This is a genomic window from Marinomonas sp. CT5 (assembly GCF_018336975.1).
In the GTDB taxonomy this organism is placed as follows: domain Bacteria; phylum Pseudomonadota; class Gammaproteobacteria; order Pseudomonadales; family Marinomonadaceae; genus Marinomonas.
Genome location: NZ_CP025572.1, coordinates 4034795 through 4076499, shown reverse-complemented (window position 1 = coordinate 4076499; position 41705 = coordinate 4034795). Strand labels below are relative to the sequence as shown.

The 41705-nt window shown below is 41.9% G+C and carries 34 protein-coding genes, 1 rRNA gene and 1 pseudogene; 11 read left to right on the top strand and 25 right to left on the bottom strand.

Features of this window, described 5'->3' with window-relative positions; genetic code table 11:
* Positions 1–114, top strand: a 5S ribosomal RNA gene (rrf, locus tag C0J08_RS19435).
* A 307-nt stretch (positions 115–421) separates the two neighbouring features.
* Here rrf and C0J08_RS19430 read toward each other — a convergent pair.
* The 4 genes from C0J08_RS19430 to C0J08_RS19415 all read right to left on the bottom strand — a co-directional run bounded on the left by C0J08_RS19430 (position 422) and on the right by C0J08_RS19415 (position 6849).
* Positions 422–1159, bottom strand: a complete 738-nt coding sequence (locus C0J08_RS19430; RefSeq protein ID WP_212653547.1) for a substrate-binding periplasmic protein — start codon at positions 1157–1159, stop codon at positions 422–424.
* Positions 1160–1427: 268 nt separating this feature from the next.
* Entirely contained in the window at positions 1428–3650 is a 2223-nt protein-coding gene (ppk1, locus tag C0J08_RS19425) for a polyphosphate kinase 1 (RefSeq protein ID WP_212653546.1), read from the bottom strand.
* 145 nt (positions 3651–3795) lie between these two features.
* Entirely contained in the window at positions 3796–4791 is a 996-nt protein-coding gene (hemB, locus tag C0J08_RS19420) for a porphobilinogen synthase (protein WP_212653545.1), read from the bottom strand.
* 132 nt (positions 4792–4923) lie between these two features.
* Positions 4924–6849 (bottom strand): ATP-binding cassette domain-containing protein, encoded by a 1926-nt coding sequence (locus C0J08_RS19415; protein ID WP_212653544.1) that lies wholly within the window; start codon positions 6847–6849, stop codon positions 4924–4926.
* 231 nt (positions 6850–7080) lie between these two features.
* On the opposite strand from C0J08_RS19415, the gene hslO reads away from it, so the two are divergent.
* Positions 7081–7956: an Hsp33 family molecular chaperone HslO gene (gene hslO, locus C0J08_RS19410; RefSeq protein ID WP_212653543.1), complete on the top strand. Its 876-nt coding sequence runs from the start codon at positions 7081–7083 to the stop codon at positions 7954–7956.
* A 3-nt stretch (positions 7957–7959) separates the two neighbouring features.
* Here the strand turns inward: hslO and C0J08_RS19405 are convergent, their stop codons facing one another.
* Positions 7960–8361, bottom strand: a complete 402-nt coding sequence (locus C0J08_RS19405; protein ID WP_212653542.1) for a CBS domain-containing protein — start codon at positions 8359–8361, stop codon at positions 7960–7962.
* 345 nt (positions 8362–8706) lie between these two features.
* Here C0J08_RS19405 and mqo point away from each other — a divergent pair, with 345 nt between their 5' ends.
* Together mqo and C0J08_RS19395 are read left to right on the top strand one after the other, a co-directional pair.
* Complete coding sequence (mqo, locus tag C0J08_RS19400; protein WP_502711637.1) at positions 8707–10251, top strand: malate dehydrogenase (quinone); 1545 nt, start codon at positions 8707–8709, stop codon at positions 10249–10251.
* A gap of 87 nt (positions 10252–10338) precedes the next feature.
* Positions 10339–10608 carry a YfcL family protein gene (locus tag C0J08_RS19395; RefSeq protein WP_212653540.1) on the top strand — a complete coding sequence of 90 codons (270 nt, stop codon included), beginning with the start codon at positions 10339–10341 and terminating at the stop codon, positions 10606–10608.
* Between the two features lie 67 nt (positions 10609–10675).
* On the opposite strand, the gene C0J08_RS19390 is transcribed toward C0J08_RS19395, so the two are convergent.
* Both C0J08_RS19390 and rho read right to left on the bottom strand, forming a co-directional pair.
* Positions 10676–11404, bottom strand: a complete 729-nt coding sequence (locus C0J08_RS19390; protein ID WP_212653539.1) for an NAD(P)H-flavin reductase — start codon at positions 11402–11404, stop codon at positions 10676–10678.
* Between the two features lie 143 nt (positions 11405–11547).
* Positions 11548–12813 (bottom strand): transcription termination factor Rho, encoded by a 1266-nt coding sequence (gene rho / locus C0J08_RS19385; protein ID WP_212653538.1) that lies wholly within the window; start codon positions 12811–12813, stop codon positions 11548–11550.
* A gap of 535 nt (positions 12814–13348) precedes the next feature.
* Between rho and ppx the strand changes: the two genes are divergently transcribed.
* Positions 13349–14869 (top strand): exopolyphosphatase, encoded by a 1521-nt coding sequence (gene ppx / locus C0J08_RS19380; protein ID WP_212653537.1) that lies wholly within the window; start codon positions 13349–13351, stop codon positions 14867–14869.
* A 25-nt stretch (positions 14870–14894) separates the two neighbouring features.
* On the opposite strand, the gene C0J08_RS19375 is transcribed toward ppx, so the two are convergent.
* Positions 14895–15200 (bottom strand): hypothetical protein, encoded by a 306-nt coding sequence (locus C0J08_RS19375; RefSeq protein WP_212653536.1) that lies wholly within the window; start codon positions 15198–15200, stop codon positions 14895–14897.
* Positions 15201–15553: 353 nt separating this feature from the next.
* Here C0J08_RS19375 and C0J08_RS19370 point away from each other — a divergent pair, with 353 nt between their 5' ends.
* The gene (locus tag C0J08_RS19370) at positions 15554–17581 is read left to right on the top strand and encodes a hypothetical protein (protein ID WP_212653535.1); all 2028 of its coding nucleotides are present in this window, start codon (positions 15554–15556) and stop codon (positions 17579–17581) included.
* A 258-nt stretch (positions 17582–17839) separates the two neighbouring features.
* Positions 17840–20899: an ammonium transporter gene (gene amt / locus C0J08_RS19365; RefSeq protein WP_212653534.1), complete on the top strand. Its 3060-nt coding sequence runs from the start codon at positions 17840–17842 to the stop codon at positions 20897–20899.
* On the opposite strand, the gene C0J08_RS19360 is transcribed toward amt, so the two are convergent.
* The 16 genes and pseudogenes from C0J08_RS19360 to hisB all read right to left on the bottom strand — a co-directional run bounded on the left by C0J08_RS19360 (position 20871) and on the right by hisB (position 36092).
* On the bottom strand, positions 20871–21251 hold the full coding sequence (locus C0J08_RS19360; RefSeq protein ID WP_212653533.1) for a Na+/H+ antiporter subunit G: 381 nt from the start codon (positions 21249–21251) through the stop codon (positions 20871–20873). The two genes, amt and C0J08_RS19360, sit on opposite strands and share 29 nt — an antisense overlap.
* A gap of 9 nt (positions 21252–21260) precedes the next feature.
* Complete coding sequence (locus tag C0J08_RS19355) at positions 21261–21530, bottom strand: K+/H+ antiporter subunit F (RefSeq protein ID WP_012071647.1); 270 nt, start codon at positions 21528–21530, stop codon at positions 21261–21263.
* The gene (locus C0J08_RS19350) at positions 21524–22009 is read right to left on the bottom strand and encodes a Na+/H+ antiporter subunit E (protein ID WP_212653532.1); all 486 of its coding nucleotides are present in this window, start codon (positions 22007–22009) and stop codon (positions 21524–21526) included. Before C0J08_RS19350 ends, C0J08_RS19355 begins: the two co-directional genes overlap by 7 nt.
* Positions 22006–23517: a monovalent cation/H+ antiporter subunit D gene (locus tag C0J08_RS19345; protein WP_212653531.1), complete on the bottom strand. Its 1512-nt coding sequence runs from the start codon at positions 23515–23517 to the stop codon at positions 22006–22008. Before C0J08_RS19345 ends, C0J08_RS19350 begins: the two co-directional genes overlap by 4 nt.
* Positions 23518–23883 carry a Na+/H+ antiporter subunit C gene (locus C0J08_RS19340; RefSeq protein WP_012071644.1) on the bottom strand — a complete coding sequence of 122 codons (366 nt, stop codon included), beginning with the start codon at positions 23881–23883 and terminating at the stop codon, positions 23518–23520.
* Positions 23883–26681 (bottom strand): monovalent cation/H+ antiporter subunit A, encoded by a 2799-nt coding sequence (locus tag C0J08_RS19335; protein ID WP_212653530.1) that lies wholly within the window; start codon positions 26679–26681, stop codon positions 23883–23885. The genes C0J08_RS19340 and C0J08_RS19335 overlap by 1 nt, the downstream gene beginning before the upstream one ends.
* A gap of 376 nt (positions 26682–27057) precedes the next feature.
* Entirely contained in the window at positions 27058–27369 is a 312-nt protein-coding gene (locus tag C0J08_RS22945; protein ID WP_502711636.1) for a CZB domain-containing protein, read from the bottom strand.
* A 111-nt stretch (positions 27370–27480) separates the two neighbouring features.
* A pseudogene (locus C0J08_RS22940) lies at positions 27481–27951 on the bottom strand (methyl-accepting chemotaxis protein); the annotation flags it as partial.
* A 398-nt stretch (positions 27952–28349) separates the two neighbouring features.
* On the bottom strand, positions 28350–28961 hold the full coding sequence (locus tag C0J08_RS19325) for a Yip1 family protein (RefSeq protein ID WP_212653528.1): 612 nt from the start codon (positions 28959–28961) through the stop codon (positions 28350–28352).
* Positions 28962–29234: 273 nt separating this feature from the next.
* The gene (locus C0J08_RS19320) at positions 29235–29822 is read right to left on the bottom strand and encodes a hypothetical protein (RefSeq protein ID WP_212653527.1); all 588 of its coding nucleotides are present in this window, start codon (positions 29820–29822) and stop codon (positions 29235–29237) included.
* Between the two features lie 387 nt (positions 29823–30209).
* On the bottom strand, positions 30210–30569 hold the full coding sequence (locus tag C0J08_RS19315) for a DUF3060 domain-containing protein (protein WP_212653526.1): 360 nt from the start codon (positions 30567–30569) through the stop codon (positions 30210–30212).
* 858 nt (positions 30570–31427) lie between these two features.
* Positions 31428–32060: a hypothetical protein gene (locus tag C0J08_RS19310; RefSeq protein WP_212653525.1), complete on the bottom strand. Its 633-nt coding sequence runs from the start codon at positions 32058–32060 to the stop codon at positions 31428–31430.
* Positions 32061–32222: 162 nt separating this feature from the next.
* A complete protein-coding gene (gene gshA / locus C0J08_RS19305) occupies positions 32223–33815 on the bottom strand; it encodes a glutamate--cysteine ligase (protein WP_212653524.1) in 1593 nt (530 codons plus the stop codon).
* Positions 33816–33994: 179 nt separating this feature from the next.
* On the bottom strand, positions 33995–34768 hold the full coding sequence (gene hisF, locus C0J08_RS19300) for an imidazole glycerol phosphate synthase subunit HisF (RefSeq protein ID WP_212653523.1): 774 nt from the start codon (positions 34766–34768) through the stop codon (positions 33995–33997).
* Between the two features lie 55 nt (positions 34769–34823).
* Complete coding sequence (gene hisH, locus C0J08_RS19295; RefSeq protein ID WP_212653522.1) at positions 34824–35486, bottom strand: imidazole glycerol phosphate synthase subunit HisH; 663 nt, start codon at positions 35484–35486, stop codon at positions 34824–34826.
* 12 nt (positions 35487–35498) lie between these two features.
* Positions 35499–36092 (bottom strand): imidazoleglycerol-phosphate dehydratase HisB, encoded by a 594-nt coding sequence (gene hisB / locus C0J08_RS19290; protein WP_212653521.1) that lies wholly within the window; start codon positions 36090–36092, stop codon positions 35499–35501.
* A 257-nt stretch (positions 36093–36349) separates the two neighbouring features.
* Between hisB and C0J08_RS19285 the strand changes: the two genes are divergently transcribed.
* The 4 genes from C0J08_RS19285 (at position 36350) to C0J08_RS19270 (ending at position 41385) form a co-directional block, all read left to right on the top strand.
* Positions 36350–38677 (top strand): AsmA family protein, encoded by a 2328-nt coding sequence (locus tag C0J08_RS19285; RefSeq protein WP_212653520.1) that lies wholly within the window; start codon positions 36350–36352, stop codon positions 38675–38677.
* 39 nt (positions 38678–38716) lie between these two features.
* Positions 38717–39766 carry an A/G-specific adenine glycosylase gene (gene mutY, locus C0J08_RS19280; RefSeq protein WP_212653519.1) on the top strand — a complete coding sequence of 350 codons (1050 nt, stop codon included), beginning with the start codon at positions 38717–38719 and terminating at the stop codon, positions 39764–39766.
* A gap of 18 nt (positions 39767–39784) precedes the next feature.
* Positions 39785–41002 (top strand): chromate efflux transporter, encoded by a 1218-nt coding sequence (chrA, locus tag C0J08_RS19275; protein ID WP_212653518.1) that lies wholly within the window; start codon positions 39785–39787, stop codon positions 41000–41002.
* Positions 41003–41100: 98 nt separating this feature from the next.
* On the top strand, positions 41101–41385 hold the full coding sequence (locus C0J08_RS19270; RefSeq protein ID WP_212653517.1) for an oxidative damage protection protein: 285 nt from the start codon (positions 41101–41103) through the stop codon (positions 41383–41385).
* A gap of 36 nt (positions 41386–41421) precedes the next feature.
* Here C0J08_RS19270 and C0J08_RS19265 read toward each other — a convergent pair.
* Positions 41422–41705, bottom strand: a 284-nt coding sequence (locus C0J08_RS19265) for an integrase core domain-containing protein (RefSeq protein WP_212653516.1), incomplete at its 5' end; no start/stop codon positions are given.

The window sequence follows — 41705 nt, the reverse complement described above, 5'->3', positions numbered from 1 at the left end:
TTGACGATCATAGAGGCGTTGAACCACCTGATCCCATCCCGAACTCAGAAGTGAAAAGCGCCATCGCCAATGGTAGTGTGGGAGATCCCATGTGAGAGTAGGTCGTCGTCAAGCTTTATATTGAAAAGAACCCCGTCCTGCCAAGCAGGGCGGGGTTTTTTCGTATTGGCGGTGTAATAGAATTGCTTCCTCGTGCGTATGGAGTTTTTTGTCTGTAGGAAATGTCATCTTGCATTGTTTCGCTGGCGCCTGTTTCGCAAGCTCAACGCGTCAGCGCGATTCCAATATCAAGATGGCATGAATCAGGATAAAGGGAGGGTTACGCAGGCTTAGTGGAAGGAAATATTCAGTTTTGAGGTAATTCCTCTGAAAGCAGATCCGCATGATGGCGTTAGAGTTGCATTTCAGAGGAGCGGTCAATTTATTGTTGATTAAATTCTGTTAAGATCTCGTTATAGCGACCAGATGCTTGGAGTGAGATTAGTCCTTTGTTAAATGCGTCGCGTATTGCTTCACCGTTTGGAATCGATTTTGAAATCAATAGATATAAGTCATTTTCTTCCAGCGGAGGCATAAGAATTTGCAGTTGAGATCCATCAATTCCTTCTTCTTTAGCAGCCTCTTTTGCAACAGCTAGATTATCTGCATACAGCTGAACTTCACCAGAGTTTAATGCTTTTACAGCATCTGCCACTTCTGGGTATTCTCTTAGATTTGTGAATGCAAAGTTATCAAATGATTTGCCAATTACAGAGCCTTTTAATTTTGCAATATTGTATTGGTCAATAGATTCGAATGAAGAGTAATTATCCAGTTGAAAATCTGGCTTTTTGATTAAACCTATAAGAACCGTATAAATAGGTATTGAGAAATGATAATCTTTTGTTCGTTCTTCAGAATAGTAGGCACCTACTAGAGCATCTTTTTTGCCAATTTTTGTCGTGTCTAGAGCTGTTTGCCATCCAGTAAATTCGATTTCGCTGTCATAGCCAGATTCAACAAGTGCTTCTTGAACAATGGCAGTAATGAAGCCTCCTTTATTTAAACTTTCTCCATAAAATGGTGACCAATTCATTGTGGTTAGTTCAACTGTTTGTGCCTGTACGGCAAGAGGTAGTACTAATGCTAGGGGTAAAAACAACTTTGAGAATTTTTTCATAGGATTGTCCTGTTTCTAGTGAATAAATCTTTCATTATTCTTACTCATTGTATGTCTGTTTTTGTCTACTTTATATACAGTTGTCGTTAGTGGATAGAGTACGGTCGTATTTCTAAGTTTAGTAAGTGATCTAAGGTTAGGTTGAGAGTAAAGTTAAGATTTTCTGTATATTGACTGGTATAAGAGGTGAGGAGAAGTTCTGTTTTTATTCACAAAAAAGCCCAGCTTATCAATCTGGGCTTCGATGCTTAAGTATGCTCTTAAACTATTATCGAGTGTTATCAGCTAATTCGCTAAGTAATGCACGTTGTGCACTGCGATATTCACCTTTTCGTGGTTTGGATAACTGATACGAACCATCGCTTTGAAGAATCCAGCTTTGTGTATTATCCGTTAAATAGTACTCAAGTTCCTTTTTCACTCGGCGGGTTTGTTTATAATCCTGAAGGGGAAAGGCTACTTCAATTCGGTTGTTTAGATTTCTGTCCATGCCATCCGCACTAGAAAGGTAAACTTGGGGATTACGATTGTTATAGAAATAATACACACGAGTGTGTTCTAAGAAGCGTCCAATAACACTTCGTACTCGAATATTAGATGAAATGCCTTTAATACCTGGACGTAGAGTGCAGATACCACGAACAATTAAGTCTATTTTGACACCTGCTTGAGAGGCTTTATAAAGTGACTGAACGAGTCTCTGCTCAGTTAATGAGTTGACTTTAATAATGATGCGAGATGGATCACCTTTCAGTGCGTTTTCAGCTTCTCTGTTAATCATATCTAACAGGCGGTCACGTAAGGTAAATGGAGCATGCAATAATTTTTTCACTTTCAATTCTTTGCTCATGCCTGTGAGTTGCTGAAAGACGCGATGAACATCATCGCCAATTTCTTTATTGCAAGTCATAAAACTATAGTCTGTGTAAAGGCGAGCATTACCTGCATGGTAGTTCCCAGTTCCTAGGTGAACGTAGCGAGTTAGGTCTGCTCCTTCTCTACGGACGATTAGTATCATTTTAGCGTGAGTCTTATGACGTACGACCCCATAAACCACGATGGCTCCAGCGTCCTGTAAGCGGCTTGCTAATGCCAAGTTTTCCGCTTCGTCGAAACGTGCACGTAATTCGATAACGACGGTAACTTCTTTGCCGTTACGTGCCGCTTCAACTAAGGCATTGGCAATAGGTGAACGAGAGCCAGTTCTATAAAGTGTTTGACGAATTGCCACAACGTTTGGGTCTTTCGCCGCTTCGCTCAATAAATCAATAACCGGCGAAAAACTTTCAAAAGGATGCATGAGCAAATAATCACGCTGACGAATAGCTTCGAATAACCCCCCAGAGCTTGCTAGCTTTCTAGGTAATCCCGGAGAAAAAGGAGCGTACATCAGATCCGGACGATCAACCAATTCTAATACAGCCATAAGTCGGCTAAGGTTTACGGGGCCATCTATGCGATACAAGTCTTGTTGTTCAAGGTCAAATTGCTTGAGCAAAGAGTCGACTATGTGAAGGGGGCAGTTTTCTGCGATTTCTAATCGTACAGAGCTGCCGTAATGACGGCTTTGTAACTCCGTACGCAATGCACCTGCCAAATCGACACCAATGTCGTCAGAGTCTACCTCTAAATCGGCATTACGAGTCAGACGAAATTGGAAACACCCCTTAACTGTCATACCTGGAAATAACTGATCGGCGTGGGCGTGAATAATAGAAGAAAGGAAGACAAGGTTATCTCCTCCTTCACATACATCATCTGGCAATTTAACTAATCGAGGTAGCGAGCTAGGTGCGGGAACAATGGCAAGGCCATTCTCACGACCAAAGGCATCACGACCTTCTAATTCCACCACGAAGTTAAATGTTTTGTTTGCCAATCTTGGAAACGGGTGAGCTGGATCAAGCCCAATAGGGCTGATGATAGGCAACACATTGTCGCGGAAATAACGTTTTACCCATGCGGCTTGTTTTTCATTCCAGACAGTCCGGCGAATGAATTTAACATTTTCATTTGCCAACTTAGGTAAAATGATATCGTTGAGAATACGGTACTGACGACGAACGAGTTTGTGAGCATGTTCACTAATTAAAGACAGCACTTTTTTCGGGTGCATGCCATCAGGTCCATTCTTTTCACGGCTGTACTCTAATTGGCTTTTTAGACCAGCTACGCGAATTTCGAAAAACTCGTCCATGTTTGAGCTAAAGATACACAGAAACATCAATCTATTTAAGATTGGGTGATTTTCATCCATCGCTTGTTCAAGCACACGCGCGTTGAACTGTAAGTGGCTTAGTTCGCGGTTGAAGTAGAGCTCAGGATCCGCCAAATCGATTTCTTCAGGAACACGTTCTTCAATGGAAATCTTATTAGGGTCTTGTGGCTGTTCAGGAATAGGTTCTAAAACAAGCTCAGAATCCAACTCTGCTAGAGGTGGACTGGGAATGTGATCTTTTTTATCTATTTCGTTCACCGACTGCTCAGACATGCGTTTTCATTCTCTCTAAATACCGTTTTATTGTGTTGTTGGTATCATTGTTCCTTTGCCTACAGTATGTAGGCATATACTAACAAATTACACCAACGCAGCCTGTTGGTCACCGATTCTGTGTGTTTATTTTTACTAAAAGTGGTTAGTTCTTAGCTTTCAACAGGCGTGCTGCATCTTTTGCAAAGTAAGTCAGGATGCCATCTGCTCCAGCGCGCTTGAATGCTAGGAGCGATTCCATTATTACTGTCTCTTTATCTAGCCAACCATTTTGAAAAGCGGCCATGTGCATGGCGTACTCGCCGCTTACTTGGTAAGCAAATGTCGGTACTTCGAGTTCTGTTTTTACTCGACGTACAATATCAAGATATGGCATACCTGGTTTTACCATAACCATATCCGCACCTTCCTCTATATCAAGCATCACTTCACGTATTGCTTCATTTGAGTTAGCTGGGTCAATTTGATAGGTAAATTTATTCCCTTTACCAAGGTTGCCACTTGAGCCGATAGCATCACGGAACGGGCCATAATAAGCGGATGCGTATTTAGCGGCATAAGCCATGATTAACGTATTGATAAAACCTTCGGCTTCGAGTTCATCACGAATTTCACCAATTCGGCCATCCATCATGTCTGAAGGGGCAACCACATCAGCGCCTGCTTTAGCGTGAGAAAGAGCTTGTTTCACAAGCGTATCGACGGTGATGTCATTAATTACGTAACCTGAATCATCAATAATGCCGTCTTGACCGTGAGTAGTGTAAGGGTCTAGGGCAACATCTGTTAATACTCCAAGTTCTGGAAAAGCCTCTTTCAATGCACGTACAGCACGTTGTATCAAGCCATTCGGATTATAAGCTTCTTCAGCAAGCAAGGACTTCTTATCACTTTCAATAACAGGAAAGAGTGCGATGGTAGGTATGCCCAGCTCGACAAGTTCTTTAGCTTCTTCTAAAAGTAAGTCAATAGAAAGACGTTCAATGTTTGGCATGGAAGGAATCGCTTCGCGCACATTATCGCCTTCAAGAATAAACACGGGGTAGATTAAATCGTCTGCAGTAAGGTGATGCTCTCGCATCAGGCGGCGAGAAAAATCATTTTTACGCATGCGGCGCATACGAGTGTATGGAAACGTCATCCAGTATCTCTCCTTTTCGCTGTTCATGAGTGTATTTTAGTATTGTTACAATATTATGTCAGAGCCCGTGAAAAAGCTTTGTGTTAGGGCAAAATTTACGGATTCCTAGCGTTTATTTGTTTTATATCGCATCTAAACAAGTTGCGCTTCTGCTTCTTCCAGTTCCTCTTGTGCCTCGAACCAAGCATCTTCATTTTCTTCTAGAGACTTTTTCCACTTAGCTTCATCACTAAGTAAGCTTTGCAGTTTGCTTCTTTGGTCGGCTTCATAGAGCGTAGCATCTGCCATAGCTTCAGATATTTCATCTAAATGTGCTTGTGCTGTCTGCACAGCTTTTTCATGTTTCTCAATTTTTTTGCGCAGAGGGCGTAATTTCTCGCGTAATTCAGCCGCTTTACGGCGTTCTTCTTTGCGATCGACTTTGTCTACTTTATCTTCGGCGAACTCACCTTTTTCAAGTTGTGCGGCACTGGCTTGTCGTGCCTGTAGCCATGCATGATAGCTTGGTAGGTCACCATCAAATGCCTGAATTTGATGGTCTGCAACAAGATAGAATTCATCAACGGTACTGTTCAGTAAATGTCTATCGTGGGATACCAACAAAATAGAGCCTGGAAACTCTTGTAAGGCTTCTGTTAATGCTTGACGCATTTCGATGTCCAAGTGGTTAGTTGGCTCATCGAGTACCAATAAGTTTGGTTTAGTCCAAGAAATTAATGATAAGGCCAGACGGGCTTTTTCACCCCCTGAAAAACCTTTTACTGCTCGCAGCGCGTCGTCACCAATAAAGCCAAAACCACCTAAATAGCGACGAATATCACTTTCCAGAGCTTTTGGAGTGAGCCGTTGGATATGCAAAACAGGCGACGCTTCTAAGTCGAGCGCGCTTAATTGGTGCTGTGAGAAATAACCAATTTTCAGGTTCTCACCTAAAATCCGATCACCTGCTAAGACATTAATTTCACCGACAATGGATTTAATTAGAGTAGATTTACCGGCGCCATTGGGCCCAAGTAAGCCAATGCGCTGGCCATCTCGCAGGGCAAAGTTGGTGTTGCCTAATTGAATGGTCTTTTCTCCAGATTCGGAGGTGTAACCTAAATCCGCCTGAGATAGATTGACTAATAGCTGTGATGTTTTCTCGGCAACAGGAATGGAAAACTCAAACTGAGAGTCAATATGTGCAGGGCCAATGAGTTCCATTTTCTCAAGCATTTTTAAACGGCTTTGGGCTTGTTTTGCTTTATCCGCTTTATAACGAAAACGATCAACGTATTGCTGTAGATGAGCACGTTTTTCTTGTTGTTTTTCGTAGTTGGCTTGTTGTTGTGCTAGGTGTTCTGCCCGCTGACGCTCATAATCTGAATAGTTGCCTTTATAAAGAACCAGTTTTTTCTGATAAAGATGAACGATGTGACTGCAAATGCCGTCTAAGAAATCCCTGTCATGAGAAATTAATAACAAGGTGCCTGGGTATTGGCGTAACCAATTTTCCAGCCACATAACGGCATCCAAGTCCAAGTGGTTGGTTGGTTCATCTAGGAGCAGCACATCAGAAGGACACATTAATGCTTTGGCAAGATTAAGGCGAATGCGCCAGCCACCAGAAAAATCAGACACCGGCCTTTGCATGTCGCTCATTTTGAAGCCTAGACCTTGGAGTAGCGTTTCACCTCGTGATTGGGCTGTGTAGCCATGGGCATTTTCATATTCACCTAACCAGCTGGCATGGGCATGATCGTCACCATTTGCTTTGGCATTGGCAATGTTGCGCTCAATTTCTCTTAATTTATCGTCACCATCTAGGCAATAATCCAAAGCGCTGCGTTGTGTTTCTTCAACTTCTTGAGCCATGAACGCTATGCGACGCTGTCCAGGTAAGATGACTTCACCTGTATCGGCATGCAACTCGCCTTTGATCATGGCGAATAGAGAGGATTTGCCTGCTCCATTAGCACCAATCAGACCGACTTTTTGACCTTCGAAAATAGTGAGGTCGGTTTCTTCCAAGAGAAACTGAGTGCCGCGCTGTAAACTAACTTCAGTAAATTGGATCATAAAATCTAAGAATCTCTTATCTCTCTTAATGAGAAGTGATGTTGTGCGTTTCAATAGAAAACATAATGTCGAACATTTTAGAGTGCTGCTAAGCTAAACGAAATAGCAAGCATGCATATTCCAAGTTAATACACGGTTTAAAGTGGATGATTGCCTGACTCAAGGGTAAAATGGCGCCAATATTAATTTGAACTTTTTATTCAGGTCTTTGACCTGAGCAAGGTGTGCTTTGTGAATAATGTAACCAAAAACGAAATTCAGCGTTTTTCTTTTGATAACAGTAACGTTCGTGGTGAGCGAGTATTGTTAAATGATGCTTATCAAGAAATTATTAAGCGTAAACAATATCCTTTATCGGTAGAAAAACTGTTGGGTGAATTTGTCGCTGCGATTGCTCTGTTAAGAGATATCATCAAAATAGATGGTGTGCTATCGATACAGGCAAAAGGTAATGGTTTTTTATCTACCTTAATGACTGAATGTGATGAGCAGCAAAACCTTCGTGGTATTGCGCAATGGGATGAAAGTCAAGTTATCCCTGATACTATATCGTTAAAGGAAGTATTGGATGGTGGTTATTTAGTGATCACAATACAACCTCGTAACGGACAGCGTTACCAAGGTATTGTTGAAATTGTTGGTGACTCATTAGCTGAATGTCTAGAACAATATTTTTCTCAATCTGAACAGTTACCCAGCCGAGTTTGGTTGGCTGCAAATGGCACACAATGTGGTGGTTTGTTTTTGCAGCGTTTGCCTGAAGAGCAGGCGAAAGAAGGTGATGAAGACGCATGGGAGCGTCTGACTCATTTGGCTTCAACGGTGAAAGAAGACGAGTTGCTTGGTCTTGAAACCAGCGAGTTGTTGCATCGTTTATATCATGAAGAAGAAGTTCGTTTGTACGACATTAAGCCCATGCAGTTTGGTTGCTCTTGCTCTCGTCAGCGTACATTGGATGCGATTTTGTCATTAGGAACAGAAGAAGTGCGTGAAATCCTTATTGAACAAGGTAGCGTGAAAGTTGACTGCCAGTTCTGTGCAGAGCAATACGAATTCACTGAAAAAGATCTGTTAGGTTCTCTTGGTGATCAGGGCAACATTCACTAGTTTTTAGAATGTGGCGTGATTCAAAAGATCGCGCCAAGATATGATTCCAATAACCGTATTGTCTTCGTCTACAACGGGAAGACAGGAGATATCGACTCGTTTAAACCAAGTGATAATATCCTCGATACTGGTGTCTGCTCTAACCGTAATGGGTTGACGTGTCATTACCTGATGAGCAGCACGATTTAAGGTATCTAAATCTCTTGTTTGTTCTGAGACACTATCTATAAAAGGGCTGATAAGCCGTAATAGGTCTCTATCGGAAATAATCCCTGCTAATTTTCCTTTTTCTGTGACGGGTAAGTGGTGAAAACCATGGCTTTCCATTAACTTTCTAATGTTTGGGAGGCGCTCGTCCATGTCAACACAAATGACATTTTTTATCATGATATCTTGTGCTTTCATTGCGTACTCCTCGTTTTCTAAATTAGAGGATTTAGTATATTTATACTGAATATTGTTTTTTAAATATAGCAGCAAAATCGAAGCATGTTTTTTATTAATGTTGTTAAAATCGGCCTTATTGTCGCTAAAGTCAATAAAAATGGCATTATCATGAAAATTGAAATGTGAATATATCTACATTCTTATACTAAGGTCTCAAGACATTACTTTCAAAATCCGTATAATTGAGTAACACCTGCTCAGAATCCCTTATTAGACTGACTGTTTGTGAACTTTCGGCATACGAGCAAAGGCGTTCTGAGGAGAGGGTGAAGAAATCAAAGCAGTGCCTTCCTATATTTACTGCTGGCCAAAAGCCTCTTTTCTGTATCTCTCTCAAATCCACAATTGGCTATGACACGGCGAAATCATATGACCTCAAATTCTGTAGACGTTTTACTAGTCGGCGGCGGTGCAATGAGCACTACTCTAGGAGTGTTACTCAAGCAATTAGACCCTGACATGACCATGCTAATGGTTGAGCGATTAGACAATATTGCAAAAGAAAGCACAGATGGCTGGAATAATGCAGGGACAGGGCATGCAGCGTACTGTGAACTTAACTATACCTCTGAAAATGCTGACGGCTCCGTTAATATCGATAAAGCAGTAACAATTAACGCAGCTTTTGAAGTTAGCCTTCAATTTTGGTCTTTCCTTGTAAAGCAAGGTTTAATGCCAGCCCCACAGGAATTTATTCATCGAGTGCCTCATCAGAGTTTCGTTTGGGGTGAGCGTAACGTCAAAATGTTAAAAGCTCGTTATGCTGCCATGAGTGCGCATCCTGCCTTTAAAGAAATGCAATACACAGAGGATCGTGACAAGTTAAAAGAGTGGATGCCTCTTGTCATGCAGAATCGTGATGGTAATGAGCCGCTTGCAGCCACACGTATCGAACATGGTTCAGATGTGAACTTTGGTGCTATTGCTCGCAATATGAGTAAACACCTTGAAGGGTTAGATAATTTTGAACTGAGCTTAAACAGTGAAGTTAGAGACTTGGAAAAACGGTCTGATGGACGTTGGGATGTCACGATCGAGCAAAATGGCGCTCGTAAAGTTATAGACGCCAAATTTGTTTTTCTAGGTGCGGGTGGTGGTGCGTTGCCATTACTACAAAAGGCCGAAGTAAAAGAAGGAAAAGGCTTTGGTGGTTTCCCTGTAAGTGGTCAGTGGCTTGTCTGTGAAAAACCAGAATTAGTGGAACAGCACTTTGCTAAGGTTTATGGCGCGGCACCTATTGGAGCGCCACCAATGTCTGTTCCTCATCTAGATACACGAATTATTGATGGAAAAAAGGCTATTTTATTTGGTCCTTTTGCTGGCTTTACAACGAAGTTCTTAAAAACAGGATCTTTTTTCGATCTACCTAAAAGTATTCGTTTTGATAACATCAAACCCATGTTAAGTGTGGGTAAAAGTAATATGGACTTGACCCGTTATTTGATTAGCGAAGTTATGCAATCCCATAAGGATCGTTGTGACTCATTGCGTCAGTTCTTCCCTGATGCGAAAGATGAAGACTGGGAGCTTGCGTACGCAGGGCAACGTGTTCAGATTATCAAAAAAGATGATAAAACGGGCGGTAAATTGGAGTTCGGGACAGAAGCGATAGCGACAGAGGACGGCTCACTTGCTGCGTTGTTGGGGGCTTCTCCAGGAGCTTCGACAACGGTTAATACCATGATCGGTATTCTAGAGCGTTGTTTCCCGGAACGTATTGAGTCACCTGAGTGGCAAGCGAAATTGAAAGAAATGGTGCCTTCTTATGGTGAATCATTAGTAGAGAATACAGACTTACTTCTTTCTATTCGAGAGAATACGTTAGAGACTTTAAAGCTAAAGCCTTAATATAATTTCTTTTGAGAAAATACATTTTTAAAAGCTGGGCATTCCCAGCTTTTTTGTATAGTAAATTCATACATTGTGAGATTGAATATGACAATAACCTTTGCTGAGCGCGCCGATCAGTTGTGTGACAGATTACGAGATATGGAACATCAAGCAGAAGAAGGTGATCAGCTATTTTACTGTGCATACCTTTTAGGGCTTTTGGGTCTACATAGTAGTGTGGAAGGTGAAGGGCGAGAAGAATTTGACCATGCTTTCGCTGAGATACTTCAAGAAACTCTTCAAACTGAAGGTGTAGAAAGTACTGATCAAGAGAATATTAAAGCACTGTGGGACGAAGTGAGTTCTGCAGCTTAGTTATGGATTAAACAGTTTAAATAAAAGGAAGTGCCAAGTTTATTTGGCACTTTTTTTATCAATAGTATTAGAGTACCGGTTTATCTGGGTGTGGGGCATAAGCAAATACGTCAGAAAAGCAACGCTCTGCACGTAAACCTTTTGGTTCTAATTGATCCAAAGTGCCATAGACCATTCCAACTGAGCCACAGAGAAAAGCGACGCTATTACTGAGGTCTGGGTGATCTGCTAAAACAGCTTCATATAACCAGCCACTTCTACCTTGCCAATTATCACCTTTTTCATTGACGATAACATCTAGCGTGAAGGGAGAGTACTTGTGTGCTTCTTCAAGCCAGTCTTGGGAAAATACATCATTAGCGGTTCTTAAGCCCCAATAAAAAGAAACGTTCCCTGAAAAGTTTTGTTCTACCAAAGCACTAAACAGACTTTTTATTTGAGCAAAACCGGTGCCTCCTGCAAGCAATAAAATATGCTCAGGGTTGGACTCTAAAATGCCATTTGCTAAGTGGCAGTCACCGCCTGGTGCTTTTATTCTAATCGTCTTGTTGGATTGAACATGCTCAATCACTTTATTAGCAAGTGACGTTGCGTCAGGAGCTAGAATATATAGTGTTAAATAAGGTAGTTCATGTGGGGCGCTGCCAATAGAGTAGGGTACCTGCTCTCCTGTTGGTAGCATTATCATGACATATTGGCCTGCGGTGAAGGTCAGGTCTTCTGTTATTAAGGTGATTTGATAAACATTTTGGTTGATCAATTCAACATTGTTTACCGTCGCGGTAATCTCTTTCATTTAGATGACTCCAATATAGGTCACACTTACCTTAAGCAGAAAGTGGGCAGACATTGTTAAGCAATGGCTAGATTATGTAAGTAAAAAAAAACCACTTCGGGAAGTGGTTTTTATGGCAGGTTTTTTGCCGCAGCAATATATGCTTATTTGTTTTTACCCTTCATGGACTCAAAGAACTCATCATTAGTTTGAGTGACTTTAAGACGATCAATTAGAAACTCGGTTGCGGCTACATCTTCCATAGGATTCAATAATTTACGCAGGATCCACATACGCTGAAGTTCGTCTTCAGAGGTTAGTAAGTCTTCACGACGAGTACCAGAACGACGAATATTGATTGCAGGGAAAGTGCGTTTTTCTGCAATTTTACGGTCAAGGTGTAGCTCGGAGTTACCAGTACCTTTAAATTCTTCAAAGATAACTTCATCCATTTTAGAGCCAGTATCAACAAGAGCCGTTGCAATAATTGTTAAGCTGCCACCTTCCTCGATGTTACGAGCTGCACCAAAGAAACGTTTTGGACGTTCTAGAGCGTTGGCATCCACACCACCGGTTAGTACTTTGCCAGAAGAAGGGATAACGGTGTTGTAAGCACGTGCCAAACGAGTAATGGAGTCTAAAAGAATAACCACATCACGTTTGTGTTCCACTAAGCGTTTTGCTTTTTCGATTACCATTTCAGCCACTTGGACGTGACGAGCGGGTGGCTCATCAAATGTAGAGGCGACCACTTCTCCGCGAACGGTACGAGACATTTCGGTTACTTCTTCAGGACGTTCGTCAATCAGTAACACAATTAAATGACATTCAGGGTTATTGCGAGTAATGGCGTTCGCAATGTTTTGCAACATGAAGGTTTTACCCGCTTTTGGCGGAGAAACGACCAATGCACGCTGACCTTTACCCATTGGGGCAACTAGATCAATGATACGAGATGTCACATCTTCAGTAGAGCCATTACCAGCTTCCATCAGTAGACGTTCATCAGGGAATAAAGGTGTTAAGTTTTCAAAAAGAATTTTGTTACGAACACTTTCGGGCTTATCAAAGTTAATTTCATTTACTTTTAATAAGGCAAAGTATCGCTCGCCATCTTTAGGTGGGCGTATCTTGCCGGCAATAGTGTCGCCTGTGCGAAGATTAAAGCGTCGAATTTGGCTTGGAGAAACATAAATATCGTCAGGGCCCGCTAAATAAGAGGAGTCCGGTGAACGAAGGAAGCCAAAGCCATCTTGAAGAATCTCTAAGATACCGTCACCATAAATGTCTTCCCCACCTTTGGCATGACGCTTTAGGATTGAGAAAATAACATCTTGTTTGCGAGAACGAGCCATATTATCTAGGCCCATTTCCGATGCGATTTCTAAAAGTTCGTGTACTGATTTCTGTTTTAAGTCGGTAAGGTTCATAAAATGGGTTTTGTATTTGCTCATTTGAGGAATATTGACGGAATTATGTTAATTAATTGGTAACAATAATTTGTGTCTGGAAGTATTTTACAATGTATCAGCTACTCGGCATCAAAAAACACACAACAAAGGATATTAAGAATTCTGTTGTTCAGGTTTAAATTAGCCCGGGTAGGGCAAAGCCAATACAGCGCGAAACAATTTGATTGGAATCTAAATGTGATTAATTTCTGCCAAATCACTAACAAGACCTTCTATACTATAGTTCGACTTAACGACGAGGTCTATAGTGAAAAATGGGAAAAAACCACTTTTTGGTAATTTTTTGATCAAATTTAGCTTTTTTGCCAATTAAATTTAGGTTTTTTTGGGTAATAACTTATGGTTGGCTCTTGCTATTCATAAAAACCTAAAAAATGTTATAAAAAATTCATCCAATACTCAGGCTTATTTACCTATTTGCTGCCAATGACATTGAAAGGTTACTGATATACTCTTGTTCTTATTAAGACTTATGCAACATAAGGGTTTCTGAATGCAATCACTTTTTTTGCAACAATCTCACGACTTTCCTTTTGAAAAAATAGCTGCCATAGATTTAGGCTCAAACAGCTTTCATATGGTGATCGCGCAAGTAACACATGGTCAATTACGAATTACAGGTGAATTTGGCGATAAAGTTCAGCTTGCGGCTGGTTTAGATGATCAGGGAGTGCTTGACGAGGAATCGCAGCAAAGAGGATTAGACTGTCTGGCGCAATTTGCTCAAGTCATAGAGGACATGCCAGCAGGTTCAGTACGCGTGGTTGGTACAAATGCTTTACGAGTCGCTAAAAATCGCTATGACTTTATTGGAAAGGCCATGGATATCATGAGTCACCCTGTAGAGATCATCGCAGGTCGAGAAGAAGCTCGACTTATTTATGTTGGTGTATCGAAAACCATGGACCACGGTGACTCTAAACGTTTAGTGGTTGATATTGGTGGTGGTAGTACGGAGTTTATTATTGGGCAGCAATTAGAGCCAATTCTTACTGAAAGTTTGCATATGGGGTGTGTCAGCTTCAAACAGCGCTTTTTTGCGGATGGCTCAATTACAAAATCAAATTTTCAAAAAGCGGTTACTGCAGCTCGGTTAGAGCTTCTTAGTATTCAAGATGATTATTTGGATGAAAAATGGGATGTCGCCATTGGCTCTTCTGGTACGATCAAAGCGGTATTTAATATTGCCAAAGAGAATAATTGGAGCAAAAAAGGTATCACTCCTAAAGTTCTCAAACAAATTCAAAAAGCATTGTTTGCGGCTGGACACGCAGACAATATAGAGCTTTCTGGCTTGAAACCCGAACGTAAGGGGACTTTTGCGGCTGGTATGGCTATTTTAACTGCCGTATTTGAGTGTTTTGATGTTAAGCAGATGGACTTTTCTCTTGGAGCACTAAGGGAAGGCGTCTTACATGACATTATGGGGCGCTATGCTGACTCGGATATTCGTGAGCGCACCGTCAATTATATGTTGAATCAGTATCATATCGATACAGAGCAGGCTAAATTGGTCACTCACACTGCATTATCTGCATTGGCACAGGTCAAAGATGACTGGGGTTTAAACAGCATCTCTAGTGAGGATTTATTGCGTTGGGCAGGGTTGCTCCATGAAGTTGGTGCTGGTATTTCTCATAGTCGATATCATAAACATGGTGCTTACATTATTAGAGAGTCTGATATGCCAGGCTTTTCTCAACAAGAGCAACAAGCTCTTGCTAATCTGATTTTGAGACACCGCCGTAAGTTTACTCAATCGTTGGACTATCGTTTTACGAAAAGTGATCAACAGGATCTAGACAGACTGTCTATTTTATTAAGGCTAGCCATTTTACTGCATCATGATCGAAAAGAAGGCGATATGCCAATTTTTACATTGAAAGCAGATAACAAAAGCCTTCATGCAGAGTTCTTGCCTGGATGGTTGGACAGTCGGCCTTTGACACTAGCTAACCTTCAGCGTGAAGCTGAATCTCTAATCGCCAATGGTTATACATTGACGTTTAGTTAATTTGAAAGAGAGTTTTTCGGCCTTATTAGGTTAGTTTATCAATTGACCTATATAAGGCTGCAACTTCTTCTCTCTGGAGTCCAGTAATTCTAGAAAGCCGTCCAATACTTGATGAAACTTGTACGGATTCTTTTCCTGCATTGTCTCTGTCTTCTGACTGAGCCGTTTCCAGTGGTGTTTGCGCTGACTGCGCTAGCTTTTGCTTCGCTTGATTTGAAAGTTGAACAGGTTCTTGTGGCCTATCAGAATTTGGGCGCACATTTGTTCCAACCGAGGCAGAAAGCGTAGGTAGAGACAGAGGATTGCTTAATGGTACTGATGAAATTGACAAAGCAGCCACCCTATAAATTAGTTCAAGGTACTTTATATGATAGTACAAAAAACAGCCAAAAGTGAGGTTTTGTTACAATATTTTCCGTGGCATTTAATAGGGTCTTAACTGGTGTTTGGTTGTATTTGAATTCAAACATAAAAAAATTATTATCATTATTTTTTTATGTTTACATTCAGCATATTAGTGTCATTGCTATATAAGGATGATATTGTTTGCACATTGTCCAAGAAAATGACAGTTCAAATAAATAGTGCATTGAACAGATAACAGATTTGCCTTGTGTCATGTCGTTTCATTGATAACGTGAATAATTATCTGTTGTAAGTAATTTGCTTCAAAAAGGATGCCGCATGAGCCAAGAAAATCTCCCAATAGAACATCTTTATTTCACTGAGACGAGCCTTGAGCAGATTTTAGAAAATTTAGATGTAGTCCGTAATAAAATTCATCCACTTTTGCCAGAAGATGATGGTGTTAATGAGCAGGTGTTTCCATCTGTTTGCCTTATCGGTTTAGGGCGCTGTGGTTCCAATATCGCGCTTGATGTCGCTTCCTTAGTATATGATGCTAGAAGTAGTTATATGCGCGAAATTGAAAGCCAAGAAATATTAGAAAGCGAACGTGAATTTCGACCAATGCGCTGGATTCGCAAGCATCTACCGATTGAAGGGAAAGATGGTTTTAAACCGGTTTTTTTGATTGAGCCTATCGTACTACTTGGTGATTTGGATAAGGATATAGAAGGGAGAATTCGCTTCTCTAATCAAGAAGGCAGAGCGAAATTTCTTGATGAATATACTAAATTGCAAATTATGGATTTGTCGGAGGTCCATGCTGGTGGTGCGGGTAATGCGCCTATTCTAGGTCAGTACCTTGCAAAGATTATCCTTAATAAGGATGCTACCACTTTCCGCAATGAGAACTGGAAACACATGCATTCCTATTTGGTCGATTCTTGCGGAATCAAAGCGAACCAATCACGCCTATATTTTTATATCTTTAGTGCGGGCGGTGGTACTGGTTCTGGTATGGCATCGGAATTTGGCCTTGCGCAACAATTCTCTTACTTGAGTAAAACGTTTGATTACCGTTCTGATCAAAGTCAAATGGCTGATAAACGTCATAGTTTTGTTTTCGAGCCTATTTTTACATCTGGCATTTGTATTCTGCCAAATATATCAGGTAAGAACGTTGAAATCTCCGAGGCCTTGCATATTAATGCGGGACGTTTGCTCACCAAATATATTTCAGAAGAATGGAACTTCTCCTATAACGAAGAGCGAGAAGATGATGAAGTACCTGCTGATGTAATGGAGCGTATTCGTCCTTGGAACTCAATGATGTTGATTTCCAACGATATCATGCGATATGCCGAAGAAGAGGACGGTGGTGATGCTGATAGTATTGATGTGAACACTATGGAGAAATACGCCAATCAGTATATTTCTCAGCAGATTTTCAATATTTTAACCGCTCAAGCTGTTACAACAGATTACGACGAAGATTACTTCCGACGGGCTGGAATTGATATTGCCGAAACCATTCGTTTGGATGCCAATGACTTATTTATGAGTTTAGCTGGACCTGTGGCTGTGGCTTATGCTGAAAGTGTTGTGAGTGAAGGCACTCGCCAAGATACGGTTGATATTGATGATCTATTTTGTCGTTCGATTGAGCTACCGCACTTTAATAATGATACCTCGGCAATTGAAGGTGTCAGTGTGCTCCCAGTTGAGTCTGATAAGTATCGTGAATCGATTAAAAATTTCCGCAAAAGTGGGTATGACGCGAGTACATTAAATAATCTGCATTTCTTTAAAAACTGTTCCTCTATTGTATCGATTATTTCTTTACCGCGTGATTATAAGTTGTCCTTTACGGCTTTGAATCGTTTAAAAATGCATTTGAACCGTTTGTGCCCGAATACGACATTGAAGCGTTACGCTCTGGTGATTGGCGCATCGGCTAACTTGTCATTAACAACACTGATTGCTAAAAGCCCATGTCTAAGTGATGACTTTTTAACGCTAATGGTGGCGTACATGAAACGCTGCTTTGCTCGTGATGATTACCGTTATACCGATGAAATCGAAAACGTCATTTTAAAAATGATTCAAGAAGACGAGTTCGATGAAGACCTAGTAGATAAGTACTTCACGACATATGAAAACCCAGCTAAAATTTTAGACACAAACTGGTACGCAATTAAGCCAATGTATGAGAAAAAGTATCGAGAGTTGATTGATAACAATCAACGTTTTGTCTCTATCAATGATATTCGTTTAGACATTAATAATGTGAGAAATGCGATCAAATACCTTCGTGAGATTTATCGTCATCGTATAAGTAAAACGAATGTATTGTCCCTAAACATTTAGGTATTTCTATATCGTTTAAACCATTTGAACTTCTAAAAGGCCGCTCATGAAAGCAATATTGAGCGGCCTTTTTTGTGTTTCGTCTTTTCAAAAAAATGACATTCTTTAGATAGTTGGCTTAACAATTGAATGGTTAAGGAAAGTGGTTTAGGTGTCACTTTAGTTTGTTGATTATCTCGCACCTAAATGGTGTGTATTCCGTGCCCTAAGTTATAACGATCGTCTCTTTTTGGTGCATTTTCATGATGTAAGGTGTATATGGCAGATTTTTATTGGTTGTTAGTTGCTGCCGCATTGGTGTTTATGATGCAGGCTGGTTTTTTATGTCTAGAAAGTGGACGAATTCGTAGTAAGAACAGCATCAATGTTGCTGCGAAAAACATTTCTGATTTCATTATATCAACGACCTTATTTTGGCTTTTTGGCTTTGGCATCATGTTTGGTGACTCTGCTTTGGGGTTATTTGGTACGAGTGACTTTTTATTTGATGAGCAACATACACCTTGGGAAGTCAGCTTTTTCATCTTTCAGATGATGTTTTGTGGTACAGCAGCAACACTCACCTCAGGTGCTGTTGCGGAACGAATGACATTTATCGGTTACCTAGCAATCACAGTAGTTTTAAGTGCGTTTATTTATCCAGTCGTTGGACATTGGGCTTGGTCAGGTGTTTACCCCTCAACAGGGCCGCAGGGTTGGCTTGAAGCGCTTGGATTTGTCGACTTTGCGGGTTCTACTATTGTTCACTCTGTTGGTGGATGGGTGGCATTGGCTGCGATTATCATTATTGGGCCTCGGCTTGGGCGATTTGAAGAAGGCATTCGTTTGCCTCCGGGTAATAATCTTCCATTATCAGCTTTAGGCACGCTATTAATTTGGTTTGGTTGGATTGGTTTTAATGGTGGTAGTACATTAGCGCTAACTGATGATGTACCAATAATTATCCTTAACACCTTTATTTCAGCGGCCTGGGGAGCTCTTATTGCTGCCGGCATTAATTACTTCCGAGATGGTTATGTTGAAGTGAGCTTTGTGCTGAATGGCACAATTGCAGGACTAGTGGCTATTACTGCTTCATGTCATGTCGTTTCACCTGGAGCTTCGGTGGTTATTGGCGGTGTTTCTGGGGGAATTGTTTATTACGGAAGTCTGCTGATGGAGCGTTGGCGTATAGATGATGCCCTCGATGTTGTGCCTGCGCACTTGTTTGCTGGTATTTGGGGGACCTTGAGTGTTGCTTTTTTTGGTCAGACAGAAAAAATTGCTAATGGTTTGAGTACATTTGATCAGCTTTGGGTGCAAACGTTAGGCGTGCTAGTGATTGGCCTTTATTGCTTTGTAATCAGTTATATTGCTATGTGGCTGTTGAATCTTTGGATGCCATTGCGAGCCAGAAAAGAACACGAAGAACAGGGACTGAATGTTGCCGAGCATAGGGCGACAACGGAATTGTTTGATTTGCTGACTTCGATGCAATACCAACAAAATAATGCTGATTTCTCGACACGGGTACCAGAAGAGCCTTTTACCGAAGTGGGGCAGATTGCGAAAAAATACAATCAAGTAATTGACCGAGTCAGTAGTGAAATAACACAACGAGATGATGCTTTGATGCGTTTTCAAGAGAGTGAAATGCGTAAATCCGCCATTTTAAACTCTTCTATGGATTGTATTGTTACGATCAACCGTTTCGGCTCAGTTATGGAATTCAACCCTGCCGCAGAGCGAACATTTGGTTGTTTAAAAAGACAGGTGGAAGGAAAAAGTTTTATTGGCTTGTTTATACGTGAAGAAGATAGACGAAAAACGTTTGAAAGCCTGAGCTCTGGTTTTTCGTCATCAGGTGGTTTGATCTTGAATCGGCGCAATCCATTTCGCTTACAGCGTAGTCCAAATAATGATTTTCCTGCCGAAATTGCCATTACCAAGGCCAATGATGGATCGTCAAAAGAGAGTGAATACACACTTCATATTAGAGATATGACGCGACACATGAAGCTGCAAGAACGTCTGAAATTTTTAGCCTACAGTGACCCGTTAACCAGTCTATATAATCGAACGTATTTTATGGACTCGTTAATAAGCGCATTGCTTTTTGCTACTAAGCAAAAGACCTCTGTCGGGCTATTATTTATGGATTTGGATAATTTCAAAATTATCAACGACACTTTAGGGCATAAAGCGGGTGATGAGCTACTTTGCGAAGTAGCGAGACGTTTGATCGCTGTTTCAGATGAATGTGATGTCATTGCCCGATGGGGTGGTGATGAGTTTGTGTTGATGATGACAGAGGAGGTCAGTGAAAGTCGCCTTTCTAAACGAGCGCAAAAAATTCTACAAGCAATGCGAGAACCTATTCATTTAAATCAACAATATTTTACGATACCAACCAGTATTGGGATTGCTTACAGCAAAGAGCAAGGGTTAGAGGCCGATAAACTAATTCAACAAGCCGACATTGCTATGTATTGGGCTAAGGAAAAAGGCCGAGATAACGCACAATTTTTCACACCTGAAATGTCGAATATCGTGACAAAAAAATTCGGTTTAGAGAAAGAAATTAATGAGGCGCTTGCATTAGAGCAATTTTCTTTGGTATTTCAGCCTAAAGTCTTGATAGAAAAAAATAATATTCTTGGTTTAGAGGCGTTGATTCGCTGGAACCACCCAACAAAAGGGTATATTTCTCCTGCCGACTTTATTCCCATTGCGGAAGAGTCCAATTTAATTATTAAAATTGATGAATGGGTTATTAATCAGGTTCTCAAACAACAAAAAGCATGGCGAGACCAAGGCTTACGGTTGCTTCCTATCGCAGTGAATCTTTCTGGTCGTCACATCGTGTCAGATTCAGTTGTGTCTTATATCTCAAGTAAATTAGCATTTTATGAGATTGAAGGTTCTTTGTTAGAAATTGAAATCACGGAAGGCGTACTTTTACAGGATATTCAGCGCTGTATTGAAGTAATGGCTGAATTGAAAGCACTAAACATTAAAATATCCATCGATGACTTTGGTACTGGCTATTCATCATTAAGCTATTTGAAGCGATTGCCTCTGGATATTTTAAAAATTGATCAGTCATTTGTAGAAGAATGCGATAGTCATACCGAGGACACAAAAATTTGTGAAACCATTATTCATTTAGCTCACAGTTTGGAATTGGTGGTAGTCGCGGAGGGTGTTGAAACCGCTCCGCAAGCTGATATGTTGAAGTCATTGGGCTGCGAGATTTTTCAAGGGTATTATTTCTATAAACCTATGAATCACAAAGAGGTCGCTAAGTTATTTATTGAGCCTCATCTTGTGGAGGCTTAGGCGTTTCTCTATCACGAATGACCTCCATTAACGCTTGGTTCTGCGTTTTTTCTAAAGGCTTAGTACGATAATGCAAGGCGGTTTTGGCAATCATATTGGCGGCTACTGGTGCTGTAATCAAAAGAAACAGAGTAATGAGCAGCTCTTGAATAGAAAGGAACCCCTTCAAGTGACTTTGGAAAATCATTGATGCTAATAATACACCAGTAATTCCCAGTGTAGAGGCTTTGGTTGGACTGTGTAAACGCATATAAATATCAGGTAAACGAGCAAGACCATAAGAGCCAATTAATAAAAATACTCCGCCAATAAGCAAAGATACACAGATAATAATTTCGAGATAAAAAGGCATAACAAGTCCTTATTCTATGATATCGCCGCGAAGTAAGTATTTACATAAGGCCGCAGTACTAACAAACCCAAGCATGGCAATTAATAACGCCGCTTCAAAATACAATGCACTTTCGACGTATATGCCGTATAGCAAAATCAATGCAATGGCATTTATATACATGGTATCCAACGCCAGAATTCTGTCTGATATGGTTGGACCTTTTAAAAGGCGCCATAAATTCAAAATTAACGCGATGCAAATACACACCGCCACGATGGTGATGGTTATCTTTAGCATCCAAAAATCTCCTTGATAGGCTTCTCATAGCGTTGCTTAACGCTGTGGATCAATTCGGCTTCGTTATCTAAGTGAAGTGAGTGAACATATAGCCAAGCTTTGTCTTTCGATACTTCAGCACTCACTGTGCCCGGTGTAAGAGATACTGTGCTGGCTAAGATTGTGATGCCGAGATCGGAATCAATATTGATTGGGATCGCGACAAAACCGGGGGTTAGCTTTTTGATTGGACCAATAATCAGCATGGCTACTTCCACATTAGCGACCAAAATATCTTTTAGCACCATGAGTACGTAACGGATTGCCAGCCAAGGCTTAAGGATTTTTGGGTGCTCATCACGCATACCATTTACTAGTAAAGGGATGGTAATGGCGAAAAAAGCGGCCAAGACCATATGACCAGGGCTAATCGAGTTGTTTAATAGCAACCAAACAACGAAGAGCAGCAGACTGTGAAAAGGCATAGGGAATAACTTCATTGGGCTACTCCTGGTAATAAAGCATAAGCTGACGCTTGAATATCGTGCAGATGTTGTGCTGCTTGCTGAGTAAATTCACTGATATCTCCCCCAAATAACACTAAAACCGGAGAAGCCAGTAGCAACAAACTAATACTGATGATTTCTGCAGTTTTAGCTGGTTCAGCGTCTGTAGCAATGTTGCCATTATGGCGCCAAAATAAAGTGGTTCCGGCTCTTGAGAACGTAATTAAAGCCGCCAAGCTGCTAATAAGTATTAATGGCCAGACCCACATTGTTTGAGCGTTGGACTGTGTGGCTTGCAGAATCATGATTTTGCCAACAAATCCAGATAAAGGTGGCATGCCGATTAACGCCAAAGCAGACATTGAAAAGGCAAATCCAAGTAATTTTGGTTGTACAAAAGGGCGTGAGCGAACAAAGCGGTCTTCAGCTTTGCCACGTTGGCGACACATGATATCCGCCAGCAAAAATAGTCCTGCTGAAGCTAAAGTACTGTGTACCATGTAATAAAGGGCGGCAGAAGTCGCTGTTTCAGAGTTAATTGCAGCACAAGCCAGTAAACTACCACTGGAAATAATAACTAAATTTGCGCTTAGCGTTTTAATACCAGGGCTTGCCAATACTCCAATGCCACCAATCGTGATGGTTAACAGTGCTAATGGCCATAACCAAGGTGTGGCAATATTCGCAAGTTCACCAGCATTGTCTCCAAAGATGACGGTATAAACGCGGAAAATACTGTAAACACCTACTTTGGTCATAATGGCAAAGAGTGCCGCAACAGGGGCGCTGGCGCTAGCATAGGTTTTGGGTAACCAAAAGTGCATCGGCAGCATCGCGGCTTTTAAACCAAAGACAACTAATAACAGCAAAGCGCCTGTTTTCGCTAGAGTGGCCGTTTCTCCTTGCAGCTGCCCAACCTTGATGGCCATGTCAGCCATATTAAGCGTGCCTAACGTACCATATAAAATACCAAGACCGAACAAGAATAGACTTGAACCAACAAGGTTGAGGATCACGTAATGCACTGTAGCTTGAGTTTTCTGCTTGCCACCAGCGTGGATTAATAGCGCATAGGAAGCGATTAACAAGACTTCGAAGAAGACGAATAAGTTAAATATATCGCCGGTTAGGAAGGCTCCATTTATCCCCATGATTTGGAACATAAATAATGGATGAAAATACGCCCCGCCTTTATCTTGTCCTGCGACAGCATAGAGCATCACGCAAAAGGCTAAAAAGGCCGTTAACAGCACCAAAAGGCTAGAAACTTTATCGGCAACTAATGCAATACCAAAAGGAGCCTGCCAACCACCTAATGCATAAAGTTGAACACCTTGTGAATTGATTTGGTAGAGTAAAAAGGCCGAGGAGATAAGTAAAAACAACGTGCCAATAATTGACGCAACACGTTGTGAATTCACATCGCGAGAGATTGGCGGCAACAACATGATGGCGCCAAATAATAAAGGAATCAGAATCGGAAAAATGCTCAGATGCTGCATTTATTGGCTCCCTCCTGATTTCTTCGAGGCGTCGCCTGGTTGTGCTGGCAACGTACCATCAACATGGTCGTTACCCAGATCGGCACGAGCACGCATTGCTAGAATCACAGCGAATGCAGTCATGGCAAAACCAATAACAATGGCGGTTAATACCAAAGCCTGAGGAAGCGGATCACTGTATTGTTCTGATTCACCTAATACCGCCGCCGCATTAAGCTTAAGTCTGCCACTGGCAAATAAGAACAAGTTCACTGCGTAAGACAAGAGAGTCAAACCGATAACCACGGAAAAAGTACGGCCTCGTAAGGCAAGAAAGATTCCGCATGCGGTTAATAAGCCGACACAAAACGCGTATAAACCTTCCATTAATCATGCTCCTTTTGAATAGGGCGCTCACTGGTCGTTAATTTACCTAGATTGGCAAGAATCAACATGGTTGCACCTACCACTGTGAGGAAAACACCAAGATCAAAAATCATGGCGCTGGCTAATTCGAATTTACCGATAACGGGTAAGTAGAAATAATCGAACCAAGAAGATAAGAAGGTATGACCAAATACCCAGCTGCCTAAGCCGCTTAGCGTCGCAATACCAATACCTGAACCAATCATTATTTGATAGTCCAGTTTGATACGAGTCTTGATCCAGTCAACACCGTGAGCCACGTATTGTTGGATAATGGCAACAGAGGTAATTAAGCCAGCAATAAAACCACCGCCAGGCATATTGTGTCCACGTAAGAAAATATAAGCAGATACTAAAAGCGCCAATGGTAATAAGCTTTGTGAGATCACTGCCAAAAGGATTGGGTATCTGTCTTCAGACCACGGCAAGCCATTTCCATCACTAGATGGCATATAAAGGCGCATTCTGGCGATGAGTTTATAAATCCCCAACGCGGCAATACCCAATACTGTGATTTCTCCGAGGGTATCGAAGCCACGGAAGTCCACCAAGATTACGTTAACAATATTGGTACCGCCGCCGCCTGTTTTACTATTTTCAGTAAAGAAGGTTGAAATCGTATCCAGTGGGCGAGTCATCAAGGCATAAGAAATTGTCCCGACAACACCTCCAATTAAAGACGCCAGACTCAAGTCACGAACTATACGACGAGGTGATGATTCTTTGGGGGTATTTTGTGGCAAAAAGAACAAGGCCAAAATCAGCAATATTACGGTGACAACCTCAACAGAAAGCTGAGTTAGTGCTAAGTCTGGAGCCGAAAATTGAGCGAATGCTAAGGATACGATCAAACCGACGACAGACAAGGTTAACAAGGCAATAACTCGTCTTCTGTGCCACAGTACAGTGGCTAAAGCGGAGACCGTTAATAAAACCGCGCAAGTAATAGATAGGGCATCAAGAGGGATCTCTGGTCGTTGCCCGGCCGTTGTATTTAGCTTCATCAAGGTAGAAGCCGTCATCACAACCGCGAAAGTTAAGACGAAGAAAATATAGCGTTGTAATGACCCATTTTCCGTAAACGCAATAATGCGACTGGCCTTGTTTGTTAGGTTTTGGATAATGCCTTCAAATACCAGCTTAGGGTCACTATGAGGAAACTGTGCTTGGAATTTAAACATGTGAGAGCGATTGTGATACATGTATAAACCGCCGACTAACGCGATAACACTCATTAACAATGGGAAGTTAAAGCCATGCCAAATTGCCAGACTGTAGGTTGGAGCTGGACCGTTTAGGGTCGCATTGGCCGCAGCAAGCAAAAGGTCACCAACCACTAAACTAGGGAAAATACCAACAACCAAACACAGCGCAACCAGAATCTCGACTGGTACACGCATATAGCGTGGTGGTTCATGAGGCGTTTTAGGCAAATTAATTGGCTCGCCATTAAAAAAGACGTCGTGAATAAAACGCATTGAATAAGCGACAGCGAACACACCGCCTAAGGTCGCTAATACGGGGATGAACCAAGACAAGGAGCCAAGAGATGCCTGATGCAAGGTCTCGGTAAAGAACATCTCTTTTGATAAGAACCCGTTCATTAATGGCACGCCCGCCATAGACGCTGACGCCACCATGGCCAGAGTGGCAGTGTAAGGCATGTACTTCCAGAGCCCGTTTAAGTTACGCATATCACGTGAGCCAGACTCATGATCAATGATGCCGGCCGCCATAAATAAAGACGCTTTAAAGATAGCGTGGTTAATAACATGGAAAATGGCCGCCACCGCGGCAAGGTCTGTCCCCATACCGAGTAGCAGTGTAATTAAGCCCAAATGACTGATGGTTGAGTAAGCCAGTAAGCCTTTCAAATCATGCTGGAAAATAGCGATGTAAGCGCCAACAAGGAAGGTTGCCAAACCAGTCAGACTGACAATCAAGAACCAAAGGTCCGTATCCGCGAGCGCTGGGTAAAAACGTGCCATTAAGAATATGCCGGCTTTTACCATAGTAGCAGAGTGAAGATACGCACTTACTGGTGTTGGCGCTGCCATGGCATTTGGTAGCCAGAAATGGAAGGGAAATTGAGCGGATTTTGTAAAAGCACCGAGCAAAATCAACACCACAATAATGGGGTAATTCGCACTGGCTTTTATAAAATCACCACTGTCTAAAATATCTTGCAGGCTATAGCTATCAACAGTGCTGCCTAGAATGAGTAAGCCGGCTAACAAGGCCAAACCACCAGCGCCAGTAACCGCTAGCGCCATTCTTGCGCCTTTTCTAGCTTCGGTTTTGTCTCCCCAGAAGCTGATCAGTAAGAATGAACTAATACTGGTTAACTCCCAGAAAAACCACAACTGAATCAAGTTATCGGAAAGCACCACCCCCAGCATGGCGAACATGAATAAAATTAGATACGAATAAAACTTACCGATGGAATCCTTGGCTGACAAATAATAGCGAGCATACAAAATGACGAGTAGGCCGATTCCTAAAATCAGAATAGAGAAAAGCAATGCCAGACCATCTAACCGAAACGCAAGCTCCAGACCAATAGCCGGAATCCAAGGAATCATCGCGAGAAAACGCTCGCCTTGAAAAATGTCTCCAGCATGGGAAAGTATTAAAAACAGAGTGACTGCAGGTAATGCTGCGGTCATAAACGCACAAGCGGTGCGACTAAAACGTGCGGTAATTAATGGTATTAACGTACCTAACAAGGGAAGGAAAGGTAGCCAGATAAGGGAACTCAAAGGCAACACTCCTTTATAGTGATCGATGATAATGTATAAATGTTCAGTGCGAGCATGGTTTTATCCCAACAATCGGTCTCTATTAAGTGATTATTTAGTCTAAGGTATTGGGTTACAAGCATAGCCTTTTACCAATTTAATCAATAGCCTAAAACCCTTTACAGGGAAAAAATATCATTTATTCATGTTTTTTATACCCAAGTTTAAGAGCGTTAAGTGTAGAAAAAGTTCCTTTCAAAAGTGTTTCGGTCCGTTGTGATTTTGACCGACAGACTCACGGTTACTTTTGAAGCGTCAGAAACAGGTAGTGATAGTAAAAAAGCCCATGAATAAAACATTGTTTATTATGGGCTATAGAAAGGTGGTTTTATCAAAATTAAGAGTGTTTCACTTCTTCCATTAGGCTTTCAATGTTCACAACCACCTGAAGACTTGCCACTTCCATCTTATCTAATTGACTAAGCATTTCTTGAGTGTTTCCTGCTTGAATTGCTTCCAATGCGGCTCGGCCGGATTCATGAACTGTTTTATGAGGTGCTTCAATCGCCTTAAAAGCCTTAGAATGTTGAAAGTGTCGGCTGCCATAACCTTCGTAATACCATTTACCTAGGCGACATTCTGTATGTAGATTAACTTCGCTGTCGAATTTCTTTTTATCAATGCGGTTATAAACGTCGTTTTTCCACACCGCGTGATCTAATTTCACCGTATTTAAAAAAGAATGCGTGGCGGCAACGCTAATCACTCCTTGCATATGGTTTGAGCGCGCAATGACATCATCAACGACCTTGTCTATCTGAACTGAAGAGGAGGAAATATCCATTGCGCTGACTTGGTTCTGATTAACCATATTTTTAATTTGTTCTGTTTGAGCAATCACTTGTTTAACCAAGGTTTCTACTTGCTCACTCGCACTGTGGGTTTTTCCTGCTAAGTTCCTCACTTCATCCGCAACGACAGCAAAGCCACGGCCTGCAGATCCTGCTCTGGCGGCTTCGATAGCCGCATTGAGCGCCAGTAAGTTGGTCTGGGCCGAAATTTCTTGGATACTTGAAACAAGCTGACTAATGCCATTTGCGGTTTTATCGAGAACATTGGCCGCTTCCATACTGTCGCTTGCCTGTTCATTTATTAGGCTGGCTCGTTCACTTAAACGATGTAATGCGACTCTTGTTTCATCAAACACATCGTCGAGCTGAGATAGCTCAACACGTTCTTCGATAAGGGTTTCGGCGCTATCCGCTAACCCAAAACGAATGGAATTGAGCATATCGCCACCGCGTAATTGATAGCGAATGAGCTCAACATTGTTTCCTGAATTCTGTTTGAATTGCTGTAGTTCTGCTCTTGCTGAGTCTAATTCAGCTTGCAACGCTTCGACTTTTGTTTGGTGGTTGGCTCTCTCTTCTTCGAGTTGTTGTGAAAGGGCATTGGTTTGTTGTTTTAACTTAGAGTTGAAGAGCATAAAAAGAAGTCCGATTCAGTTTGTAAAGTAAAGCAATCTAGTTGAATCGTTAGTGTATCGAATAAATGATGAATGGTTTGTGTGAACGATCAAGAAGTGATCGAAATATTGTTGAAAATTGTAAATGGCTCTATTTATAACAATATGCCACCCAATGTTAGGTTGGGTGGCATATTGTTGGATCGTTATTAGGTCATTGCTTGTTATTGGAAGAAGTGCCATACAATACTGTGTTCAGAACCAAGGCTCCAAAGTAGCACAACGGCGGCTAATAGCGCTTCTAAGACTAAAACGCCGATGCCAAGCGTGGTACTGGATAGAATAAAGCCTTGTTTATGACTGATCCCCAAGAAGCTAGGAGTGCCCCGATACAACAGATAGCCTGTGTAAACCACACCTGACACACAAGCGAGTAAACAGAGCCAAATGATCGGATAAATGGCAAAGATACCACTTAAAAACAATGGTGTAGCGATATAACCTGCAAAGACAATACATTCTTGGCGAGGAGGGCGGTTTGGATAGTGTCGTGCCATCCAATGAATTAAACTACCGACCATCGCCACTGCGACTAGAATCAGAGCATAAAACAGCACACCTAAACCAAGGCCATCCATAAAAGATACTTTTATGGCTTCCTCGCCGCCGAATGTCCAACCAAACTGTGTCGTGCCTATAAAGGTACTCACAACAGGAATGGCCGCCATCCAAAGAACATGGTGGAAGTAAAGATGACTTACCGACTCATGCTCCTTGTTTATTTCGCGCCATTCCTTATCTGGATGATGAATAAGACCCCAAACATGATTGATCATGGATTCCCCCTTGACTCACTGAGTGAGCATAATGGATTTGGAAAAAGTCCTGATACAGCCACGCCCAAACAAAAGTGGCTTATACACAGTATAGATGGATACGAACAAAGAGACTGAAGAGGTAATAACGTTTTTTTATAAGCATCTTATTTTTAAGAGAGTTTAGTAGTAAGTGAAACGCAGAAGAGAAATAGAACAAGGATGAAAAGCAAATAAGGCAAACAACCAATAGGCTAACAATGCATCATTTTAGCCTATTGGTTTTAACCTGCATCATTGGCAGCTGTAGCCTTCTTTCATCTCAACTGCGTAAGGTTTGTCGACTGGCGTAGTAAAATTGGCTCTGGCAATCGCATCTCTCGCTAAGAACTCAAACATCTTCCATTTAGAGCAACTTTCATGAACCACCGTATTGGTAGAATCCAATAGAAGCTTATTTTGTCTATCTGTTAACGTGTAATGGAAAGTATAAATAGTTGTTGGCATCTCTACGGTTTTGTAACCACTGATAATCGGTTCCATAAAGAGCCGATAGCGCGTGACGCAGGTTTGCGCATCTGTATTTGGGTTACGGTGACAAACCGTATAAGGAATATTTCGCTGATGGTTAAAAATGGGAACTTGCTTGGTTTCTGTTTTGTTTTCATGAGAGAAATTAATCGCGAGGCGATAGTCTGGATCTTTAGGAGACGCGGAGGTATTGGTAAAACCACGGTTTTTTAATGCATCGATTACATTTGGAATATAACGTTTATTGGTGAGTTGATTACCATTAGGATCTGAAACCACTGCAATGGTTGCCGATTTATCAATATTTAGGCTCGCATCAAGGTTGCTGACATTATGTCCGGATAATTTCACATTAGATGAGCAACCCGAAAGAAGAACCGAAAAAAATACGAAACAAAAGAAATACTTCATATGTCGTATGCTCCCTTACCAAATAAAACACTAATCCAAATCACATCAAAACATAGAAGCGACTGAAAACCGATAGCACATCAATCCCTTTCGCATGTTTTTCAAAAAGCTTACTCTAATGTCGCACTGAGGCTGGAGAGATCGATTAGCAATCAGAGGAAAGTGACGTCCTTGTATCCGTTATTGTTCAACAGAATGGCGTAAAAACTGGCGTAAAAAAGCATCCTTGTTCCAGCGACATGTCTTAGTTGCATAATGTGCTGCGACGTAAGCATAAAAGAGGCGATACAAGGGTTTTAACGCCTCTTTTAGGACGACACAGTAATATTAAAAACCTTTATTATCTGTGCCTGAGTTAATGCAATAAATTTTGACGGTTCCAGTTTTCACTGCGACATTGTCACTACCTGAAAGAGTGCATTTTTCAACAACAACCCCATCCGCAAAATGGATGGTGTTATTCAAACCGGATATATGTAAATTGCGAACATCCGTTTCAATGTTCACTATATGTTCCATACCGCTGATATTAACATCCGTCGTCAATTTACTATGAATCGTCGCTGTGCTGCTGATTCCTGATATGTCGTATGTATCAACATCTTCGTTTGAGTTGCCTACATTTTGGCTGGCGCAGCCAGTCAGAAGAGAAGTCGTAATTAAAGTGGCGAACAGTGCTTTTTTCATGATCCTTGCTTTCCTTGTCATCAACTTTATTAAGGCATGTTAATGAATAGGGAATTTATTGTCTATTCATCCAGCAACTTGGTACGAATGGGCCTTAGCCACATTTTTAAAAGAGCCAATCACGTTAAAACCTATTCATTAATTAATGGTGCTCAAGATGTGTTTAGAAAATCAAAAAATCATTGAATGATTTATTTGTAGAGAGGCTGATTTTGTGTATTTATACAGTGTCTTAGGCTGTTTTAGGTGCTTGGTGTGTCGGTTGTGAGTCTCTTTGCAACAGATTCAAAATTAAAGTCATATTTTTCAGTAGATGCTTTTGCTTTCAGAAGAAGGTATGGGGTGCTTGGTTTTTGGATAATTCTTTGGTTGTTATCAATAGTTTGCTTTTACTGCGTTTTTCATCGTTTAAAAAGTAGCCGTGTGTATCATCTCATAGTTCCACTAATTCAGATAGGCGGCGCATGTCCTTGGGCTTTTTTTAAATCGGCTTGGGTTTCAAACGCGATAATAAAACGCTGGAATCGCTCACGCTCGGCCTTCGTTGGAAAGAACCGCCTATGTTCACGACTACCGCGACCGTTGACGCGAAAACACACTTCGTAGCCAGTATCTATTTTTTTATAGTCATTGTCGCTTCAACTTTCTATTGTTCTTGAAATGCTACCAGTTAATAATGGTTTAGTTTAAGGCTATTATATCTGAGAGCGGATAGACTTAGTGTTTCTATACGTGTGATTTGTAGTTGATCAACAAACACACAACGAAGAATAATCATTTGAATTAATGAGAATGCATGAAATGGCAAGTAGAAGTCATCTTTAACTTTGATTGATATTGACTCTTCCGCTCCCCTATCTAAAAAAATATTCTTTGTGCTATTGGGTTTAATTCAAAGTCTGCTCTTATTTTTTTTCTTGTTTTTGTATACGATTTTTTGCCTTCTTTACTTTCTTTTTTTAAGTGATAGAAACGAAGATCTCTTATGCTTTCTCCATCATTTTTTATTTTAAAAGTTAATGTCTTTTTTCCATTTCTAATTTTGATTTTTATTTCTTTTATAGATAGTAGTGGCTGAGCGTTAAGTGTTTTTTGGTATTCTAATCTAGCTTGAACTTTCTTCTGAAACTCTAATTGATCCCTAGCTAATCTTTGAGCTTCTGCTGTTTGCTCTACGCTGTTACGAAGTTCTTTGTTTTGCATTAGGTAGCCGATAATCAACCACCCAAAAGCTATCGGGCTAAATAGCCCCGCTAAAAAATCCCCTACACCATTAATACCTGTGTTATCTGCATATAGTTCAGGAATCCGCCATCCAAAAAAGACTAGGAAGAGTAAGAAATAATAAAATGTAAGTTGCGTTCCTATTTCTAGCAATTCTTTGCCCTTAAAGTGTCTAATTATTTTTCCTGTTACAGCACGTTCAAGTAGCACAAATAGCAGCTTAAGCAGCAATCCTAATATACATATGAAGTCCCAAAAATTTTTCATGAATCCCTTCTCCTTCCCTATATCATCGGATGGCCTGACCACATGACTCAGCCAATTATTTTAATTTTGCTCAAATCTTGAACGGTTATGGTCATATCTCGGTAGTTCTTGGTATTTGATGTGAACAAAAATGTATGGTCCTTTTGTTGCTATGCCACCGAGTTACTGCGGTGTTAAATAAGCCGTTAAGAAGGTATCAAAGTCTACTTCGTCTGCTGCTTCAATCGCTTCCTGATCACGTAATGAACGTTCTGCTTTTTGCATAAATTCGCTGGTAAGCTCATCTGATAATGGGCGAGACATCCAATCGGCCTGTTGCTCTTTTGAAAGCGCTAGCATGGCAGTTTGATAACCCTGTTGGGTTTGAATGCGCTCTAATAGTTGAGCCGAAGGAAGCAAGGATTCATTGTTTATCTTTTCTCTTTGGATTTCTACGGCTTGCATGTAAGCCGGATTACCCGTTTTAGTGGATAAAAACTCAGCAACTTCAGTCAATGAATTCAGCATGTTTTCAGCTTTAGTGCGCAGTTTGGTGGGGCCTTGACCAAAATCAAAGTCCATATCCAGCTCGCGTCCATGGGAGGCAATTTCTTGTTGCATCGTACGAAGCTGGCTGCATTCAGCGCTGCTAAGCTGTTCATCGCCACGTAACATACAGTAAAGCAAGAAGACATCGATGAAATAGAGAGTAGAAGATTGCATTCCAATAGAGGAACTTGGATCAAGGTCCATTATGCGCACTTCAATGTACTCCACGCCTCTTGCATGCAGTGCTGCACTAGGGTGTTCGCCAGGTTGAGTAACACGTTTTGGGCGAATGTCGCTGTAATACTCATTTTCAATCTGTAAAATATTGCCATTAAGTTGGCGATACTCACCGTCTACTTTTACACCAATATCTTGATAACGTTGATAGGGGGTTTGTAGAGCCGCTTTGACGGTGCTGATGTAAGTATCAACTTCGTTATAACAAACATACAAATCTGCCTGCGCTTTGTTTTGGTAGCCCAAATCGCTCATGCGTAAAGACGTGGCTTTAGGGCCAAACCAAGTGTTTTTCTCAAGAGTGGTCAGGCTATCAGGCTTTTTAGGCAAAAAGCTTTCATCAATGGCAGGGGAAGCGCCAAACAATAAAGACAACATCCAAGAGCTGCGACGAAAGTTACGAATTAAAGCAAAGTAACTATCGGACTGGAATGCTTGTTTTTCAGCGGCAGAAAGGTTGGTTTTGCCTTTGTAGTTTTCTAAAAAAGCCCAGAAGTCTTTATCAAAAGAGAAGTTGTAATGCATGCCGGCGATACATTGCATGATACGACCATAACGATTGGACAGACCTTCTCGGTAAACGTGTTTTAGTTTGCCCGTATTGGATTCGCCATAATACGCAATTGGAACATCTTCGTTGCCGGCTAAATAACAAGGCATACTGGCAGGCCACAAACATTCATCTTGTTTGTAGAGTTCGTGGTTAACCAAATTATGGATGTCTTCTAGTTCATGGATGACACCTTCAACACTTGGGTGCACACCCGTAATAAATTCCATTAAGGATTCAGAATAATCGGTTGTGATAGAGCTGTGTGTTAATGCTGAGCCCAAAGCTTTTGGATGTGGCTTATGGGAAATACGGCCTTGGGTACGATCCACTCGTAGCGCTTCTCGTTCCACGCCGCGATGAAAAGTTAAAGCAGAAGTCGTCTCAGCTTGTTGGCAATGGGCTGCCAACGCTTGCAAGGCATCGGTTAAGGTGGTCAAGAAGTCTTCCTTCTATTGAATAAGGCAAAATTGAATTTCAAGGATTGTACTCGGCAGGGCTTATTCGCAGCAAGCAGCAGATCTCCCCATGCACAAAAAATGCTGACTTCCAGAAACAAAAAACGCGATATTGATGCATCGCGTCTTGTGTATTTGCTTTTCTCTAGTATCGGTTGATACTAAAGGCGCATCTCGATACCAGCGTCCGTCATGCGTTGTTTGGCTTCTTGGATGCTGTATTCGCCAAAGTGGAAAATACTTGCGGCCAATACGGCATCGGCTTTGCCTTCAATAACGCCATCGACAAGGTGGTCTAAATTACCCACACCACCAGAGGCTATAACCGGAACATGAACGGCTTCACTGATCGCTCGGGTGACACCAAGATCAAAACCGTTTTTAGTGCCATCACGGTCCATGCTGGTGAGTAGAATTTCCCCAGCACCGTATTCCACCATTTTTTTCGCCCATTCAACGGCGTCTAGTCCAGTTGGTTTACGACCGCCATGGGTGAAAATCTCCCATTTGTCTGGTTCGCCTTGCGCACTGACTTTTTTGGCATCAATGGCCACAACGATACATTGTGAACCAAAGCGCTGAGCGGCTTCACGAACAAATTCAGGGTTAAACACCGCAGCGGTGTTAATGCCGACTTTGTCTGCGCCCGCGTTCAACATGCGACGAATGTCTTCGCAGGTACGAATGCCTCCGCCAACAGTCAGAGGAATAAACACTTGGCTGGCAATGGCTTCAACCATGTGGACGGTGGTTTCTCGATCATCTGAGCTGGCGGTGATGTCTAAAAAAGTAATTTCATCAGCACCTTGCTCGTTGTAGCGTTTAGCTACTTCAACTGGGTCCCCAGCGTCACGAATATCGACAAACTGAACGCCTTTTACAACGCGGCCATTGTCCACATCAAGGCAAGGAATAATACGTTTTGCTAAGCCCATAAATGGCGCTCCTAAAATCTAAAGTACTGCTATCTATACAAACTTAAGGTTGCTGTTATGGCTTGCCATCCCAGTTAAGGAAGTTTTTATAAAGCTGAAGACCATCTTTATGACTTTTTTCAGGGTGGAACTGCACGGCAAACACATTATCGCGGGCAAGAGCCACGCAGAATTCCAAACCATAGTCACAAGTACCTGCTACTTCGCTTTTGTTTTCTGGTACAACATAAAAACTGTGTACGAAATAAAAGCGTGCATTGTCAGGGATATTTGCCCAAAGCGGATGGTTAATAGTGTGTTTAACCTGATTCCAGCCCATGTGAGGCACTTTCAGTTTGCTGCCGTCGTGGTCTTTATGCTCTTCACCAAAAAATAACGCGTTACCTTTAAAGTGATTTAAACAATCAACACCACCATTTTCTTCACTGTGAGACATTAATGATTGGATGCCGACACAAATAGCAAGAAACGGCTTTTCAGCCATGGCTTTGCGAATGCTAGGAACCAGTCCTGCTTTGTGCATTTCGCCAATGCAATCACGAATTGCGCCAACGCCAGGTAGTAGCACTCGATCTGCTGCTTCTATTGCCGCAGGGTTGCTGGTTACAATCACAGAGGTGTTTTCATCTGCCGCGTGCTCAAGAGCCTTGGCAACCGAGTGAAGGTTGCCCATGCCGTAATCGATCACCGCGACGGTGGATTTTTTCATGTCACTCATACAAAGAGAATCCTACAAAGAACCTTTAGTAGAAGGCATTTGTCCTGCCATACGTTCGTCTGCTTCTAACGCCATGCGTAATGCGCGACCAAAAGCTTTAAAAATAGTTTCGGCTTGGTGGTGGGTGTTTTTGCCGCGTAGGTTGTCTAGATGCAGCGTCACTTTGGCGTGGTTGATAAAGCCGTGGAAGAACTCAGAAAATAAATCCACATCGAAACCGCCTACTGATGCGCGGGTAAATGGAACGTGCATTTCCAAACCCGGGCGACCAGAAAAGTCGATCACTACGCGAGATAGCGCTTCGTCTAGCGGAACATAAGCGTGGCCATAGCGTTTGATGCCTTTTTTATCGCCAACGGCAATTTCAAAGGCTTGTCCTAACGTGATGCCCAAATCTTCCACTGTGTGGTGAGCATCAATGTGAAGATCGCCCACGGCATGAATATCTAAGTCAATTAGACCATGTCGTGCGACTTGCTCAAGCATGTGGTCAAGGAAAGGAACACCTGTGACGCAGTTGAACTTACCGGTACCGTCTAAGTTAATCGACACCTTGATCTGAGTTTCAAGCGTATTGCGCTCAACACTGGCAATGCGATCGGCCATTAATTGGTTTCTCCACAGTAGTGGTGACGAAGAGTCGTCACGTTTTTGTATATAAGAGCTGACAGAAGCGCCCATTATAGAACGTGGACTCTTTAGCTTCTATGCTTTGGAAGAGTGTTTTTTGATGAGTTGTCTCTATTACGTCGATAAACTTCTAATTCGAATGCTATGATATGGCCTCTATTGGATCCAGAATGTGCTCGTAGTGACGTTAGATTAAACACATTTGTCGCAATACATTTATTAAGGAGTTTGTCATGGTTTGGGTAAAACGACTTTCACTGCTGATCGCCGGCTTATTAGCCTTTGTCGCTATTTTGTTGGCGTACGTCATGTTGTTTGTGAATCCAAACGATTTTAAAGACGAACTGAAAAGTGTTGCCCTTGAAAAGGCCAATGTTAATTTGCGCCTCGATGGGGATATCAGTTGGTCATTTTTCCCTTGGTTGGGGCTTAGCCTAGAAGATATCGGTGTTTCTATCGGTTCTGATCCGGAAATAATACAGTTCGATCGTGCTGAATTTGGTTTGGCCATTTTACCTCTTCTGGAGCGAAAAATTCAGGTTGATAAAGTGAATTTGGTGAACCTAAAAGCCAGTTTGAATAAAAACGCTCAAGGTCAAGGGAACTGGCAGCTTGACTTGCCTAGTGATAACGCATCGACGGCAAGTGCTGTTGATCAGGCGCCTTCTCTAAGCGCAGCCAATAGTAATGCGACAAATGACACCGCGAAGAAACTCAAATTGCCAGACATACAGTTGGATGAATTACGTATTGAAAACGCACAGGTTCAATACCGTGACGAGCAAACCAAACAGCTTATAAATGCTAGGTTAAATGTACAATTAAACGATGTGCAATGGGATAAGGCATGGCCAATGGTGATGGATATCGCTGTGACAAAAAGTGATTTAAAAGGAAAGTCACCCATTAAGGCAAAAGCCACCTTGAATGCGAATCTTGCTGTTTTCCCTGAGCGTGAATCGCTTTCGTTAGATTCTTTAGTGTTATCGACTGATATAGAAGGTGAGTTGTTACCCACCAGCCCTATTAGTGCCAAGCTCACTGCTGCTAAGGTAGATGTGGATTTACCACAGGAGAATCTTTTAGCGGAAGGGTTGGCATTAAGTGTTTTAGGGGTGAATGTTGATGCTAAGGTTCAGGTTTATCAAGTACTGAGTGATCCGCAGTTTTCGGCAGTGCTTAGTGTGGGTGAGTTTAACCCACGTTACTTGATGAATCGTTTGAGTCTTGCTTTACCCGAAATGTCTGATGACACCGCTATGACCAAGGCGCGTGCCAATGTCACGCTAGAAGGTAGTTTAGATTCTATTACCGCGCAGCCAATTTCTATTGCCCTAGATGACACCAATATAGAAGCCAATGCCGTGGTCGGTTTGTCGCCTTTACGTTGGGATATCAGTGTTGCTGGGAAAAATTTAGATATTGATCGCTATTTGCCTACACCAGAAGAGAAAAGTGATGAAGCCGTCACCAACCCTGAAGTCGTTGCGAAAAAAGAATCAGAAGCACAATCGAATGGTTTGATACCGATAGATCTGATTCGTTCTTTAAACGGCCATGTTGGCGTGGTGTTTGAAAACTTGACCGCGAAAAAATTAAAAATAGATAAAATCGAGCTGGACTCTACCCAATCCAATGGTCTAGTTAATGTTTCGCCTATTCGAGCTTCTTTATACAAAGGTACGGTGTCATCGAAGGCCAGTTTAGATGTTCGAGGTATTACGCCAGTATTTAATATTTCACCAGCTATTGATGGTGTGCAGATACAGCCTTTGCTGGTTGATTTTATGGATTTGGATAAAGTTGCAGGTGCAACGTATCTCAATGGCGAATTGAGTGCTAAGGGAAATAGTGTTGATAATCTCATGTCATCTTTGCAAGGGGACTTGCTGGTAGAAATCAAAAAGGGTGCTCTAGTTGGGATGAACTTAACCAAAACTGTATGTGAGGGTATTGCTGCAGTTAATAAAGATAAGCTCAATTCCAAGCAATTTGGTTCAGATACACCGTTTGAAACCATGCGGTTTCCTGCCTATATAGTCAATGGTCAAGTGTCGACCCCTGGTCTGAAAATAAACTCAGCGGGAATTCAGTTAACGGGTGACGGTGTGGTTTCTCTTCCAGGGTACTCCCTCGATTATCAAGCGAATGTTGCCATTTCAGGTAGTTCATTGGATCAGGCTTGTCGTGTTAATGAAAAAGTGACTCAGTTAGCCTTTCCTATTGTTTGTAAAGGCAAGTTTAGCGATGACCCTGCCGGATTATGTCGTCCAGATATTAAAGGGTTCGGTGCTTTGTTTTCTGAATTAGCTAAAGCAGAATTGAACCGTAAATTACAAGAAGAGAAAGCTCGCTTAAAAGAGAAAGAAGCAGAGTTAAGAGCTAAGGTCGATGCAGAAAAAGCGCGTCTAAAAGCTGAATTAGAGGCGAAGCGAGAAGCAGAGAAAGCTCGATTGAAAGAAAAAGAGGCTAAGCTTAAAGCGGAGTTGGAAGACAAGCGCAAGGCTGAAGAAGAGAAGCTTAAGGAAAAGCTAAAAGATAAATTAAAAAAACTATTCTAATCATTGAAGGGTTGGAAAGGTTAAAAACGTGAGATTGCAATGCAACCAGTTGAAAATTTTGCGCCCCGTGTTTTAGCGTGGTTTGATGAACACGGGCGTAAGAATTTGCCTTGGCAAGAGAACAAAACGCCTTACCGTGTATGGATTTCAGAAATCATGTTGCAACAAACGCAAGTGACCACGGTAATCCCTTATTACCATAAATTTATGACCTCTTTCCCAACGGTTGAAGCGTTAGCCGCCGCCGAGCAAGATGAAGTGCTTGCTCATTGGAGTGGCCTGGGGTACTACGCTCGCGCTCGCAACATGCATAAAGCGGCGAAAATGCTGGTGGACGAATTGGATGGCGAGTTCCCACAAACCGTTGAGGGAGTGTGCGAATTACCCGGTATCGGTCGATCCACAGCGGCGGCTATTTTGTCTATTTCCCGTGGTGTGCAGGCGGCGATTTTAGACGGTAATGTGAAGCGCGTGTTGGCTCGATTCCATGCTGTACCTACTTGGCCAGGTGAGAGAAAAACAGAAAATGCCATGTGGGATTTAGCTGAGCACTATATGCCAAGTGAGCGTTGTGGTGACTACACTCAAGCTATGATGGATTTGGGGGCGACGCTTTGTACTCGATCTAAACCACACTGTTTGTTATGTCCGTTGCAAAGTGATTGCCTAGCTCGTCTTAGCGAAGACCCGACTCAGTTTCCAATTCGCAAACCGAAAAAGGTGATCAAGCCAGAAAAGAGCATTCAATTATTGGTGTTGGTGAATCAACAAGGGCAGTGGTTATTGGAGAAGCGTCCTCCGACTGGTATCTGGGGAGGGCTTTGGAGTTTACCTGAGCTTGGCTTTGATGAATCGGTTGTGCTGCATATTGAACAGCGTTTTGCTACGCATGTGTCTGATGTCACGCCTTTGTCATCTTTTAGACATACTTTTAGTCATTATCATCTGGATATATCGCCGAGCAAAATTCAAATTGGCGACACAAAATTAGTCTTGGAAAGTGATAAATACCAATGGTTTTATCCGCAAGATGCCATGGCGCAAGGCTTGCCAGCGCCCGTTAGAAGTATTTTGGACAACATCATTTAGCCTTTGGACCGTTATAAAATGACAGATAAGAACCTCTCCTATTTTAAACGCCTAACTGAGGTTTTTATCTCTTTCTTGTTGTTAGGCTTTACCAGTTTTGGTGGCCCTGCAGCCCATCTCGGATACTTTAATCAAACCTTTATTCAGCGTAAAAAATGGGCGACAGAGGCGCAATATGCCCAGTGGGTCGCCTTGAGTCAAATTGTCCCAGGACCGGGGTCAAGTCAGGTTGGTTTTGCCTTGGGGTATCACCGTGCTGGTTTATTGGGGGCGGTGGCGGCCTTTATCGCCTTTACCTTGCCATCTTTTGTTGTCATGGTTTTGCTGGCGCAATTTGGTAATCATTGGCAAGGAAACGAGTTTTTTGACGCTTGTGTTCACGCTTTGAAGTTATTGGCTGTTGTTGTGGTTGCGGATGCCTGTGTCAGCATGTGGCGATCTTTTTGTCGCAGCAAGGTGATGGCTTGGTTGGCAATTTTTAGTGCAGCGTTTATTGTTTTATCGCCTTCTGGTTTTGCAAGCTTGATGGTGTTAATTGTGGCTGTGTTGTTTGGTTTTTTAGCTAGACCGCCTATGGTACCGACCGCTTCTGAGCCGTTACCCAAGGTGCGCTTTGCTGTGTGTTTCTTTGTCGCTGCGGTTGCGATCTTTATCGCTAGTTTTGTTGTTTACGGTGGGCTAAGTGGTTTGTTTGTTGACTTCTACCGAGCGGGAGCGTTAGTTTTTGGCGGTGGCCATGTGGTTCTGCCGATGCTATCGGCTTTTGTAATGACACCTGAATCTTTTGTGGAGCCTGCATCAGCGGCAATTAATGAATCTAATTTGTTGTTAGGTTATGCCGCTGCTCAAGCGGTTCCTGGTCCTATGTTCACCATGGCGAGTTATTTAGGGGCTGTTTTGGCGCCTGACAATGGGAATATTTGGGTGTGGGCTGGTGTTGCTACTTTGGCCGTATTTTTGTCTGGTTTATTGTTAATGCTGAGTGCGCAAGCCGTGTGGCAGCGTTTGTCTCATTATGCCCGTTTTCGTTCTGCTGTCGCCAGTTTAAATGCTGCTGTGGTTGGGATATTGCTGGCCGCTTTGTATTATCCGATCGGTGTATCTAGTCTACTCGGCTGGTTAGATATGGTTATCGTGGTATTAGGATTTGCTTGGTTAACTTATAAACGCCCATCGATTTTTATATTGATTTGTGTGTTTGTTTTTATTGGGCTGGTTCGGAGTTATTTAATGTAGGGAGGGAAGCCTGCTTAGTGTTATTTATATCAAACCTTGAATTTTCCTATGATAGCGCCATTATTCACCCTATACATTGATGATGGCGAGAGTTCCGTATGGCGAATACAGTTTTTTGTAAAAAGTTTCAGAAAGAGATGGAAGGGTTGGATAGAGCGCCATTGCCAGGAGCAAAGGGACAAGAGATTCTACAAAATGTTTCTAAACAGGCTTGGCAGGAATGGCAGCAGCTTCAGACAATGATGATTAATGAAAAACAATTGAATCTGATGCAGCCAGAATCGCGCAAGTATGTGATGGAACAGATGGATAAGTTCTTCAATAATGAAGCAACAGATAAGTTGTCTGGGTATGTTGACCCTGATGATATTAAAGAGCTTTAAGCTTGTCTCGTCCTAAAATACGTTGACGATTTTTTGTTAAGCCAGTATGGATTCCATACTGGCTTTTTCATGCACTTCTTCTGGTGTTTTCATATTAAGACTTAAGTGAGGTCGATACCTATTATAGATATCAATAGACTCACTAATATGCCTTTCTAATTCTTTAAAAGTTCTGCATCTTCCAATCAAAAATTCTTGCTTCAATATGCCATTCACCCTTTCTGCTAACGCATTTTGGTAGCAGTCATAGCCATCTGTCATCGACGGCTTTATTTTATTGCGTTGTAATTCTTTTTGATAAAGAGCCGAGCAATACTGTG

What these genes read in the sequence shown, in the direction of transcription:
- C0J08_RS19360 (WP_212653533.1), bottom strand. Translation starts at nt 21,251, where the DNA reads ATGCCTTTTTATCTCGAAATTATTATCTGTGTATCTTTGCTTATTGGC.
- amt (WP_212653534.1), top strand. Translation starts at nt 17,840, where the DNA reads ATGGCAGATTTTTATTGGTTGTTAGTTGCTGCCGCATTGGTGTTTATG.
- chrA (WP_212653518.1), top strand. Translation starts at nt 39,785, where the DNA reads ATGACAGATAAGAACCTCTCCTATTTTAAACGCCTAACTGAGGTTTTT.
- C0J08_RS19390 (WP_212653539.1), bottom strand. Translation starts at nt 11,404, where the DNA reads ATGAAAGAGATTACCGCGACGGTAAACAATGTTGAATTGATCAACCAA.
- hisF (WP_212653523.1), bottom strand. Translation starts at nt 34,768, where the DNA reads ATGGGCTTAGCAAAACGTATTATTCCTTGCCTTGATGTGGACAATGGC.
- hemB (WP_212653545.1), bottom strand. Translation starts at nt 4,791, where the DNA reads ATGACGTTTCCATACACTCGTATGCGCCGCATGCGTAAAAATGATTTT.
- C0J08_RS19285 (WP_212653520.1), top strand. Translation starts at nt 36,350, where the DNA reads ATGGTTTGGGTAAAACGACTTTCACTGCTGATCGCCGGCTTATTAGCC.
- C0J08_RS19370 (WP_212653535.1), top strand. Translation starts at nt 15,554, where the DNA reads ATGAGCCAAGAAAATCTCCCAATAGAACATCTTTATTTCACTGAGACG.
- C0J08_RS19415 (WP_212653544.1), bottom strand. Translation starts at nt 6,849, where the DNA reads ATGATCCAATTTACTGAAGTTAGTTTACAGCGCGGCACTCAGTTTCTC.
- C0J08_RS19395 (WP_212653540.1), top strand. Translation starts at nt 10,339, where the DNA reads ATGACAATAACCTTTGCTGAGCGCGCCGATCAGTTGTGTGACAGATTA.
- C0J08_RS19350 (WP_212653532.1), bottom strand. Translation starts at nt 22,009, where the DNA reads ATGAAGTTATTCCCTATGCCTTTTCACAGTCTGCTGCTCTTCGTTGTT.
- hisH (WP_212653522.1), bottom strand. Translation starts at nt 35,486, where the DNA reads ATGAGTGACATGAAAAAATCCACCGTCGCGGTGATCGATTACGGCATG.
- ppk1 (WP_212653546.1), bottom strand. Translation starts at nt 3,650, where the DNA reads ATGTCTGAGCAGTCGGTGAACGAAATAGATAAAAAAGATCACATTCCC.
- rho (WP_212653538.1), bottom strand. Translation starts at nt 12,813, where the DNA reads ATGAACCTTACCGACTTAAAACAGAAATCAGTACACGAACTTTTAGAA.
- mutY (WP_212653519.1), top strand. Translation starts at nt 38,717, where the DNA reads ATGCAACCAGTTGAAAATTTTGCGCCCCGTGTTTTAGCGTGGTTTGAT.
- ppx (WP_212653537.1), top strand. Translation starts at nt 13,349, where the DNA reads ATGCAATCACTTTTTTTGCAACAATCTCACGACTTTCCTTTTGAAAAA.
- C0J08_RS19430 (WP_212653547.1), bottom strand. Translation starts at nt 1,159, where the DNA reads ATGAAAAAATTCTCAAAGTTGTTTTTACCCCTAGCATTAGTACTACCT.
- hisB (WP_212653521.1), bottom strand. Translation starts at nt 36,092, where the DNA reads ATGGCCGATCGCATTGCCAGTGTTGAGCGCAATACGCTTGAAACTCAG.
- C0J08_RS19355 (WP_012071647.1), bottom strand. Translation starts at nt 21,530, where the DNA reads ATGCTAAAGATAACCATCACCATCGTGGCGGTGTGTATTTGCATCGCG.
- C0J08_RS19325 (WP_212653528.1), bottom strand. Translation starts at nt 28,961, where the DNA reads ATGATCAATCATGTTTGGGGTCTTATTCATCATCCAGATAAGGAATGG.
- C0J08_RS19315 (WP_212653526.1), bottom strand. Translation starts at nt 30,569, where the DNA reads ATGAAAAAAGCACTGTTCGCCACTTTAATTACGACTTCTCTTCTGACT.
- C0J08_RS19405 (WP_212653542.1), bottom strand. Translation starts at nt 8,361, where the DNA reads ATGAAAGCACAAGATATCATGATAAAAAATGTCATTTGTGTTGACATG.
- C0J08_RS19345 (WP_212653531.1), bottom strand. Translation starts at nt 23,517, where the DNA reads ATGCAGCATCTGAGCATTTTTCCGATTCTGATTCCTTTATTATTTGGC.
- C0J08_RS19340 (WP_012071644.1), bottom strand. Translation starts at nt 23,883, where the DNA reads ATGGAAGGTTTATACGCGTTTTGTGTCGGCTTATTAACCGCATGCGGA.
- C0J08_RS19270 (WP_212653517.1), top strand. Translation starts at nt 41,101, where the DNA reads ATGGCGAATACAGTTTTTTGTAAAAAGTTTCAGAAAGAGATGGAAGGG.
- C0J08_RS19310 (WP_212653525.1), bottom strand. Translation starts at nt 32,060, where the DNA reads ATGAAAAATTTTTGGGACTTCATATGTATATTAGGATTGCTGCTTAAG.